Source organism: Gammaproteobacteria bacterium, from assembly GCA_009845905.1.
GTDB lineage: Bacteria > Pseudomonadota > Gammaproteobacteria > Steroidobacterales > Foliamicaceae > Foliamicus.
Map to the genome: position 1 here is coordinate 576716 of VXYS01000004.1, position 57671 is coordinate 634386.

A 57671-nucleotide genomic window follows, 5' to 3' on the forward strand; every position below is an offset into this window, starting at 1 on the left:
AGTTGCGCTTGCGCCGCGTCCAGCGCCTTGAACAGCAACTCGCCCGCCTCCGGCGTCAGGCGGGCGTTAAGCGTGACGCTGCCGTCGCTCTCCCGCCAGCACAACAGGTGGCGCTGATCGTGAAGGGCTTCGGCCTCGGCGCGCTCGAGATGCCGCTTCACCCGCCTAAAGCCCCGTACCGTGCGTTCCACATGCGCCGCCGTACCGTTCAGCGCAATGTGCAGCAAGGTGTCTTCCGTCTCAATCGTCGCCACCCGCGTGAGCGCACGCACCTTCGAATACGACAGCCGGCCTTCGCCAAAGGTCGCCTGAATCTTCGGCAGCGATTCCAGGGCCCGGGCCGTGCGCACTTTCTCCGTCGCCGCCACCCGGCCGATGCCGCATTGCCAGCCAAGCCACTGGGCGCAACTCGCCATGCCGTGCTGGGCCCAGCCCTCCCGGCGGTCGAACTCCGCGATCAACTCCAGGAATCGCGCCGTGGCCGCGTTGATGTTCCCCCACAGCTCCATGATCTGCACCTCCAGCGCGCCGAGCGCCTTCTCCTCGCGTTGCCGCTCGGCCATCCGCACGTCGGCGTCGGGAGAAGGGTAAACAGCGTCTGCGGGAAGAGGCTCAGCGTCGCGAACAGGGGCGTGGGAAGCAGAGTGATGAAGGTCCATTTCGAGGCTCCGTATCAGTCCGTTGATGAACCTGAACTATAGCATGAATCACCAATCATATCAAGCTTTTATGGACCTTATTCGTTCTCCGGGAGGGTCAACGCGGATCGAAACAGAATGCGGAAGCGGAACGAAGAGTTCCGTACCGGGCGCTCACTTCAGGCAGCCCCTGACAGAGCTTTCAGGGCTTCGTTCAAGTGTTTTACGGAAATGATGTCGATGCCGCTGATAGATTTGCGCGGGCGGTTCGCCGCGGGGATCACGGCGCGCCTGAAGCCGAGTTTGGCCGCTTCGCGCAGGCGCTCCTCGCCGTAGGGGGCGGGGCGCACCTCGCCGGAAAGCCCAAGTTCCCCGAACAGCACCAGGCCGTCCGGCAGGGCCTGGTTGCGCACGCTCGACCATACCGCCGCCGCCACCGCGAGGTCGGCGGCGGTCTCCGAAACTCGCAGACCGCCCACGAAGTTCACGAAAACATCGCGGTCGTAAGCCGCCACGCCCGAGTGCCGCGCCAACACGGCCATCAGCATGGCGAGGCGATTGTGGTCCATGCCGGGGCTGACCCGGCGGGCCATGCCGGCGCCGGCGTCGGACACCAGCGCCTGGACTTCCAGCAGCATCGGCCGGCTGCCCTCATGGCAGGCTGTCACGGCGCTGCCGGGCGCGCCGGCCTGGCGGCCGGTCAGGAAGATCGCCGAGGGATTGCGCACCTGCTTCAGCCCCGCGGAATCCATGACGAACACGCCGAGTTCGTTGACCGCGCCGAAGCGGTTCTTGACCGACCTCAGCACGCGGAACCGGCTGCCGGACTCGCTTTCGAAATACAGCACCACGTCCACCATGTGCTCCAGCATGCGCGGCCCGGCGATCTGGCCCTCCTTGGTCACGTGCCCCACCAGGGTGACGGCAATTCCGCGGGTCTTGGCCAGCCGTACCAGGGCGGCTGTGCATTCGCGTAACTGAACCGCCGAGCCGGGAGCGGAGCTGACATCGTTCAGGCTCAGCGTCTGTACGGAATCGATGATCAGCCACGCGGGCCGCTCCGCCTCCACTGCCGCAAGCACGGCATCCAGCGAAGTCTCGGCGATCGCGCGCACTCCGGCGTCGGCCAGCCCGAGGCGCCGCGAGCGCAGCGAAAGCTGCTCCAGCGACTCTTCGCCGCTCACGTAGAGCGTTTGCGCGCTCGCCGGATTGCCGCCGGCCACCTGCAGCAGAATGGTGGACTTGCCGATTCCAGGGTCGCCGCCAAGCAGCACGACCGAACCCTTCACCAGGCCGCCGCCAAGGACCCGGTCGAACTCGCCCATTCCCGTGGCCATGCGCTGGCCCGGTTGCGCGGCCACTTCGTTCAGTGGCACGACCTCGGCGGCGGTGGGCTTGCGGGATTTCCCTCCCGAACGCACGGGCGCGGCGGGCGCCTCGCGCAGCGTGTTCCACGCGCCGCAGGCGCCGCATTGCCCCTGCCACTTGAGGCTCTCCGCCCCGCATTCAGAGCAAAAGTACAACGCGTTCTTCACTGCATTCGCGCGCCGCGCATGTGAATGTGCATCAGGCTGAACCGGTGCCAAGCACGCCTGCCAATTCTCGCTCGATGGCCTCTCCCTGCCTGGTCTCAACCACTGAGATGTCATGCAATGCTTGAAGGTTCATCCAGAATGCGGCGCCGGTGCCCAGAAAGCGCCCCAGGCGCACCGCCGTCTCCGCCGTAACGGCGCGCTCCCCACGCAGGATTGCCGTGATCCGGTTCGCGGGAACGCGCAGCGCCAACGCCAGCTTGTTTGCGCTCATGTCCCGCGCCGCCAGCTCGGCCTTCAAGACGCGCCCCGGATGTGTTCTTAATCTTGGCATAGTGGACTCTCCATTCAGCCTTTGTGATAGTCCTCGATTCTGACCTGGCCGGCGTCGCCTCCACGAAACCTGAAGGTGATGCGCCAACGTGCGTTAACGACCATCGCCCAGTGGCCCTTGCGAGGCCCCTTGAGCGCATGAAGGCGGGTTGCCCGTAAGGCCCGCAGGGCGGCAAGCGAAGATGCCGCATCAAGCGCGTCGAGCAGCATCAGCGCCCGCTCATAGTCGAGGCCGCGAAAGCCGCGACGCCGATCATCCTCAAACAACCGCCGGGTCGCGCCGTCGGCATACGACTGGATCACACGGCTACGCTAGTATGCGCCGCGTAATATGTCAAGCATCGTACGCCACAGGATCATTCCCCATTCGACTTGCTCGCTACGAGTGAATCCGGCGACGGTTCATCCGCTCCGGCTGTTTAGTGTCTGAAGCCAAAAATATCGCCGTAGGCGCCCACTCGGGGGCGTAAATCGTATATTCTTGCGCTCTTCACGCGCCGAACGGTTACATAACCGGAGTGATTCCCAATACTGCTTCCAGCGCCCGTCAGTGGGTGGAGGAGGTTGCTCGCCTTACGCGGCCCGACCGCGTTCACTGGTGCGACGGCTCCCGGGAAGAATACGATGCGCTCGTAGCGCAATTGGTGCGCGACGGCGGTCTGATTCCCATAAACGACGGGCAGTTCGAGGATTGCTACCTGCACCGCTCCGACCCTTCCGACGTGGCCCGGGTGGAGAACCTCACCTTCATATGCACCGAGGATCGCGAGGACGCAGGACCCAACAACAACTGGATGGCCCCTCACGAGGCGCACCGGCTGCTGGACGGACTTTTCGAGGGCTGCATGCGGGGCCGGACGATGTACGTAATCCCGTACTGCATGGGGCCGATCAACTCGCCGTATGCGCGCTGCGGGATCGAGGTCACGGACAGCGCCTACGTTGCGGTGAACATGTACCTGATGACACGCATGGGCGCGCAGGCGCTCGATCGGATCGAGCGCGAGGGCAAATTCGTGAAGGGAATGCACTCGATCGGCGAACTCGATCCCGAGCGGCGCTACATCATGCACTTCCCTGAGGAACTGAGCATCCGAAGCTACGGTTCCGGCTATGGCGGCAACGCGCTGCTGGGCAAGAAATGTCACGCCCTGCGCATCGCAAGCTGGCAGGCGCGCCAGGAGGGCTGGCTGGCGGAGCACATGCTCATTGTGGAGATCGAGAATCCGGCGGGCGAGAAGCACTATGTCGCGGCTGCCTTTCCCTCGGCCTGCGGCAAGACCAACCTGGCGATGCTGATTCCGCCGGAACAATTTCCCGGATGGCAGGTCCGGACCGTCGGCGACGATATCGCCTGGCTGCATCTCGACGACGACGGCGTGATGCGCGCCATCAATCCGGAGGCCGGCTACTTCGGCGTCGTGCCCGGCACCAACCGCGACACCAACAACAACGCCTTCGAAATGCTCCAGCGGGACGCGATCTTCACCAATGTGGGGCTCAGCAGCGAGAAGGAGCCCTGGTGGGAAGGCCGCAAGTTCGGCGTCCCGGTGCTGAACTGGAAGGGGGAACCGATGAAGAGCGGTGAAAAGGCCGCGCATCCCAACTCCCGCTTCACCGTCTCGGCGCAATGCAATCCCAGCTATTCGCCCATGGCCGAACACGCGGCGGGCGTGCCCCTATCCGCGTTGATCTTCGGCGGGCGCCGGGCGAGGCTGGCGCCGCTGGTCATGGAGGCGCGTGACTGGCGCCACGGCGTGCTGATGGGCGCCGCCATGGCTTCGGAATCCACGGCTGCATCCAGCGACTCCGACAACGGACTGCGGCGCGACCCGATGGCCATGAAGCCGTTTTGCGGCTACAACTTCGCCGACTACTGGAAGCACTGGCTGAGTTTCAGCGGTCGCAGCGACAGGCTACCGGGGATATATCACGTCAACTGGTTCCGGCAGGACGAGGCGGGCGACTACCTCTGGCCGGGATTCGGCGAGAACCTGCGTGTGCTCCAGTGGATTCTCGACCGGCGCAAGGGACGCGCCGACGCGCGCGAAACGCCGGTGGGCAATCTGCCGCGGCGCGAGAACCTCAACCTTCAGGGGCTCGATATCGCTCCCGAGGCCATGAACGATCTGCTCGACGTGGATACGGCGGGCTGGCGCGAGGAAATGAGGAAAATCGCCGATTACCTCGCCCAATACGGCGACCGCGTACCCGCCGAACTCTACGCCGAACGCGACCGCGTGGCCGCCGCCCTGGGCTAATCTGGGAGCGAGGGCCTGACCCTCGCGGCGTCCCGCCCTCCCGGCCGTCTCAGGCGGCGTAGCGCAAGCGATCGGGAATGCAGTCAAGCAGTACGCGCGCTTCGCCCGCGGGCGCCGGCGCATGCCGCGCCAGGGCCCGCCGCCAGTCTCCGGCGCCGAGTCTGCCCGAATACAGCCCCGCCATGTGCCGCGTGATCGCACCGAGCCTCACTGCGCTCTGCCCCTCGCGCCGGGCGTACTCCACCATCGCCTCAACCACCCGGGCGCGGGTCCTCGGCTGCCGCGACGCGCCGGGCAGCTCGGTGAGAAGCCAGGGATTGGAGTAGGCGGCGCGTCCCAGCATCACGCCGTCGACGCGTTGAAGGTGCGAAGCAATCTCGCTGTTGGCGCATATACCGCCGTTGATGACGATGGGCAGGTCCGGCATGGCCTGCTTCAGCCGGTAAACGAACTCGTAGCGCAGGGGCGGCACGTTGCGGTTCTCTTTCGGAGACAGGCCCTCCAGGACGGCGATACGGGCGTGGACGATCAGGGCCGTGACTCCCGCTTCCTGCATCGCGCGCGCGAACGCCAGAAGATGCGAAAACTCCTGCCGGTGATTGGTCCCGATGCGGGTCTTGACCGTTACGGGCCGGCCCCCGGCCCGCCCGCGCATCGCGTGCACGCAATCAGCCACGCGTTCCGGTTCATGCATCAGGCAGGCGCCGAAACGGCCGGCCTTGACACGGGAACTGGGGCAGCCCACGTTCAGGTTGATCTCGTCAAAACCCGCCTGCGTGGCAAGCGCCGTCGCTTCGGCCAGCGCTTCGGGTTCGCTGCCTCCGAGTTGCAGGGCGAGGGGCCGCTCAGCGGGATGATGGTGCAGGAAGCGACCGTCGGTCGAATGGACGACGGCCTGCGCATGGACCATTTCCGTGTACAGGCCGGCCTCCGGCGTCAGCAGCCGATGGAAATAGCGGCAGTGCCGGTCGGTGCGCTGCATCATGGGCGCCACCGACACGCGGCAGGCGGCGGGGAACAACAACGAATCAGCAGCCATCCATCGTGGCCTCGACCAGGAAGCGCACGACCTCGCGCAGCGCTTCCTGTTCGCTGGCGCCTTCGTCCAGCGCCCGGCGATAGGCGGCCAGTTGCAGGCTGGCGCTGGTGCCCCGCTCGAGAATCGTGCGCGCGTGTTCGATTTCCAGCTTGCAGTCAAAGAACTCCGCGTCGTGGCGAATCATCGTGATCAGCTCGTCCAGCAAGTCGGAAAACGGCACCATCTCGCCCCTGCCGAAGTCCAGCAGGCTGTCGGTCGGCCCGTAGCGCATCGCCCGCCAGCGGTTTTCCTCCAGCAGCAACAGGTTGTAGCTGCGCCAGCGGCTGTTGCTGACCCGCAGGCGCCACAGCATGCGGATCAGGCAGACGGTGAAGGCCGTCATGCACACCGTGTCCTCCACGAAAGTGCAGAGGTCGAAAATGCGCGTCTCCAGTGTGGGAAAGCGCGCGCTGGGCCGCACGTCCCACCAGATCATCGAGGAATCCTCGATGACATTGGCCTGGACAAGCGTCTCGATGTGGCGCTCGTAGTCGCTCCAGCCGTTGAACTCTTCCGGAAGGCCGGTGCGCGGCAAGCCCGAGAAAATGGTCAGCCGAAAGCTGCTCAGGCCGGTGTCGTCACCCTCCCAGAACGGCGAGGAACTGCTGAGTGCAAGCAGATGCGGCAGGAAATAGCGGAACTGGTTCATCAGGTCCACGCGCAGGTCCTTGTCCTCAATGCCCACGTGCACGTGCATCCCGCAAATCAGCATGCGGCGGGCCGTGGCCTGCATTTCCTTCTGCAGCGCCACGTAGCGCTGCGACGGGGTCTGCTTCTGGTCGCGCCACAGCGCCGACGGATGCGTGGAAGCGGCGATGATCCGCATCCCGAACTGCTCGGCCACCGCATTGATTTCCCGCCGCTGCCGGGTCAGTTCCCGGCGCACCTCGGCAACGTCGGCGCAGACCTTGGTGGCGGTCTCCACCTGGGCCCGCATGAGTTCGTTGACGACCTGCCCCGTGACCTGTTTCTGACAGGCGGGCATGAAACCGGCCGGCGGGTCCACCGCCAACTCGAGTGTTTTCGCGTCCACCAGGAGGTATTCCTCCTCGACGCCCAGCGTGAAACTGGGCTGATCCCGCAACAGGCTCATTTCATTCGATCCGGGCCGAAACGACCCAATTGTATGGCGCGGAAAGCCTGCAGGCGTTAGCCGGCGGTTTCCCCGAGGCGCTCCTCCAGCCATTCCGGCACGCTTTCGAGCGCCCGCTCAAGTTCCTCGCCGTCGGGCCCGCCGCCTTGCGCAAAGTCCGCCCGACCGCCTCCCTTGCCACCCAATCGCTCCGCAACCGCCCGCGCCAGATCGCGCGCCGGCACGCTTTCCCGGATGCCCTTGCTCACGCCGGCGACGATCCGCGCCTTGCCGTCGTCGCGCGCGCCGAGAATCACCACTGCCGGGTCGTATCGATCGCGGTAGCGGTCCACCGCGTTGCGCATCGTATCCATATCGGCGTCGCCGTCGAGTTGCACGGCGATCAGATTTATTCCGGCGATTTGCGTGACCGGCACAGTCGCCGAACCACCCCCTTCGGCCAGCCGCGCACGCGCTTGCGCGAGGTTCTTCTCAAGTTCCCTGGCGCGCTTCATCAGCGCCTTCAGTTTCTCTTCCGAATCTTCGGCGCCGCCCTTGAGCAGGCCCGCGAGGCGGCCCATCCGGCGACGCAAGGTGCGCACCCACTCGAAAGCCCCCGCACCCGTGAGCGCCTCGATGCGGCGCACGCCCGCGGCGACGGAGGACTCCGACACGATGGCGAACAGACCGATGTCGCCGGTGCGGCCCACATGCGTACCGCCGCACAGTTCCATCGAGTAATCGCCCAGCTTCAGCACCCGGACCTTTTCCGCATAGTCTTCGCCGGCCATCGACAAGGCGCCGGCCTCGATCGCCACATCGATCGGCATCTCGGTGGTCACGGCGGGCTCGTTGGCGCGAATCTGCCCGTTGACTTCGTCCTCTATGCGCTCCAGGTCTTCCGGCGAAACCGCTTCGAAATGCGAAAAATCGAAACGCAGGCGGTCCGGCGCCACCAGGGATCCCTTCTGCGCCACGTGCTTCCCGAGCACCTTGCGCAGCGCCGCGTTCATCAGGTGCGTGGCCGAATGGTTCAGCACGATGTCCCGGCGGCGCCCGGCGTCCACCGTGGCGGTCACCTCGTCGCCCACGCCCAAAGTCCCCTCGGCGACGACGCCGATGTGCGCGCGTCCTGCGGAAGTCTGCTGCGTGTCCCGGACCTCGAAGCGCAGTCCCGGCCCGTCCAGTACTCCCGTGTCGCCCACCTGCCCGCCGCTTTCGGCATAGAACGGCGTTCGGTCCAACACTATTTCGGCGGTTTTGCCCTTCTCCGCCCGCTCTGCCGCCTCGCCGCCGATGCGGATTCCGATCACGCGCGCCGGGTTCTCCAGACGCTCATACCCCGTAAATTCACTCGCGGGGACTATCGAGGGCGGGATGCCCCCGCCTCCGGGCGTATTGGTTTGCTGCGCGCGCATGCCGGAAGAGCTGCGGGACCGCTCGCGCTGTCTGGCCATCGCGGCATCGTAACCGGACATGTCCACGGAAAGACCGCGGCCGCGCGCGATATCGGCGGTGAGATCCACGGGAAAACCGTAGGTGTCGTACAGCACGAAGGCCTTTTCGCCCGGAATCACCCCGTCGCGCACGTCCTCCAGAGTCCGGTCCAGGTAGCGCATGCCCTGCTCCAGGGTGGCCGCGAACCGCTCTTCCTCGGAACGCAGCACCCGCTCGGCCAGCTCGCGCGATTCCGCCAGTTCCGGAAAGGCCGCACCCATCGCCTCGTCAATGGGCCCCACCATCCGGTACAGGAAGGCATCGTTGACGCCGAGTTCATGGCCGTGCCGCAGCGCGCGCCGAATGATGCGGCGCAGCACGTAGCCCCGCCCCTCGTTGGACGGAAAAACGCCATCGCCCACGAGAAAGGCCGCTGCACGCGCATGATCGGCGATGACCTTGAGCGAGTTGGATCCACGATCATCCGTACCCGTGATTTCGGCGGCGGCGGCAATGAGGTCGAGGAACAGGTCGATTTCATAGTTGCTGCTTACACCCTGCAGCACCGCGGCGGTGCGCTCCAGTCCCATGCCGGTATCCACCGAGGGCTTCGGGAGGTCCGTGAGGTGGCCTTCGGCGTCGCGGTCGTATTGCATGAAGACGAGGTTCCAGATCTCCACGAAGCGGTCGCCGTCCTCCTCGGCGCTGCCCGGCGGGCCGCCGTCCACCTCCGGTCCGTGGTCGTAGAAGATTTCCGAGCAGGGGCCGCAGGGACCGGTATCGCCCATCGACCAGAAGTTGCCGGAACCGCCCAGCCGGATTATGCGCGAGTCATCGAGCCCGGCCTCCTCCCGCCAGCACCGGGCCGCCTCGTCATCGTCCTCGTAGATGGTTACGAGAAGCTTCTCCTGCGGCAGGCCCAGGTCCCTGGTCACGAAATCCCAGGCCAGGCGTACGGCCTCCCGCTTGAAGTAGTCGCCGAAGCTGAAATTGCCCAGCATCTCGAAGAACGTGTGATGACGCGCCGTGTAGCCGACATTCTCCAGGTCGTTGTGCTTGCCGCCGGCCCTGAGACAGCGCTGCACGGTCACGGCCCGCGGGTGCGGCGGCTGCTCGCGGCCAAGAAAGATGTCCTTGAATTGCACCATCCCGGAATTGGTGAACAGAAGCGTGGGGTCGTTGTGCGGAACCAGCGGCGATCCGGACAGATGCCGATGGTCGCGCCCGGTAAAGAACTCCACGAACGCGGTGCGTATTTCGGCAGTCTTCATCGCACGGTTTCGTTCAGCACTGCGCGCGCAACCTGCCCCTCGGAAAACCCGCGCCCCCGCAGGAACCTTGCCTGGCGCGCCATGTCCTCCCGATTCCCGGGTGGCGGTTCACCAAAGCGGCGGCTGCGCGCGGCCGCCGCGCGCCGGTCCCAATCGACTTCCGCTTCGTTCAGGACTGCGTCAACCAGCGGCGCTTCCACGCCCCGCTCCCTGAGTTGCGCGCGTATCTTCAGAGGCCCCTGCCCGCGCTCGAGTCGGGAACGCAGAAAAGCCTCGGCGAAACGTTCGTCGCTGACCAGATCGCGCCCGGCCAGCCTGTCCAGCGTTCGGGCGATTTCGCCCGCCTCGTAGCCGCGCACGGAGAGTTTGGTTCGCAATTCCCGCAACGAATGTTCGCGCCGGGCCAGCAGGTTCAGAGCTGTGTCGAGGGCGGGACGCCCTCGCTCCCGGCGGCCGGAACGATCAGGCACTCGCAGCCTCTACCGGTTCCTCCGCTGTGTTCTCTGCGCCCCGGATCTGCGCCTCCAGTTCGTCGGCAACGTCCGGATTTTCGTGCAGGTAGCTGCGCGCCTTTTCCTTGCCCTGCCCGATATGCCCGTCCTTGTAGCTGTACCAGGCGCCCGATTTCACGATCAGGTTCTTCGACAGCCCCAGGTCGATGAGCTCGCCGGCTTTCGAGACGCCGTATTGGTCGCCGGTGAACAGAATGTCGAATTCGGCCATCTTGAACGGCGGCGCCAGCTTGTTCTTGACCACCTTCACGCGGGTGCGGTTGCCGATCACCTCGTCGCCCTGCTTGATCGCCCCGATTCGGCGGATATCCAGGCGCACCGAGGAGTAGAACTTGAGCGCGTTGCCGCCGGTGGTGGTCTCCGGGTTGCCGAACATCACGCCGATCTTCATCCGCAACTGGTTGATGAAGATCACGATGGTGTTGGAGCGCTTGATGTTGCCGGTCAGCTTGCGCAGAGCCTGCGACATCAGCCGGGCCTGCAGCCCCACGTGGGTGTCGCCCATTTCGCCCTCGATCTCGGCCTTGGGGGTAAGCGCGGCGACCGAATCGACCACCACAACGTCCACCGCTCCGGAGCGCACCAGCATGTCGGTGATCTCCAGCGCCTGCTCGCCCGTGTCGGGCTGCGAGACCAGCAGATCGTCCACGTTGATGCCCAGGCGCCCCGCGTAGATCGGGTCCAGGGCATGTTCGGCGTCCACGAACGCGGCCGTGCCGCCGGCTTTCTGGCATTGCGCGACCACGCTGAGCGTAAGCGTCGTTTTCCCCGAAGCCTCGGGGCCGAAGATCTCCACCACCCGGCCGCGCGGCAGCCCGCCGATCCCCAGGGCCAGGTCCAGCGCCAGGCTGCCTGTGGAAACGGCTTCCACATCGTGCACGGCGCCCTCGCCGCCCAGGCGCATTACGGAGCCCTTGCCATACTGTTTTTCGATCTGCGAAAGCGCCGCCGCCAGCGCCCGTTTGCGATTGTCGTTCATCGTGCTCAAGTGCTCCCGCTCTGGTCCCTGTACCGAGATTATTCCATAGCCTCGGCGAATTGCACGGCGGCAATTCTCCGGGTTGAGCGGGTTATTGGCGCACGCACCCGAAACCGTCGAAAAAAGGCCTTTCGCATCAGTCCCCGGCCGTCCCCTCGACGCGTTTCAGCAGTCCTTCCAGCGCATGCGCCACCGATTGCATCCGCACGGCGCGGCGGTCGCCGTCAAAGCGCATGGCTTCCGCTTCCAGCAGCCCGTTGCGGCCCGCCCAGGCGAACAGCACCGTGCCTGTCGGGCGCGTCGCCGTGCCGCCGGTGGGTCCGGCAATGCCGGTCACGGCCAGGCTCCAGTGCGTCCGCCCGCGCTCAAGCGCGCCGGCGGCCATTTCCAGCGCCGTCTCGGCGCTGACCGCGCCGAACTCTTCCAGCGTTTGCGGGCTGACTCCCAGCAAGCGCTTTTTGGCGTCGTTGGAGTACGTCACGAACCCGGCTTCAAACCAGCCCGAACTTCCCGGAAGCCCGGTGATCGCCTGCCCCACCCAGCCGCCGGTGCAGGACTCGGCCAGCGCCAGCGTCTCGCCCCGCTCCAGCAACCGGGCGCCCAGTTCACGCGCAAGGCGGCTAATCTCCCGTTCGGTCATCTTCTCCCCCGCTTCGTGCTTTCAGTTCAAACAGCAGCTCCAGCGCCTCGCGCGGGCTGAGTCGTTCGGGATCAACCGCGGCCAGCATTTGCTCCGCTCTTGAATGAATAGCCTTCGGGCCAAGGCGTCCCGTCTTCGCGGAGGGCGGGACGCCCTCCCGCGCGGGGCCGGCGCCCTGTCTCCCGGAATCGAGCGTGAGCGGCAATTGCGCCTGCCCGCGCTCAATCAACCGGCCGGAGCGCTGCTCCAGGTCCTCCAGCATCCCTCTTGCCGACGCTATGACCTGCCTGGGAACACCGGCCAATGCCGCTACCTGAAGCCCGTAACTGCGATCCGCCGGGCCGTCGCGCACGGAATACAGGAACACCAGCGTTCCGGCGTGCTCGACGGCGTCCAGATGGACGTTTGCGCAGGCCGCAGCGGTTTCGGCCAGCGCGGTCAGTTCGAAGTAGTGGGTCGCAAACAGGGTGAAGCTGCGCAGGCGCTCGGCGATATAACCGGCCGCCGCCCAGGCCAGCGAAAGGCCGTCGTAGGTGCTGGTGCCGCGGCCCACCTCGTCCATCAGCACCAGGCTCTGTCCGGTGGCGTTGTGCAGGATGCTCGCCGTTTCGGTCATTTCCACCATGAAGGTGGAGCGCCCCCCGGCCAGGTCGTCGCCGGCGCCGATGCGCGTGAATATGCGGTCCAGCGGCCCGATCTCGGCCTCTGCCGCGGGAACGAAGCTGCCGATGTGCGCCAGGATCACGATGAGTGCAACCTGGCGCATGTAGGTGGACTTGCCGCCCATATTGGGGCCGGTAACGATCAGCATGCGGGTGTCGTCGTCCAGCGCCAGATCGTTGGCGATGAATTCGGAGTCCAGCGCGCGCTCGACCACCGGGTGGCGGCTGGCCCTCAGCCGAATCCCCGGCCGATCGACAAGTTCCGGCCTTGCGTAGCCCAGTTCCAGCGAGCGGGCGGCCAGGTTGACCAGCACGTCGGTTTCGGCCACGGCGGCCGCCAGGTCCTGCCAGACCGCGAGCCACCGGGACAGTTTCTCCAGCAATTCCTCGTACAGCCTCACCTCCAGCTCCTGGGCGCGTTCGCGCGCGCCCAGTACCCGGTGTTCGAAGCGCTTGAGTTCCGGCGTGATGTAGCGCTCGGAGTGTTTCAGGGTCTGACGGCGGATGTAGTGCTCCGGCGCTTCGTCCGCCTGGCTGCGGCGAAGCTCGATGTAGTAACCGTGCACGCGGTTATAGCCCAGCTTCAGGTTGGCGATGCCGCTGCTTTCGCGTTCCTCCTTCTCCAGGTCCTGCAGGGCGGCGTCCGCATTGCTGCTGACTTCGCGCAATTCATCCAGTTCCGCGCTGTATCCGGCGGCGATCACCTCGCCGTCGCGAATCCTGGGGGCGGGATGCTCGACCAGCGCTTCCGCCAGCAGGCGCAGTCCGTCCGGCGATGTTTCCATGCGCTCCGCCAGGGCTTGCAGGAGCGGAGCGTCCAGCGCCGTGAGCCGCTCGCGCATCGGCGGCGCGGACTTCAGGGCGGACCGCAACTGCTCCAGGTCGCGCGGACGGGCCGTGCGGATGGCCAGTCGCGCCAGAACACGCTCGAGATCGCCGACTTCCCGGATCGACTCCCGCCACCCATCCTGCTCGCCGCGCAATTCCTCCAGGGCCTGGTAGCGAAGCCGCAAGACCTCGTGGGAACGCAGGGGTCGATGGATCCAGCGCCGAAGGAGCCGGCTGCCCATCGGGGTGGCGCAACGATCGACGATGCCGGCCAGCGTGTATTCGTCCCGCCCCGAAAGCGAACGGTCCAGTTCGAGGTTGCGGCGCGTGGCCGCATCCATCAGGAGCGCGTCGCCGGGCCGCTCCACATTGAGCGCGCGCACGTGAGGCAAGGCGCCGCGCTGCGTGTCCCTGACGTAGTCCAGCAGGCATCCGGCCGCGGCGATAGCCAGGTCCATGTCCTCGACGCCGAATCCATCGAGGTTATGCACGCGGAACTGGTCCAGAAGCGAACGCCGCGCGGAAGCGGCACCGAATTGCCAGTTCCTCCGTTCATGAACCGCGGGCCGGCCGGGCAGCGCCTCCGGCAGCCGCGTTCCCTCGCCGACCAGCAATTCGGCGGGCCGCAATCGTTGCAGCTCGCCCTCAAGTTCTTCCAGCCCGAGGCATTCCGTGATCGAAAAACTGCCGGAACTCAGTTCCATCCAGGCCAGCCCGTAACCGCCGTCCTTCCCGTGCAGGGCCGCCACCAGGTTCTCGGAACTGCTGTCGAGCAAGGCTTCCTCGGTCAGCGTGCCGGGAGTAACCAGCCGCACGACCTCGCGCTTCACCGGCCCGCCGGATGGCGTGGGGCGGCCGATTTGCTCGCAAATGGCTATCGATTCGCCCATTTGCGCCAGCCGGGCGATGTACGAATCGGCCGAATGCGCCGGCACGCCGGCCATGGGAATCGCTTCGCCGTTCGACTGTCCGCGAGTGGTCAGAACGATGTCCAGGAGCACGGCCGCACGCTCGGCGTCGCCGAAAAACATCTCGTAGAAATCGCCCATGCGGTAGAACAGCAGGGCATCGGGGTGCTTTGCCTTGATGCGCAGGTACTGCCGCATCATCGGCGTATGCCCCGCCAGCGGTCGCGCGCCGGCTGTCATTCGCTAGCCTTCGCCGAATCCCCGGCCGGCGGCCGCCGCTGCAACCAGCCTTTGCGCCGGCGCCCAGCGTGCGCCGAACCGGTCGTGAAATCCGCGGATGTCATCCAGTACGGTATCCAGGCCCTGCTGCTCGGCGTAGTGCATGGGTCCGCCGCGCCAGGCCGGGAAGCCATAGCCGTAGACGTAGACGATATCGATGTCCGAGGCCGCACGGGCAACGCCTTCCTCCAGCAGCGCCGAACCGATGTTCACGAGCGGGTACATGCATCGCTTGCCGATTTCCTCGGCCTCCGCGGGCAATCGGCGCTCGTAGCCCAGTTCTTCCGCCAGTTCCTCGATCAGGCCGGCGACCCCGGGATCCGGCTCGGGAACCCGGCTGCCGGGACTGTAGTTGTAGATGCCGCGGCCGTTCTTCTGCCCGAAGCGGTCCCGCTCGCAAAGGGCATCGCCCAGACGCTCGCCGGGTTTTCGCTCCTCCTTCGGCTTGCCGGCCAGCTCCCGGGCCCGCCAACCCAGGTCCAGGCCCACGAGGTCAATCATCTGGAAAGGCCCCATGGGCAGCCCGAAGTCCCGCAGGGCCGCATCGACCGACTCCGGAGGCGTGCCCTCGAACAACAATTCAAAGGCCTCGAACATATATCCCGACAACATGCGGTTGCCGATGAACCCGTTGCTGTTGGCCGACCATACGGGGACCTTCTTCATGCGCGACGCGAGCGAAAACGCCGTCGCGACAGTTTCCGGCGAACTGTGCCGGCCCTCGATGACTTCCACGAGGCGCATGATGTTGGCGGGGCTGAAGAAGTGCATGCCCAGCACCTGCCCGGGCCGGCCGGTTGCTTCCGCCATTCGGTCGATATCGAGATACGAGGTGTTGCTGGCAATGATGGCGCCCGGCGCGAGGGTGTCGTCCAGGCGGGCGAAAATCTGTTTCTTGAGGTCCAGGTTCTCGTAGACGGCCTCCACGGCGAAATCCGCCCCTTCGAGGACATCGTAGTCCGTCGTGGGCGTGATCAGTCCCATGCAGCGCTCCGCGCCGCCCGGAGGGATGCGCCCGCTCTTCTCCGACCGTTCGAAGTTCCTGCGCATCACGCGCAAACCCCGCTCCAGCGCCTCCTGTCCTGTCTCCAGCACGGTCACCGGAATCCCCGCGATCGCGAAATTCATGGCGATGCCGCCGCCCATGGTGCCGCAGCCGATCACCGCGGCGCGCCCGACGGCGCGCGCGGCAGCACCGCCGGCGCCCCTGGCCGCGGCGCGTTCGGCGAAGAACACGTGCGAGAGCGCCTTGCTCTGCGGGTTCTTCAGGCAACGGACAAACCGGCGCCGCTCTTCGGCCAAGCCGGCGAGAAAATCGTCCCGGCAGGCCACTGCCTGCTCGATGCACTGCACAATCAGCTCGGGCGAGTCGCGTCCCCGCATCCTGCGGGCAATCAACTGGCGCGCCCCGGCGAATACCTCCGCCGCCTCCCCCGGCCGGGGGAGTTTTCCGGGTCCGGAGGAAATCTTTCGCACCGTCCCGCCTGCCGCCAGCAATTCCTCCGCATACGCGCAAGCCGCGTCTGTCAGTTCGTCTTCAAGCAGACGGTCGGCCAGGCCCATTTCAAGGGCCCTGCGGGCTTTTACCGGTTTGCCGTCCAGACACATCCGCAAGGCCTGCTCCACGCCGACCAGCCGCGGAGTCCGCTGGGTCCCGCCGGCCCCCGGCAACAGGCCGATATTGACCTCGGGAAAGGCAAAGCGGGCGCGTCCGGAAACGGCCCGGTAATCGCAGGCCAGAGCAAGTTCCAGGCCACCGCCGAATGCGACTCCATCCACCGCCGCGATGACCGGTTTGGGACACGCGTCCAGCGCGTCGCATATTGCGTTAAGCGAAGCCTCGGGGGCAGGCAGTTCGGACAGGCCGAACTCCTTGATGTCGGCGCCGGCGCACCAGGTCTTCAAACTGCTCAATAGCAGCAGGACGCCAACTGAGTCATCCTGCGACGCGCCGCGGATCGCGTCCATGAGCGGCATCCGCAGCATTGCCCCGAGCGCATTGACGGGCGGGGATTCCATTTCGATCAGGCGGACAGGGCCGCGATCGCTCACTTTCACCGTCATGATGCCCTCAGACGTGGATCCCGCCGTCCACCAGCAGCGCCTGTCCGGTCACGTAGGAACCGGCGGGCGACGCGAGGAACACGACCAGTCCGGCCACTTCATCCGGAGCGCCCATTCGTCCGAGCGCCGTCGTGTCGAGAAAGCTCTCGCGGGCTTCCGCGTCGGTCCACAGCGCCCGGGAGAAATCGGTCTTGATCAGTCCCGGACAGACCGCGTTGGCGGTGATGCCGTCGCGGCCGTACTCCAGCGCCAGGTTCCGCGCCATCTGGATTTCCGCGGCCTTGGACATGCCGTAGGCGCCGATCTTGTCGTGCGCCGTCTGACCCACGTACGAGGAAATCAGCACGATCCGGCCGTGTCCCCGGCTGCGCATGTCGGGAACGACCAGTTGGCTGAGCCACAGATTGGCCGTGACGTTGCAGCGCCAGATCCGCTCCAGGGCGCTGTCGGACGTGTCGAGCAGGGGACCGAAATGCGGATTCACGCCCACGTTGGAAACCAGAATGTCGATGGCGCCGAAAGCCGCGCGGGTGCGCGCCACGAGGTCCTCCAGCTGATCCTTGTGGTAGACGTTGCAGGGCGCGGAAATGGCGGTTCCCTTGCCGAAGCGCAGATTCAGTTCCTCGGCGGTCTGCTCGCATGCCTCCGCCTTGCGGCTGGACGCGGTCACGCGTGCGCCATGCTCCGCCATCCGCGTGGCGATGGCCTTGCCGATGCCCCGCGTGGAGCCGGTGATCAGCGCCGTGCGGCCCTCCAGGTTGAACAGTTCGTCCACGCCGAGACGAGGTTCAGGCGCCTTCGGATATCAGCATGAAGAGCTGTTGCGCCACCCAGGCGGGCCTCTCCTGGCCCTCGATTTCCATGGATTTCTCCAGCCGGATGACCACGCGGCCCGGTCCGCGTTCGCGAACCTCGGTGAGCCTGGAGTGGACCCGAACGCGCGAACCCGCGGGGACCGGGTTGATGAAGCGCAGCTTGTCCAGGCCATAGTTGATGACGAAGCCGACGCCCTCGATTTCGGACATTTCGGGGGACTCGAGGTGGACGGAAAGCGACAGCGTCAGGAAGCCGTGCGCGATGGTGGACCCGAACGGCGTTTCGCGCGCTACCCGTTCGGGATCCACGTGGATGAACTGATGGTCCACGGTGCAGTCCGCAAAGGCGTTGATCCGGGCCTGATCCACGTCAAACCAGTCTGACGGAGTGAGCTCGCGGCCCTCCCATTCCTTAAGGTTTTCGATCTTCATCCCACGTGCCTCACTGCCCCGTATTAACGCCTGTCGAAACCGTCGAAGCGGTATAGTATAGAAGTTTAATTCGGCTTTCCGGAGGTCGCTCCATGAACGCGCTGGCCCGGGTGTTTGCCCGTCCACCGTTTATCGGTTTGTTCCCCTTTGCGGTGTTCTTCGTGTCCCAGGGCCTGGGGCACTCGGTAATGATCCAGATCGAGCATGCGATCGGTGCGCCGGGAATGTATTACGCGGCCGGCATCATGGGCCTGATCGGCGCATTCCTGCTCTGGCTCGGCATGCGCCAGGACAGCGAGGTGAGCGGAACCTGGCTCGGCTACTTCGCCGCCTGGCTGCTTTGGACCGGCTGGGTGGAATTCTCCTTCGTCTATTACGCGATCTGGCTGGGCGTCCCGGACCTTATGGACGCAACCGGCGAAGTGGCCACCAACGCGGAATACCTGGTGATGATGTCTTCATTGGGGGTAATGCTCGCCACCCTGGTCTATTTCCTGTTCAACCGCGAGACGCGATGCAATTTCTTCCGCTGGTGCCATCGCTGGCTTGGAATGGGCACCGGCAAACCCACGGAGGGGCACAAGCGCAACTTCGCGGCGATAACCGCACTGGAGACCATTTACCTGATCTGGTTCTTCTATCTTTTCCTGCTCATCATTTACGACGAGAACGTGCTGGGCGACCAGCATCCGGTTACATACGGAATCGCCGCGCTGAACGCGGTCTGGGCGATCTACCTGCTGCGGCGCCTGCTGCGCTTCAAGCGAGTCGCCACGGCGTTGCGCTACTCCATTGCAACCGCGATCATCAGTTGGAATGCGTACGAATTCGTCGGTCGATGGGGATGGGTCAACGATTTCTTCGTCAATCTGGAGCAATACGGCTGGCAGGTGATCGCGGTGGCTATCGCCTCGGTCCTGGTCGTGGCGGTATGCCTGATCATGCCGGCGGGCAAGAAGGAACGCGAGCGCATGGAAGCGATGCAGCAGGAACTCGGCGCAAGCTAGTTCACCAAGCTTGATTTTCACGAAGGGAACCCCGGGCGCTGCGTTGCGGCCCCCATTCAGGCGCTTGCGTATTCAATGAACATGCGATCACATTACTGCGGTGAACTGCGTGCCGGCCACGCCGGTCAGGCGGTCGACGTGTGCGGCTGGGTGAACGGTCTGCGCGACCACGGGGGCGTGATCTTCATTGACCTTCGCGATCGCGAGGGGATCGTGCAGGTCGTCTGCAACCCGGACCAGCCAGCCGTGTTTGCCGTTGCCGAAAAGGCCCGCGCCGAATGCATACTGCGGGCCACCGGCGCACTGCGCATTCGCCCCGAGGGCACGGCCAATCCCGATCTGAAAACGGGAGAAATCGAACTGGTGGCCGAGTCGCTCGAAATCCTCTCCGCCGCGCGGGACCTGCCCTTCCACCACGGCGAAGGCGCCGGCGAGGAGTTGCGTCTGAAGTACCGCTACCTTGACCTCAGGCGGCCCGAAATGCTGGACCGCCTGCGCCTGCGCCACAGTGTCTTCGCAGCAATACGCGCGTTCCTGGACCAACGCGGCTTCGTGGACGTGGAAACGCCCATGCTTACCCGCGCCACACCGGAAGGCGCGCGCGATTTTCTCTCTCCGGCCCGCAACCGGCCGGGGCGCTTCTACGCCCTGCCCCAGTCCCCGCAGTTGTTCAAGCAATTGCTGATGATGTCGGGACTGGACCGCTACTACCAGATCGTGCGCTGCTTCCGCGACGAGGACCTGCGCGCCGACCGCCAGCCGGAATTCACCCAGCTCGACGTGGAAATGTCGTTCGTGGACGAAGAGGACGTGATGGGATTGATGGAGGCCCTGGTGCGCGAAGTGTTCTCCGGCGTGCTGGACGTGGAACTCCCGGATCCCTTTTCGCGCATGACCTACGCCGAGGCGATGCAGCGGTTCGGCAGCGACGCGCCGGACATGCGCAACCCCCTTGAACTCGTCGAGCTGAGCGGCATATTCGCGGATTCGGAATTCAAGGTTTTCTCCGCACCGGCCCGTGATCCCGGCTGCCGCGTGGCGGCGCTGAAGATTCCCGGAGGCGGCGGAATGACGCGCCGCGAACTGGACGAATTGACCGGATTCGTGCAGGCCATGGGCGCCAAGGGGATGGCCTGGATCAAGGTGGCCGATCCGGCGGCCGGCCGGGACGGCATGCAGTCGCCGGTGCTCAAGTTCCTGGCCGACGGGGAGATCGAGGCACTGCTCGAAAAGACCGGGCCGGCCGCAGGCGACCTGCTGCTGTTCGGCGCGGGTGCGGCCGCGATCGTGAATCGCACGCTGTCCGCCCTTCGCGACCGGCTGGGGAAGGAACGGGGCCTGATCGGCGGCGGCTGGGCGCCGGTGTGGATCACGGAATTTCCGGGATTCGAGTTCGACGAGGACGAAAAACGCTGGAAGGCGCTTCATCATCCCTTCACCGCTCCCGGCGTGACCGCGCCGGGCGAGCTTCTGGAAAGTCCCGCGCGAGCCTCGTCGCGCGCCTACGACCTGGTCCTGAACGGCCACGAGATCGGCGGCGGCTCGGTGCGCATACACCAGCGCGAAATGCAGGCGGCCGTGTTCGAGCTGCTGGGACTATCGGCCGAGGAAGCCGACCGGCAGTTCGGGTTCTTCCTCAAGGCGCTGGACTACGGCGTCCCGCCGCATGGCGGCATCGCCTTCGGGCTGGACCGCTGGGTCATGCTCATGGCCGGGGCCGAATCGATCCGCGAAGTGATCGCCTTCCCCAAGACGCAGTCCGGCGCCTGCCCCCTTACCGATGCGCCCGCCGCCGTCGAACCGGGGCAACTGCGGGAACTCGGATTGCGGCCGTTATAAACTACCCGCGGCCCGAAGGCTCTTTTCCTGCTCCCATGCCTATCTACGAATATCAATGCCGCGAGTGCGGATACCGGCTGGACGCGCTGCAAAAAATGAGCGATCCGCGCCTCAGAGACTGCCCCGCATGCGGGCGGCCGGCCCTGAAGAAGCTGGTTTCGGCGCCGCACTTCCGGCTGAAGGGCAGCGGCTGGTACGAGACCGATTTCAAGAACAGCGGGCGCGACCAGCAGGACGGCGCAGGCAAGGACGCGGGAAACGGCGCAGGCAAGCCGGCATCCGACACCGGCGGCAAGGACAAGTCGGGCTCTTCCTCGGGCAAGGAATCCGGCACGAGCCCGGCGTCCGACGCAGCCGCCGCTTGAGCAATGCCTGACAGCCTTATCAGCAATGTTTAAGAGCTGGTGGCCGCGCCTGAGGCGCGTGCTGGTGGCGGGAATGCTGGTCTGGGTTCCCGTGGGCATAACGGTGCTGGTGCTGCAGTTGCTTATCGACCTGGCCGACCAGACGCTGAGGCTGATTCCCGAACCGTATCGTCCCGAGGCGCTCCTCGGGTTCCCGATTCCCGGGCTTGGCCTTGTGCTCAGCCTGGTGCTGCTGTTCGTGACCGGACTGGTGGCGGCCAACGTTTTCGGCAGGCGCATTATCGGCCTCTGGGAATCGGTCCTGCGGCGGATACCTCTGGTGAGGACGATTTACACGGCCGCCAAGGGCTTTCTGGAGATGGTCCTGAGCGGCAAGCGCGGCTCGTTCAGCCGCGTGCTGCTTATCGAATACCCGCGCAGGGGCATCTACTGCATCGCCTTTCAAACGTCCAGCACGGTGGGCCAGCTTGCCGAACACACGCCGGACTCGGTGTGCGTCTTCGTGCCCACCACGCCCAACCCGACCTCCGGGTTTCTGGTCGTGGCTCCGCGGAAGGACCTGATCGAGCTGAACATGAGCGTGGAGGACGCGATCAAGCTGGTTGTTTCCGTGGGCGTCGTGGTCCCGGACCCGGACAGTCTTCCCCGCGTCGATGCGGACGGCGGGACGGAGCGCGCTGCCGGTGAAGCATGAGCAAACGGCCGTTTGACGTAACGGTCGTTTTCAGCACCTACCGGCAGCCCGAATGGCTGGAAAAGACGCTTTGCGGCTTCGCCCATCAGACCCGCCGGGAATTCGAGGTGGTGGTGGCCGACGACGGCTCCGGCGACGAAACGGCCGAAGTCATCCGCAGCGCCCGGAGAAGCACCGGGCTTGAGATCGGGCACGTCCTGCAGGACGATCGCGGCTTTCGCAAGTGCCGGATCCTGAACAAGGCCATCGCCAGGGCGCGGGGCGAATACCTGATTTTCACCGACGGGGACTGCATTCCGCAGCCCGAATTCGTGTCCCGTCATCTCGACCTCGCCGAACCGCGGCGTTTCCTTTCGGGCGGCCTGCTCAGGTTGCCGCTGGGACTGTCCCATAACATCCGGCCGGAAGACATCGCGACGGGGCGCTGCTTCTCCGCCTCATGGCTGCGCAGCCGCGGCATGCCGCCGACCTACAAGCTTCTCAAACTCACAGCGGGAAAGGGTTTCGGGACGGTGCTGGACCGCATATCCCCGGCCACCGCCGGCTGGAACGGTCACAACGCATCAGGCTGGAAGGCCGACATCCTCGCGGCAAACGGTTTCGACGAGCGGATGGGCTACGGCGGAGAGGACCGGGAGCTGGGCGAGCGCCTGGAGAACGCGGGAGTCCGGGGCAAGCGCATTCGCCACCGGGTAACCTGCCTGCACCTGGACCACCCGCGCGGTTACGTCGATCCGCAGGTGCGCGCCGCCAATCTCGAAATCCGCCGGGAGACCCGGCGCACGCGCCGCACCCGCACCGGACACGGCATCGCGCAACTCTAGCCGGCGTCTTCCGCCCTGGCCTTGTCGCCGCCGATGAAGATAAGGAAATCGTCGGCCGCGTAGTACTTGCGGAAGGTCTCGTTGACGTCGTCAAGCGTCAGCGCCCTGTACTGCTCATGCAGTGCGCCGTACCACTGCGCATCCAGGCCGTGTTCCGCACCGGAACTGAGGATGCCGGTCAGGGCTGCGTCGCTTGACCAGGAGTTCAGGTCGCCCGAAATGGCGCCGTCCACGGCGTCCTGAAGCTCCTCGGGGGTGAAACCGTCATCAATGACGCGCTGCAATTCCTCCAGCGCCCCGCCCCGGACCTTCGAGAGGTTTTCCGGGGCCGCGATCGCCTGAATGAACAAAGCGCCGCTGTCGTCACCTGAACGCTCCGACGCGTTCATGCCGCCGCCCGCGCCGTAGGACCAGCCCTCTTTCTGGCGCAGGCGATTGATCAGGCGGTTGCTCAAGCCCCCGCCGCCGAAAATGCGCGTGCCGATGACCAGCGGCGCGTAATCGGCATCGCGAACGTTGAGCGGAACAGGCAGCGCGGCAACCATGAACCCGTTGGCCTTGTCCGGCGTGTCCAGCCATTCCTCGCGCGCCTGCACCGGATGGTGCTGGTTGGGCGCCGGCAGGTAATCCACGGCCGCCTCCCAGTCGCCGAAAAGTTCGTCAAGGCGCCCACCCAGCGCCGCAGTATCGAAGTTGCCCACGGCGAGTGCGATCGCTCCCTTGTATCCGATATGGGAATTCCAGAATTCGGCCAGGGCGTCGCGGTTCATGTTCCGGATCATCTCCTCCTGCTCGTCCAGATCCATGGCGTATCGGAAATGGTCCGGTGGATATGGACTCAGCGCCTTGGACAGGGCGACGGAAACGACGCTTTGCGGCTGACCGCGGGCTCCCGCAATACTCGCCAGTGCGGAGCGTTTCGCTTCCTCCAGCTGATCGCGATCGAAGACCGGCTCGCGCAGCACATGCGCCATCAAGGCCAGCGCTTCCTCGAAGTTGGCCTCGTCCGTCTGCAGCGAGGCGTTGATTCTCTGCCCACCGCCCCTGAGGTTGAGATCGCTCTTCAGGCGGTTCCATTCGGTGGCCAGTTCGTCGCGCGTGTACAGCGTGGTGCCGCGCTGCAACTGCCCGGCGGCGTATCCGGCCAAGCCGTGTTTTCCTGCCAGACTCTGTTCGCTGCCGAAGAACAGGTTCAGCGAAACGATGATCCTGTCCCCGCGCGATTTCTTCTCGATCGCCCACAGCGAGCCGCCGCCGGCCAGCTCCTGCCTGACGGTGCGGGCCGCGATGTTGTCCGGGCTGGGAACGAATTCCTCGCCCGCGCTCACCGACTGCCGTCCCGCCAGGGCCGCCAGCTCTTCGCTCTGATCGCTCCGGGACGCCACCGCGGCCCGGTCCGGGCTCTCGGTGGGGATGAACATGCCGGCGGTGCGGTTGCTGCGCTTGAAGTGTTTCGCCGCGGCCGCGTTCAGGTCTTCGACGGTCAGCGCGTCCAGCTGGTCCTTGTAAAGAAACAGGTACCGCCAGTCTCCCGCAGCGATGCTCTCGGAAAGTATGCGCGCCAGGGAGCCGACGTTCTTTATGGCGTTGTCGTAGTTGGAAACCATGGCAAGCCGCGCCCACTCGAGCTCCTCCTCGGTGATCGGCTCCGCGGGAACGCCCTCGGAAACGTCCAGAAGCGCGTCAAGCACCTCCTGCGTGTCGCCGTCCACCGGGACGGTCGCGTTCAGCGTGAACAGCCCCGGAAAGGCGAACGCGTCGGCGCGCGCGCCGGCGCCGGCGGCGATGCCCGGTTCGATCATCTTGCGGTACAGGCGCCCGCGGCTGGAATCGGCCAGGATGCGCGAAACCGCGTCAAGAGCCGTGTTCTCCTTCGTGGCTCCGGCGGGAATGTGATAGGCGGCCATGACCAGGCTCTGCTTTCCGACCCGCCGCAAGGTCACCAGGCGCTCGCCGTCCTGGGCCGGCTCGACGGTATAGATGCGAGGCAGCTCCCGCTCCGGGGCCGGAATCGTACCGAACGAATCGGAGATGATCGAGGCGGCCTCGCGGGGATCGAAATCGCCGGCCACGATGAGCGTGGCGTTGTCCGTCTGGTAGTAGGTCCGGTAGAAGGCCTGCAGGCGGCCGATGTCCACGCCCTCGACGTCGGAGCGCGCGCCGATCGTCGAGTTCCCGTAGTTGTGCCATTCGAAGGCCGCCGCGCGGACCCGCTGATCCAGCATCCGGCCCGGGCTGTTCTCGCCCCGCTCCATTTCGTTGCGCACGACCGAGAATTCGGATTGCAGGTCCTCGTAGGCGATGAACGAATTGACCATGCGGTCGGCTTCCATTCGCAAGGCCCATTCCAGGTTGTCGTCGGTCGGTTCGAAACTCTCGAAGTAGTTGGTCCGATCAAGCCAGGTCGTACCGTTGAACCCCATGCCGCGCTCATTGAAGGATTTCGGTATGTCGGGATTGTCCGGCGTGCCCTTGAACAGCAGGTGTTCCAGCAGGTGCGCCATCCCGGTTTCGCCGTAGTTTTCGTGCATGGAGCCGACGCGGTAAGTGACGTTGACGGTCACCCGCGCCTGCGCGTTGTCGGGAAACAGCAACACCTGCAGTCCGTTGGGCAACGAGTACTCGTGAATGCCTTCCACGCTCGTGACGTATTCGAACCCGTCCCCGCCGGCGGAGATGCTCAGTGGATCCTCCGCGACGGCGCCTGCCGGCAGGACCAGCAGCATCAGCACGAACTTCTTTGTCAGATGTTTCATCGACGGCCGAATCTTACGCGGCTTTGGGGCGATCACGCACGGAAATGACGGTTTCCCCATCCTTGTCGGCCACTTCGAGCGTCTCGCCCGGCCTGGCGTCCGCCGACAGCAGCCATTCCGCCAGAGGGTTCTCCACGTAGTCGCGGATTACCCGTTTCAGCGGGCGGGCGCCGTAAGCCGGGTCGTAACCGAGATTGGACAGGCGCAACTTCAGGGCATCGTTGACCTCAAGCGCCATATCCTGCTCCGCCAGCCGAACCGCGAGGCGATTGAGCTGCAGGTCCACGATCGCGCGAATCTCCTCGCGCGACAGCGGCCGGAACACGACGATGTCATCGATGCGATTGAGAAATTCCGGGCGAAAGTGCGAACGCAGGGAGTCCATCACGGCTTTCCTGATCTCCTCGTGCTCGGACCCGGCCAGCGAACGGATCTGGTCCGAGGCCAGGTTGGAGGTCATGATCACGACCGTATTGCGGAAGTCCACCGTTCGGCCCTGGCCGTCGGTCAGGCGCCCTTCGTCCAGCAATTGCAGCAGGATATTGAGCGCATCCGGATGCGCTTTTTCCAGTTCGTCCAGAAGCACGACGGAATACGGGCGGCGGCGCACCGCCTCCGTGAGCTGGCCGCCTTCGTCGTAGCCGATATAGCCGGGCGGCGCGCCGACCAGCCGCGACACGGCATGCTTCTCCATGTACTCCGACATGTCGATGCGCACCATCGCTCCCTCGCTGTCGAACAGGAACTCCGCCAGGGCCTTGCACAACTCGGTCTTGCCCACGCCGGTGGGGCCCAGGAACAGAAACGAGCCGGTGGGCCGGTCCGGGTCGGCGAGCCCGGCGCGGGACCGGCGGATCGCCCGCGACACCGCACGCACCGCCTCGTCCTGGCCGATCAGGCGGCGATGCAGCTCATCCTCCATGCGGTTGAGCCGCTCGCGCTCGCCGGTCAGCATGCGGGAAACCGGAATGCCCGTGGCGCGGGCCACGACGGCGGCGATGTCGGCTTCCCCGACCCGGCTGGAGAGCATGGCGTCGGACGCGTGTTCCGGCTCGTTTTCCTGCGCATCCTCCAGCTTCCGTTCCAGTTCCGGGATGACGCCGTATTGAAGCTCGGACATGCGCTGCAGGTCCTGCCCGCGGCCCGCCTTCTCCAGCGCCAGGCGGGCCTGTTCCAGTTGCTCCTTGAGTCCGGCGGCTTCCTGGGTGCGGGCCTTTTCCGTCTTCCACGTTTCCGACAGTTCGGCGTGTTGCCCTTCCCGGTCGGCAATCTCGACATCGAGGTCCGCCAGCCGCTGCCGCGCGCCCTCGTCCTCGTCCTTGCTCAGGGCCTCGCGTTCGATCTTCAACTGGATGAGCCGCCTCTCCAGCCGGTCGATGGCTTCGGGCTTGGAGTCCATCTGCAGGCGAATGCGCGCCGCGGCCTCGTCGATCAGGTCGATGGCCTTGTCCGGCAGCTTGCGATCGGTGATGTAGCGCTGGGAAAGAGTGGACGCGGCGACTATGGCGGCGTCCGAGATCGTGACGCCATGATGCACTTCGTAGCGTTCCTTCAGGCCGCGCAGGATGGCGATCGTATCCTCCACGCTGGGTTCGTCGATCAGCACCTTCTGAAAGCGCCGCTCCAGCGCGCCGTCCTTCTCCAGGTTCTTGCGGTACTCGTCGAGGGTCGTTGCGCCCACGCAATGCAATTCGCCGCGCGCCAGGGCGGGTTTGAGCATGTTGCCGGCGTCCATTGCGCCCTCGGCCTTGCCCGCGCCGACCAGCGTATGCAGCTCGTCGATAAACAGGATGATCCGGCCTTCCTGCTTCGCCAGTTCCTTGAGAACCGCCTTCAGCCGCTCCTCGAACTCGCCGCGGTACTTGGCGCCCGCGATCATCGCGCCGAGATCCAGGGCCAGCAGGCGCTTGTTCCTGAGCCCTTCGGGCACCTCCCTGTTGGCGATGCGCTGCGCCAGCCCTTCAACCACGGCGGTCTTGCCGACGCCCGGCTCGCCGATCAGCACCGGGTTGTTCTTGGTCCGCCGCTGGAGGATGTGCATCGTGCGGCGAATCTCCTCGTCGCGGCCGATGATGGGATCGAGCTTGCCTTCCTCGGCGCTGCGGGTCAGATCGATCGCGTATTTCTCCAGCGCGCCCCGCAGTTCCTCCGCGCCGGCCTCGTCGACGGTTTCCCCGCCGCGAACCTGGTCGATTGCCGCCTCCAGTCGCGCCGGGTCCACGCCGGCGTCCTTCATTAGCCGCGCGTGTTCGCCCCTGTCGCCGGCCGCGGCGTGCAGCAGGATCTCGCTGCTGACCAGCGTATCGCCGCGCTTGCGTGCCAGCTTGCCGGCCAGGTTGAGTACCCGAGCGAGCGCCGCCGAAGCGTGCAGATCGCCCTCCTGCCCCTGGACGCTGGGCATGCGCTCAAGCGCTTCGGCCAGATCGGTCTGCAGCTTTCCGGTGTCGGCTCCCGCTCTGCGCAGGAGCGGCAGCACGGCGCCCCGGTCCTGCTCCAGCAGCGCCCGTAGGACATGCAGCGGTTCGAGAAACTGGTGGTCGGCATCCACGGCGGCCGCCCGCGCCTCGGACAACGCTTCCCGCACGCGATTGGTGAATTGATCCATGCCTTCGATATGGCGTCCGGCAGCTCGAATTCAACCGGGCGGCTCCAGCCAGACAAAGGAGGCATGACGCTCCGTGCCGCCGTCCCTGCGCCAGGAATGAAAGCGGGCGGGGTCCGAAAACGTGCACCAGCGTCCGCCGTAGACGTTTGTGACTCCGAGCCTGCGCAACTGATGCCGCGCAAGGCCGGCCAAATCGAGCAACCAATGCGTGCTGTCCCGTCTGGCAAAGAACTGCGCCGAATCCGGCGTGTCGGTGGAAATGGCCCGGAAAACGTCGGCGCCGACCTCGTACGCCGGACCGCCGATGCCGGGACCGATCCATGCCATCAGGTTCCGCGGGTCGATCGCCGCGGGGCCGCCGCCGCACAACGCGGCCACGGTCGCCTCGATCACGCCCGAAGCCAGGCCGCGCCAGCCGGCATGGGCCGCTCCGACGCGGCTTCCCGCGGCATCGCACAACAGGACCGGCAAGCAGTCGGCAGTGCGCAGCATGCATGCACGCCCCGCGGCAAACGACACGCAGCCATCAGCCTCGGCTTCGGTCCAGTCTCCGTCGGCGCATACAACGTCCCTGCCGTGCATCTGCGAGAGCCAGCGCGGTTCGCCCGGGATCTCCAGCAGCCGCCATGCTTCGCCGGGCTCAAGGCCGCGCAGGGTACTGGCGGCGCGTACCGGCCAGGGCGCCGGCCAATCCGGGAGAATCAACCGCTCCACGAAAAATCGTCCCAGTTGCGCTCCTCCCCGGCCAGGCGCGTCAGCAGACCGCACATGTCCTCCGGCAATGGAGCTTCGAAATTGCACTCCCGATCCGTCGCGGGATGCCTTGTTCCAAGCCGGCCGGCATGCAGCGCCGGACGGCCGAACCCGTCCCTGCTGCGGGAATACAGCGAGTCCCCGGCCAGCGGATACCCGACGTGAGCCAGGTGCGCACGTATCTGGTGCGTGCGCCCCGTCTCCAGGCGAACCGCGACAAGCGCGTTCGCGGGAAAACGCTCAAGAACGCGGTAGTGGGTGACGGCGCTGCGCCCGCCCGGACGAACCGCCACGCGCAGCCGGTCGCGGGGGTGGCGTCCCAGCGGCTGGTCTATGGTCCCGCCGGCCACCGGACAACCCCGGGTCACCGCCCGGTACTCGCGGCGAATCCGCCTTTCCTGCAGGTCCCCGGTAAGCCGCTGGTGGGCGGCGGCGGTGCGGGCCACGATCAGCAGCCCGGTCGTGCCCGCATCCAGCCGGTGCACCAGTCCGAAGCGCGGCACGGCCTCGAGTTCCGGGAACCGGTGCAGCAAACCGTTCTGCAGCGTACCGCCGGGATTCCCGGCGCCGGGGTGCACGACCAGCCCGGCCGGCTTGTTCACCACGATCAGGTCCCGGTCGGCATGGACCACGTCGAATTCCACGAACTCCGGCTCCACCGATCCCGCCGCGGCCAACTCCCCGCGGATCTCGTATTCCTGTCCCGCATGCACCGGCGAGCGGGGCCTCAGGGAATCGCCGCTTTCCTCCGTAACCTGACCGCGCTCTATCCAGGCCTTGATCAGGCTGCGCGAATAATCCGGCAACAGCCTGGCGAGCGCCGCGTCCAGCCGCCTCCCCGCGAGACTCTCGGGGATCACGACCCGTTCTTGCACCCGGCGCTTCATCGAACCACGCTCCGCATGCCCCGCATCTTCGCAGAAAAAGGCCGGGGCTGACATGCTGCTGGGGCGCTCGTTATACTGCACGCTTGTTCGTACCGCGATAGTTCTTGCGCACCGAAATGATCACAACTCGCAACCTCGCCGGGATTCTGCTCGTGGCGGCGGCCTGTGCCGCGCTGGCCGGTTGCGGTCGCGGCGACGAGCGCGACGAGTTGTCGGCGGCCAACGTGCTCTACGAACGCGGGCATGCGGCGCTGGAAGGCGGCGACTTCCGCAAGGCCCTGCGTTTCCTCGGCACACTCAAGGCGCGCTTTCCGTTCAACCCGCAAACGCGCCAGGCGCAACTGGAGATCATCTACTGCCACTATCGGCTGAACGATCAGGACAGCGCGGTGGAGGCGGCGCGCGAGTTCGAGCGCGAGAACCCGCGCCATCCGAACGTCGATTACGCCATCTACATGCGCGGCCTGGCCCTTTTTGCGCGCCAGCCCGGACGCTTCGGACGCCTGTTCCGGATCGACTACTCCCGGCGTCCCGTCCTGAGCGCCGGCGAATCGTTCGACGCCTTCACGCAATTGACGACGCGATATCCCGACAGCGAATACGCCGCGGACGCCCGGCGCCGCATGGTTTACCTGCGCAACCGCATGGCCCGATACGAGAATCATGTCGCCGACTATTACCTCCGCCGGGGAGCCTGGATCGCGGCCGCGAACCGCGCGCGGTTCGCGATCGACAACTACCATGGCTCGCCCGAAATCGCCGGTTCGCTCAAGATCCTGGTCAAGGCGTACCGGAGGATCGGGCTGGATGAGCTGGCGACGGACGCCGAGCAGATGCTCGCCACGAACTTTCCGGGCGAGCAGGTCGATGACGAGCAGCGGCGGCGGCGCTTTTTCTTCTTTTAGCGTAAGGAAGGGGTCCCGCCTTCGTGGAGGGCGAGACGCCCTCATCCCTATGTTCAGTCGTCCAACGGTATCAGCGCGGCGATCCGCTTGATGCGTCCCTGCTTGCCCGGCGGGCCCAGCGTGATGCACGCCGCGGTCGGGCGCTCGATTTCATACTCGCCGACCGAATAACGCGCGTAGCGGCGGCGCATCACGTCTTCGCACAGCAGCAGCCGGTACTCGCGTTCCAGGTGGCTGAAGCGCACCCGCACAACGTGCTCGTCGGACACCGGGCGCCGCGTCACGTCCACGATGTAGCGGTCGAGTTCGATCAGTACCAGCGACGAATCCAGTTCCATGGCCTCCGGCGCCAGCACGCGGTCGTAGGAACCGGCCTTGGTCGAGGTCTTGTCCGACCACAACTCCAGGGGCGAAGAGCACAGATCGCCCAGGAGCTCCCGGGGGTAGGTTCCGACCTTGCGCCAGCGAGGGCGCTCGGCGACAAGAAGATTCTCGTTCTGCGGAGGCTTTGGCGCAGCGGCTTCGACAGGCGCCATGAAAATATCCAGCGGGCGGGCCGGGGACTTGTTGCGGTAACGCACGGCGTTGAGCGACAACGCTCGCCCCTTTCCCGCGCCATGAAGACGCGCCCAGGAGCCCAGTATTTCGCCGTCGAAATGCATCGCGGCCACCCGGAAGCCGCCTTCGGCTTCGTAGCGCGCAAGGCAGAGAAATTGCTTTATTTCCAACGCAGATCCCAAAAGCGCGGCATTTTATGTTTTTCGGGCCGGCGCGCCAAACTCCGGGGGACCGAGGCGCGCCAGAACGGTACGCAGCTCGTCCGGCATGGGCGCATGCAGGCGCACTGTCCGCAAGGTGAGCGGATGACGCAATTCCAGCCCGGATGCATGCAAAAACAGCCGCTTGAGGCCGAGTGACCGATCGGGCCCGCTCCGGGTCTGGCCGTAGCGGTCGTCGCCGAGCACCGGGTGGCCGATGGCGGCGGCGTGAACGCGGATCTGGTGGGTGCGACCCGTAACCGGCACGGCGCGCACCAGCGTGGCCTCCCGCCACTCCTGGCGAGGCATGAACCGGGTCTGCGCCGGCTGGCCCGACCCTGCCCGGACCCTCCGCTCGGAACCCGTGCTGTGCGATCGGTCCAGGGGCAGGTCAATCCGGCGCTCCCTGCCCTTCAGACGCCCGGCCAGCAGGGCGATATAGGTCTTGCGGACCTCGTTCGCGCGAAAAGCCCTGTGCAGGGCGTGCAGGGCACGGGGTTTCCTGGCCAGCAGCAGGCAGCCGCTGGTCCCCCGGTCCAGCCGGTGCGCCAATTGCAGAAAGCCATCGCGGGGGCGGGCGGCGCGGAGCAACTCAACCGCCCCGAGGTTGACGGATCCCCCCGCGTGCACGGCCAGCCCGGCCGGTTTGTCAAGAACCAGAAGACCCTCGTCCTCGTACAGCACGCGCTGCTCTATCCACCGCGCCCGCGACGCCACGGGCGGCGGGGGCCGCCGCTGAAGAAACGGCGGCAGTCGAACCTCGTCGCCCGCGCGCAGGCGGTGGCCCGAGGACTTCCGGCCCCGGTTCACCCGCACCTCGCCGCGCCGTATCATCCGATGCACCCGCGCCAGTCGCATGCGCTTGAGGCGTCCCGCCAGAAAGTTGTCCAGGCGCCGTCCGGCATCGTCTCCGGAAACGATAAGAACGTTGTCTTTTATCGGCAAATGGCGATGCCCCCAGGGTATTAGGCCATGCATGGCCGGATGGCGGGCCGTGCTATATTATGCGTCGGCGCTGCTGACACGCGCCCGCGCAAACGTTTGCGCAATCGGCAGGACTGACCTGCCGGACCTGTTTCCCATTGCGGCGGAGGAACGCCGGTCTTTCCGGATGAATTTCAAGGACCCGAACGTGCACCTGACGTTTTCCTGATGAATTACCTCTACATGCTCTGCTGCCTGCGCCCCCAAGGGTGGGCGCCGGGCACGGCTGCGGCGTGGCTCCGCCCGAACACGGACGAGATTCACAATGAAAAGAATGCTTGTAAACGCCACCCAGCACGAAGAGGTGCGCGTTGCCCTGGTCGATGGGCAAGAACTCTATGACCTTGCCATCGAACACAGGGAAAAGGAAGAAAAGAAGGGCAATATCTACAAGGGGCGCATCGCGCGCATAGAACCCAGCCTCGAGGCTGCCTTTGTGGATTTCGGCGCGGAGCGCCACGGGTTTCTCCCTCTGGAAGACATATCCCGCGAGTACTTCCTGCGTACTCCGGAGCCCGGCAAGCCGCTGAACATCGCCGAGCTGGTGGACGAAGGCCAGCAGCTCGTGGTGCAGGTGGAGAAAGACGAGAGGGACAACAAGGGCGCGGCCCTCAGCACCCACGTTTCGCTGGCCGGCCGCTACCTGGTGCTGAACGCCAATAATCCGCGCGGCGGCGGCGTATCCCGCCAGGTGCGCGGCGAGGATCGCCAGGCCGTGCAGCAGAGGCTCGGGAAGCTCAATATTCCCAAGGGGATGAGCGTCATCATCCGCACTCAGGGGCATGATCGGAGCACCGAGGAACTGCAGTGGGACCTCGACAACCAGTTGCGGATCTGGGAGGCCATCAAGCTGGCCGTGCTGGATCGTGACGGCCCGTTCCTGGTGGTGCAGGAATCCAGCGTGATCCTGCGGGCGGTGCGCGACTACCTGTCCGACTCCATCGGCGAGGTCGTGGTGGACGACGACGAGGCCTACGAGAGCATTCGCAGCTTCATGAAGCACACCATGCCGCACTTCCTCAACCGGCTGCGGCGCCATGAAGGCGACGGCCCCCTGTTCAACCGCTACCAGATCGAGAGCCAGATCGACTCGGCGTACCGGCGCCGGGTAAACCTGCCTTCCGGCGGCCAGATCATCATCGACCAGCCGGAGGCGGGCATCTGCGTAGACGTCAACTCCGCGCGCGCCACGTCCGCCGACGATATCGAACAGACCGCGCTGCAGACCAACCTCGAGGCCGCGGACCAGATCGCCCGCCAATGCCGCATCCGCGATCTGTCGGGACTCATCATGATCGACTTCATCGACATGCGTTCCTCCGGCGCCAACCGACAAGTGGAGGAACGGCTGCGCCAGGCCACGCGCAACGAACCGGCGAGAATCCAGATCGGGCAGATTTCGCGCTTCGGCATCCTCGAAATGTCGCGCCAGCGCCTGCGCACTTCGCTGGTCGACGCGACCCACGAGACCTGCCCAAGGTGCGGCGGCACCGGGCGAATCCGGGGCGTGGAGTCGCTTGGGCTGCACGTCCTGCGGATGATCAGCGAGGAAGCGGGCAAGGAACGCACTTCCAAGGTAGTCGCCGAGTTACCCCTGGTTGTCGCGAATTTCCTGCTTAACGAAAAGCGGTCCGTGCTCTCGCAGATCGAGGACGTGTTCAAGGTCAGCGTGGTGCTGGTGGCCAACTCCGCCATGGAGACACCGGAATTCGCGTTGCGCCGTGTTCGGGGCAAGGACGAAGACGAAGACACGCCGAGTTACGAAATGACGACGGTGAAGGCGCCGCCGCCTGCGCTGCTGACGCCCAGCAGCCCCAAGCCGCCCGAGAAACCGGCCGTGGAACGAACGCTGCCGGATACCGCGCCACCGGAGCGCAAGGCCAGGGCCGCGAAAAAGCAAAAGGACAGGAAGAAGCCGAAGGCGGGTTTCTTCGCGCGGCTCTTCGGTCTGGACAAGAAGAAGAAGAAAAAAGCGGACGCCGGGAAAAAGAGGCAAAAGTCCCACCCGCCCAAACGGACGCGTTCCAGGCATCCATCGAAGGGCAAAAGCGGCGGCAGGGGAAGAAAACCGGGCGACTCCAGGAAAAAAGGCGGGCAAAGGCCTAAAGCGGAGTCCCGGCCCAAGGGCCAGCAGAAGCAGAATAAGGGAGACGGCAAGGCAAAAGCCCAGCCGACACCGGCTGCGGCAAAGAAGGATGGCGAAGGACCAGGCGGTCAGGCACCGCGCCGCAGACGGCGCAGGCGGCGCAGAAGGCCGGCGGCGGACGCGCAGCCGCCCTCCTGATCAGGCGCTCAGCGGGAAAGCGTTCCCGGGGAAGCCTTCCTCATGCCCAACCTTTTGGGGAGCGTTGGAGCAGGGACAGCGAGAATCGAGCCAGGATGGCTTCTCCCCAAAAGGTTGGGCATGAGGAAGGCGAGGTACGGCAGAGCCCGTCTCGAGGGCGAGACGCCCTCGTTCCCAGGCCCTAGTCGACTTCGGCGGTCAGCCAGCCGTCGGGCTGCCAGTGCGAAACGCGCATCTCCACGCCTATGGCTTCGGCGTATCCGAGCAGCCGCGGCCGGGTCCAGTTCTCGTGAATCCACTCCTCGGTCAGATCGAACTGTCCGATCCTGTGAGTGGCTGCAAGCACGCGGGCGAACGGTGAGCGCCAGCGGCGCATTCCGGGACCGGACTCCGTTTCCAGGCACAACTGGTAGTGGCAGGCCGTGCGGTCAAAGATGCCGATCAGGGCAATCTCGGCTTGCCCGGACTTCTCGACCAGACCCTTCATGATGTTGGTCAGCGGCTTCATCGTCCTGATGTCGTGGGCCACGTATTCTTCCATCAATCCGTGGTCCTTGGCGAACTGCATGGCCTGAAGCCGCGCCTTGATCAGGGCGTCGTTGATTTCGTGCGCGTAGGGTTTCGTGTTCTTGAGGGTCTTGAGCACCACCGCCATAGACTTTCCGAATTCCTCCTCACGGCCTTCGACGCCGGTTTCGACGCCGGTCCAGGCTTGCGGCGGAGGACCGCCCGCTACTCCGGGCGGAGGCCCGCCGGCGGCCGCAGGCCGGGCGCCGGGCAGGGTTGCGGTTTCTTTGCGCAATGCTTGAACGCTCATGGAATCCCTCGCTGGGTGGTTGGTGGCAGGGGAAAATATTATACGGAGCGCAGGATCCGTTCCACTTTGCGCACGTCTTCGGGCGTGTCCACTTCCGGTCCCGGCGGCGGGTCCACGACTTCCACGCCTATGCTCATGCCGAGCCACAGGGCCCGAAGCTGCTCCAGGCCCTCGCTGAGTTCCGGCTCGCAGGGTGGCTCGGCCGTAAGCCGCCGGAGAACGCGAACGCGGTAGGCGTACAGGCCGGTATGACGCAGAAAGCGGGGATCGCCGGCCCTGGCCGGGTGGCTGCCGGGAATCGGCGCGCGGCTGAAATACAGGGCCCTTCCGGCCGCATTCAGAACCACCTTGACCACATTGGGGTTGGCGGCCTCGTCAGCGTCGGGCAGCGGCGAAGCCAGCGTGGCCAGATCGTCGTGAAGCGCCCTGGCGACCACGGCGCGAATATGCGCGGGATCAACCAGCGGCGCATCGCCCTGGAGGTTGACGACCACGTCGTCAGGCCCGAACCCGAGTTGCTCGGCCACCTCCGCCACCCGGTCCGATCCCGAGGCGTGATCATCACGGGTCAGACAGGCCCGGCCGCCGAAATTTTCCACGCAGGAGGCCACACGCTCATCGTCGGTGGCGACCACGACGGTTTTCGCCCCGCCCTCGCCGGCACGGCGCCACACGTGCTCGACCAGGGACCGGCCCGCCAGCGGTGTCAGGGGCTTGCCGGGCAAGCGGGCGGACGCGTAACGCGCGGGAATGACGATATGAAAGACGGCTGTCATCAGGGCCTGTTTACACTAGTCCTTGTCAAGCAAAGCGAGAACCCTGCGGAGGAGTCGCTCGCGGGAGCTTGCGGGCATGTAAACCCTTGCGGGAGTCCACCACAGATCGCCTCCCGCAGTGTCCGGGTACTTTACGGCGTCCTTGGCCGTCATGATCACCGGCAAATCACGTTTCAGCAGCGATTCCAGGGAAACCCGGCCGTGGTCCGGTGCCCGGACCGGCTCCACATCAAGACCACAAACCCGTAGCGCCGCATGAAAGCGTTGCGGCACGCCGACGCCCGCCAGCGCCAGGACCCGCCGGCCGGCGAATGCCGTCAACGGCCGCTCCCGGGCGCCGTCCAGCCGCACCGCGCGGTCGATCCGCAATTCGAATTTCAGCCCGGGGAACTCGCTTTGCATGCCCTGGACCAGAACTTCATCCACTTCCCTGAGACGCCGGGAGGACTCGCGCAACGGACCGGCGGGGAGCCGAAGACCGTTTCCCAGGCCACGGTCACCGTCGACGACGCAAATCTCCATGTCCCGCGCCATGCGATAGTGCTGCAGTCCGTCGTCCGACAGCACGATCTCCGCGCCTTCCGCTACCGCCCGGCGGGCCGCGCCGGCCCTGTCGATGCTGACCCAGACCGGGCATTCGGCCTGCTTCGCCAGCATGACTGGCTCATCGCCGACCTCGCCGGCGTCGGAAAGCGGCGTGACGCGCACCGGAGTGTTCTGCCTGCGTCCCCCATAGCCGCGGCTTACGATGGCCGGTTTGCAGCCGGCCTCCGCCAGTGCTTGCGCGAGCCAACCCGTAATCGGCGTCTTGCCGGTTCCGCCCACGCTGATATTGCCCACGATCACTACCGGGGCGCCCGCCGAAAAGGAACGCGCCCAGCCCTTGCGGTAGGCGGTCCGCCGCATGGCGGCGGCGGCGGCGAACAGGCCGGCCGCCGGGCGGAGCAAGGCGCTGAGCCAGCCGCGCCGCTCCCACGCCTCAAGTACCGTGTCAGCTGGCATTCCCGCCGTTTCGGAATTGCAGCCGGTGCAGGCTGGCGTAATGGCCGCCTTTCGCAAGCAGTTCCGCGTGCGGCCCCGCCTCCACGATTCGGCCCCGCTCCAGGACCACGATGCGATCCGCGTGTTCCACCGTGCTTAGCCGATGGGCGATGACCAGCGTGGTGCGGCCGCGCATCAGCCGGTCCAGGGCTACCTGCACGTGACGCTCCGAGCGGCTGTCCAGCGCCGAGGTGGCCTCGTCGAGAATCAGGACCGGGGCGTCCTTGAGCAGGGCCCGGGCGATGGCCACACGCTGCCGCTCCCCGCCGGACAGGCTCAGCCCGCCTTCGCCCACCAGCGCGTCCAGGCCGTGGCGCCTGGATTCCACGAACTCCATGACGTGGGCGGCCCGGGCCGCCGCTTCCACCGCGTCCGTGCCGGCGCCGGACAGCGAGCCGTAGGCAATGTTGTTCGCCAGCGTGTCGTTGAAAAGCATGACGTCCTGCGTCACCAGCGCGATCTGCGCACGCAGGGCCGGCAGCGGCCAATCGTTCAGGGGGCGTCCGTCCAGCCGCAGTTCTCCGGCATCCGGCTCGAAGAAACGCGGAATCAGGCTCACCAGGGTGGACTTGCCGCTGCCCGATCGCCCAACGATCGCCACCCTCTCGCCGGGCTCGATCCTGAGCGTCACATCGCGCAGTGCCGCCGCGCCCTCGCGGTCATACGAAAACGACACTCGGACGAATTCCAGTTCGCCCCGGGCGCGCTCTCCGGTCGGCCCAGCCGGCGTCGCGGCGTCATCGGACTCCACCGCGCTGTCCAGCAGGCCGAATACCGACTCCGCGGCCGCCAGTCCCCGCTGCAGCGAGGCATTGACGTTGGTGAGGTGCTTGAGCGGCGTCATCAGCAACAGCATCGCCGCCATGAAGCCGGTGAACTTCTCCACCTCGAGCCCGTCGGTCACGGAATACTGCGCGACGAACCAGGCTACCGAGGCAACGCCCACGGCGGCCAGCAGCATCGTGACGCCGTCGCCGCCGGCGCGCGCCATGATCAGCTTGAGATGAAGCCGCTTGTTGCTTTCGTTGGCGCTGGCGAAGCGTTCGCTCTCCCGCCGCGCGCCCCCGAACACCTTGATTATGCGGAGCCCGCGCAGGGCCTCATCGGTGATCCGCGAGACTTCGCCCATGTTTTCCTGGATCCGGCTGCTGTAGCGGCGGAAGTGCCGCGACAGCACCCGTGCCGTCAGTGCGATCAGCGGCGCCACGACGAGCACCACCGCGGACAGTCCGGCGCTGGCGTAGACCATGTAGGCAATCAGCCCGAGCACAGTGAGGCTGTCGCGAACGATGGTCGTGATGACCGTCGAGGCCGCGTCCGCCACCTGCTCGGCGTCGTAGAGCATGCGCGAGAGCAACTGCGCGCGCGGTCGCTTTTCCACCGCCCGAACGGGCATGTGCAGGAACCGCTCGAACAGCATGGCCCTAAGTTGCCCCACCACCGAGCGGCCGATCCTCCCCAGTTGATGCGCCGAAACGAACCCGGAAACGCCGCGTATCAGAAACAGGCCCAGCACGCCGGCCGGCAACCATCGCGCCCAGGGACCCCCATCGTTGACCAGCAGTCCCGTCAGCCGTTCGACGGCAATCGCGAACCCGATCTCGGTCAATGCGAATACGGCCATGGCCAGGACCGCGAGCAGAAAGCCGCGCCAGTACGGAACGGCCAGCGCTCCCAGGCGCCTCATCGGGGTTTCGGGCTGCATGTTCCGAGTTTACCCGGCGCCGGGAAGTTGCGAGTCATTTACAGCCGGTGCGGGATAGGTCCAGAGCCGCGCCTTGTCGCGGCGCCATTCCGTCGCAAGTTCCAGCGAATTTCCGCCGCGCGATTCGAATCGCAGCGCGCCGCTCGCACCCGTGTTCCACTGCCGGGCGCCTGCGCCGGTCCAGCGCGCGACCACCGTATCCCTGGGGAATCCCCAGCGATTGAAGAATCCGGTGGAATGCGCCACCAGGCGTGGGCGCACGGCCTGCACGAACCGGCTTGAGGAGGAGCTTGAACTGCCGTGATGCGGTGAAAGGACCAGGTCGAAGGGTCCGTCAAGCGCCCTGCCGACCAACCGGGACTCGCCGCGGGATTCCAGGTCGCCCGGCAGCAGCACCCGCACGCCCGGCGCCTCGACGACCAGGACGCAGGAATCGTCGTTCCCCCGCGATCCCGAGCCCGTGTCGGGGTTCAGAGCCCGGAACCGCACCGCACCGGCGGCCCACTGCACTCCGGTAACGCAGCGCCGGTAGCGGTCCGTTTCCAGTCCGTAAAGGGCCGGGGCGATCAGTTCCGCTTCGGGGTGCGCCTTGAGGACGCTCGCCGCTCCGCCCGCATGATCGCTGTCGCCGTGCGAGACCACCAGCGCGTCCAGGCGTCTTACGCCCAGCGAGCCTATGGCGGGCAGGACCACGCTGTCGCCCGCGTCACTGGAGGAGTACCGGGGGCCGGCGTCGTATAGCAGGTTGTATTCGGGCGCCTGCACCAGCACGGCCAGGCCCTGGCCCACATCCAGCACGGTGACCGCCAGTTCGGTCTGGTCGTGATTCCGGTCCATCCCCAGTACCGCCGGAACGAGCAGCAGCGGCGCGGCCCAGCGCGCCGGGGCCGGCCTGGGCGCCAGCAGCCATACGATCCCGGCAACGGCCAGGATGGCGGGCAGGAATCCGAAATCCGGCGGCGACCAAGCGGCCATATCCAGAACGGAAAGCTGCGACAGCATGGACATCAAGGCCGCGAGCAGGCCGGCGCCGTGGTCCAGCAGGAATACGCCGCCGGCAGGCCAGGCGACGCTCAACAGCAGGGCCGCCAGCAGCCCCGGCACGATCAGCAGGGAAAAGAGCGGAATCGCGATGAGGTTGATGGCCGCCCCGATCACCGAAACCTCGCCGAAAAAAACCAGAACCAGCGGCGCCAGTCCCAGGGAAATGCGCCACTGGGCCACGGCCAGCCGGCGTACCCTGGAGGATGCGGACGAAGCCCCCGGCCCGCCGGAACCGGCAGCCGGTTCGCGCAGTCCGAGTACGCTGAGCGCCAGAAGAGACACGGCGCCGAAACTCAACCAGAAGCCGGGCGAAAGCACCGCAAACGGATCGGGTACGAGGACCACGAGCAGGGCGGCGCCCAGGGCCGCGCCGAGTCCCCCGTAGCGCCGCAATTGCGTGAAAACCAGCACCGCCGTGATCATCGCCAGGCTGCGCAGCGTGGATACCGCAAAGCCGGCCAGTGCCGCGTAGCTCAGGGCCGCCAGGAACGATATTCCGGCTGCCACATGGCGCGCCCGAATCCCGCCGGACAGGTGTTGGGCGATACGGCCCAGAGCGGAACCCACCAGCCAGGCGAACCAGGCCACGACACCCACGTGCAGACCGGATATTGCAAACAGGTGCGCGGTCCCCGTCCGTCGCAGCGCCTCCCAGTCACCATCGGTCAGCAAATGCCGCGTTCCGGTGGTCAGGGCGATGACGTAGGGCAGTCCGGGATTGCCGTCAAGCCAGGCCCGCAACCGCTCCACGAGGCCGGCCCGGGCGCAGAGCAGCCGCGGGCCTGCTTCGCAGCCGGCCAGGCGATGCGGGGCGAGTTCATCGCGCACGTAGCCCGTTGCGCTCAGGTTCTCACGGAACGCCCACTGCTCGAAATCGAATCCGCCCGGGTTGAACAGCCCCCTGGGAGCGCGCACGCGAAGCTTGAAGCGCCAGGTTTCACCGGCCCGGGGCGGCTCGCGGCATTCGTACCAGGTCACCAGGATGCGCTCGAGCCGCGGACCCCGGTCCTCCGTATCGCCCACCCGGAGCCGAAAACGGCAGGTTCCATCGCCGACGCTCGGAAAGTCTTCGATCACCCCGGTCAGGATCCGGTCCACCCGGCCCGCGGAGTCCGGCATGCGCTGCTCCAGCCGCAGCCCGCCCAGAAAAAGGGCGACGGCGGCGCCCAGCAGCGCAACGCCGATGAGCCTGCCGCGCATGACCCATGCGGTCAGCGCCGCGATGGCCAGTATGACGGCGAAAAGATACGGATCGGGAGGCGGCGGAAGGACCAGGAACGCCAGGCAGACGCCGGCCAGCCACGCCATGCCCAGCCGCAACATCAGCAGCCGGGAACGGTGTTCAGTTGCCCGCTTCGGCCAGCCGGCCGTCGCGCAGGGCGAGGACCCGGTCCATGCGCCGGGCGCGCTTCATGTCATGGGTCACCACGACCAGCGCAGTCCCGGTGTCCCGATTCAGCTTCAGCAGGAGCTCGAACACCTGTTCGCCGGATTCTGGATCCAGGTTTCCGGTCGGTTCGTCGGCAAGCACGACCGACGGGCGGGTGATCAGCGCGCGCGCCACGGCCACGCGCTGACGCTCGCCCCCGGAGAGTTTTGCCGGACGATGCGTTAGCCGTTCGCCCAGCCCCACCTGCTCGAGCAACTTGCGCGCATTCGCCAAAGCCCCGGTTGTGTCCGACCGACGGATCAGCAGCGGCATCGCAACGTTCTCCACCGCGCTGAACTCGGGCAGCAGGTGATGAAACTGGTAAACGAAACCGATATGGCGGTTGCGCCGGCTTCCGCGTTCCGCGGGCCGCATGGCGCTGAAATTCCTGCCGTTCAGCTCGACCCAGCCGCGCGTGGGCGTGTCCAGGCCGCCCAGCAACTGAAGCAGCGTGGTCTTCCCGGAACCCGAGGCGCCCACGACCGCCAGGCGCTCGCCGGCGGCAATCTCGAGATCCACGCCGCGCAGCACCTCAAGTACCCGGCCCTGCTCGCGAAAATGCCTGACCAGCCCGTGACAGGACAGCGGCGGTGTGTGGGTTGCGGAATTCGTTTCGTTCACGTCAGGAGTCCAGGCGGGTGGCCCTTGCCGGGTCGGTGCGGGCGGCGCGCAGCGCCGGATAGACGGTTGCGATAAGGGACAGGAGCAAGGCCAGCGCGCACACCGCGATGACTTCGGGAACCAGGATCCGGCTGGGCATTTCATCCAGGCTGTAGCCCGGGCTGACGATGGTGGTTTGCAGAAACTGTTCGACAGCCGAAGTGAGCGGACCGGCCCACACGGCGAGCGGGATCCCCACGGCGAGCCCCAGCACGATGCCGAGCAGGCCCGCGAAACCCCCGTGCCCCGCGAACACCGCCATTACCGAGCGGGGCGTGGATCCGAGCGTTCTAAGGATGCCGATGTCCGGGGTTTTCTCGCGCACGATCATGACCAGTGTGGAGACAATGTTGAAAGCGGCGATCGCCGCAAGAAGCGTCAGAATGATAATGGTTATGCGCTTGGTCATCGCGATGGAATAGAAAAAGCTGGCGTGTTCCCAGGTCCAGTAGCGAACAAACAGATTCCCGGCCCTTTCGCCCGCGATTTCCGGCATCACGGCTTCCACCCGCCACGGGTCTTTGAGCATCACCCGCAGCCCGCTGGCGGCCTCGCCCAGGCCGAATAGCCGGCGCGCATCCTCGTAGTGCATCCAGGCGAGCGAGCGGTCGAAGTCGTTCATTCCGGCGTGAAAGACGCCCGCCACTTCAAGGCGGCGCATGCGCGGCGCGATCCCCGCCGGCGTGCTCCAGCCCTGCGGCACCTGCAGCAGAACATCGTCGCCCTCGCCCACGCCCAGGCGCCTCGCCAGTTCGCTGCCCAGCAAGATCCGCCACGAACCGGCCCCCAGCGTCTCGAGCGCCGTATCCCCGGTAAGACCGCCCAAAGCGCGGAAGGCCGCCTCATCGGGTGCGAAGCCCAGCAATTGCACGCCCGCAACGGCATCCGGCGTGCTCAGCACGCCCTGCCCGTCGATATACGGCGCCGCCGACTCGACTTCCGGGCGCATCAGGGCGGCGCCGCGCAGTTCGCGCCATTCGCCCAGTTCACCGGCCGGGCCGTGAAAGCTGCCGTGGGCCAGCACGCTGAGTATTCGCTCGCGCACGACCTGGTCGAAACCGTTCATGACCGACAGCACGACCACCAGCAGGGCCACCGCGGTCGCGACTCCCAGCATCGAGAGCATCGATACCAGCGAAACGAACCCCCCGCGACGATTCGCCCTGAGCTGCGCCGAAGCCATCCACAGTTCGAACGCGCGCATGGGGCCTACTCGTAGCGAAGGATGCTCGCCGGGTCCACCCGCGCCGCCTGCCGCGAGGGGTACCAGGACGCCAGCGTCGACAGCAGCAGCGCCAGCCCGGTCACCGTACCGACGAGCGTCGCGGTCAATTCGAAAGGCACTCCGGTGAGATAGAAGGACTCCGCGGGCAGGAAGTCGAACCCGAAGAGGTTTTCAAGGAACCGCATCGCGGCGTCCACGTTAAGCGTCAGCCAGACTCCCAGTGCGCCTCCCAGGCCCACCCCGACGATTCCCGCCAACAGGCCCTGCAGTGAGAAAACCGCCATGATGGTGGGCGTTCGGGCTCCGAGTGTGGCCAGAATGGCGATCTCGCTACGGCGTTCGTTAACCGACATGACCAGCGTTGCAACGATGTTGAACGCGGCCACCGCGATGATCGTGAACAGCAGCGCGCCCATGGCCAGGCGTTCCAGTTCCACCGTCCGGAACAGCGCCTCATGCTGCTGCATCCAGGAACGCGTCGTCAGGCCTTCGGCGCGGACCCGTTCGGAGCCTGCCGCCCAGGCTTCCACCGCGGCCGGCGTGTCATAGGGATCGCTGCCGCTGACCTGCAGCGCGCTGACCCGGCCTTCAAGGCCGGCGAGTTCCGACACGATCGACAGGCCCGCCAACGCCAGGCTGCTGTCCGGTCCGGCGTTGCCGGCTACGAACACCGCATTGACCGGAAGGTCCCGAAGGCTTGGCGCGGCGCCGTTGGGCCGGGGGATCAGCACCCGGACGGTATCGCCGACGCGCACGCCCAGCGTGTCCGCAAGGTAGCGTCCGAGCGCCAGCCCACCGGTTTTGCCGTGCAGTTCGGATAAGGATCCGGCGATGACGGACTGACCGTACGGGGCGGCCTGCATTGTGGGATCGGCGGCTATTCCCAATAACTGCACGCCGGCATAACGCCGCCTGGAGACCAGCAGGGCCTCCAGTTCCACCACCGGACCGACCCGTTGGACCCCGGGCAACGCCGCCAGTTCTTCCGCGGTCTCGCGCCAGTCGCCCAGTCCGTCCGCGGCGAGCACGCTCACTTGGGCGTCAAACCTGAGCAGCCGTTCGCGCAATTCAGCGGCGAATCCGTCCATTACCGAAATCACGACGATCAATGAGGCCACGCCCAGGGCCAGACCGATTACGGAAGCCAGGCCGATGAAGGAAACGAAGCGGTTGCGCGTGGGCGCACGCAGGTATCGCCAGGCGATGGCAAGTGCCAGGGGCCGGATCATCGCGACATTGTCCCACGAACCGCTTGCGCTTCGCGGCAAGCACAGGGCCGTTCGCATTCATAATGCGCGCCGTATGAACGACGAACGGGCCCCAGCTGCGGCTTTGTCGGCAATCCAGGCGATTGTCTGGCCGGACGGGCGCGATCCGGCGCTCCAACTGCACGGCGTCAGCGCAGGCGCGGCGCCGCTGGTCTGCGCCGGCCTGATTGACGCCGGCGCTTCGCCATGCGTGCTGGTCGTGACGCCCGAGCCGGGACGCGTGGAGCAATTCATGCAGCAGGTGGCGTGGTTGCGGGGACGCGGCGAGGGCATGGCGTTGCTGCCCGACCGGGAAACGCTCCCCTACGACCTGTTCAGCCCGCATCCCGAAATCACGTCGCGTCGCCTGGAAACGCTGTCCGGCCTGCTGGCTCACGAGGCTCCTCACACGGCGCGGGCACTGTTCGTCGCAGCGCCCACGCTGCTGGACCGCCTGCCGCCACGCGTGCAGCTTCGCCAGTGGCTTGGGGTCAGCTGCCGTACCGGGCAGGAACTGAATCCGGAAGACCTTCGCAGGAGACTCGAAGAAGCGGCCTATCTTCGCGTGCCGCTGGTCAATGAGCCGGGAGAATATGCGGTTCGCGGCGCGCTGCTGGACATTTTTCCCAGCGGCTCCCCGGCGCCGGTCCGGATCGAGTTCTTTGACCGGGAGGTCGAATCGATCCGACGGTTCAGCCCCGCCTCGCAACGCAGCACGGGAAAACTGGACTCGTTCAGCCTGTTGCCGGCGCGCGAACTGCCGCTGGATCCCGACAGCATCGACGCCTTCCGGGAGCGATTCCGGCGGCGGTTCCCGCAAAATCCGGCGCGGGCGGAGGTTTTCCGGAAACTGGGCGAGGGCGTGGCGCCGCAGGGGGCGGAGAATTACCTTCCGCTGTTCTTCGAGCGGACCGAAACCCTCTGGGACTACCTTCCGCCCGGCAGCGCGGTCGTCCTTCTCCCGGGCGCCGCAACCGCCCTGGAATCGGAGTGGGAAGCCATAACGGAACGTTACCGGCAGCGGGATGGCGACCTCGAACAACCCTGCCTGCCGCCGGAAGAACTCTTCGCGCCTCCGGACCTGCACAAGACCGCCGCGGCGGGTCTGCGCAGCATCGAATGTCGGCCCGAGTCACTGGCGGACATCGCCGTTCAGGACAAGGAGCAGGACGTCAGGGCGCGGCCGGCGCCGATGGTGCCTCTGACCCGCAGCGACGAGCACACTTCACTGGAAGCCTACGCGCAGGCGCCCGGCCGGCGCATCCTGCTGGCCGCGGAAACCGCCGGTCAACGCGAACTGGTTCGCGAGTTGCTGCGCGCCAGACGGCTCAAGGCGCAGGACGTTGCGTCCTGGGCCGATTTCCTGGCCTCCAATGCGCCGTTGTGCCTGGCCGAAAGCCCGCTGGATCACGGAATCGTGCTCCACGACAGGCTGACCGTGCTGACCGAGCGCGAACTGTTCGGTCGGCAACGCCCGTTTACCCGGCGCCGGCGGCGCGGGCAGCCGCCGCCCGAAGCCATTCTGCAAAGCCTGGCCGACCTTGTCCCGGGAGCGCCCGTGGTGCATGAAGACCATGGCATCGGCCGTTACGAGGGACTGCAGCACATGGACGCGGGAGGCGCGCCGGCCGAGTTCATGCGCGTCAGGTACGCAGGCGACGACCGCCTCTACGTGCCGGTGTCCGACATGCAACTGATTACCCGCTATACCGGAGGAAGCCCCGAGCACGCTCCGCTGCACCGGTTGGGCTCGGACGCCTGGGACCGGATCAAGCGGCGCGCGGAGCGCCAGTTGCGGGACGTCGCCGCCGAGCTGCTGCAAATGCAGGCGCGGCGCGCCGCGCGGACCATGCCGGCCATCGAGGCCCCACCTGCGGAGATGAGCGCTTTCACGGCCCGCTTCCCGTACCGGCTGACGCACGACCAGGAACGCGCCGTGGAGCAGGTGCTGGACGACCTCGCCGCCGGCCGGCCGATGGACCGGCTGATCTGCGGAGACGTGGGCTTCGGCAAGACCGAGGTGGCGCTGCGCGCGGCCTTTGCGGCCGTATTCCAGGGTCACCAGGTGGCGGTCCTGGCGCCCACCACGCTGCTGGTCGAGCAGCACTACCGCGTATTCAGCGACCGTTTCGCCGATTGGCCCGTCCGGGTCGAAATGCTGACCCGCTTCGGCTCCGGCCGCAGGAACGAGGAAGTGCGGGAGCGGCTTGCCGACGGGCGCGCGGACATCGTCGTCGGCTCCCACGGCCTTTTGAACGCGCGGGTGCGCTTCAAGCGGCCGGGACTGCTGGTCGTGGACGAGGAACACCGCTTCGGCGTGCGCCAGAAGGAACGCATCAAGAGCCTGCGGGCCGGCCTGCACGTGCTGACGCTCACCGCCACGCCCATTCCCCGAACGCTGAACATGTCCCTGGGCGGACTGCGCGATCTTTCCTTGATCACGACGCCGCCGCCCGCACGCATGGCGGTCAGGACCTTCGTCACGCCGTGGCGCAACAGCCTGATCCGCGAGGCCTGCGGGCGGGAACTGCGCCGCGGGGGCGCCGTTTTCTTCGTTCACAACCGGGTAAAGGACATCGACCGTATAGCGCGCGAAGTGCAGGCGCTGCTCGGCGACGTGCGGCTGGAAGTGGCCCACGGCCAATTGCCGGACGCCGAACTCCAGCGCGTGATGACCGACTTCTATCACCGGCGCTTCGACGTGCTGGTGTGCACCACCATCATCGAAAGTGGACTGGACATTCCCCACGCCAACACCATGCTGATCAATCGCGCGGACCGGCTGGGACTCGCCCAGTTGCACCAGTTGCGCGGCCGGGTAGGACGATCCCATCACCAGGCCTACGCCTACCTGATCCGCCCGCACGAAAAGGAGATGACCGCCGACGCGCACAAGCGCCTGGAGGCGATACAGGCGGCCGGCGAACTCGGCGCCGGTTTCCTGCTCGCCACCCACGACCTGGAGATCCGGGGCGCCGGTGAACTGCTGGGCGAAGAGCAGTCGGGGCAGATACAGCAGATCGGCTTCAGCCTCTACAACGACATGCTGAGCCGGGCCGTACAGGAGCTGCGCGACAGTCCCGCCGAGCGCCCGGGTGTCGCGGCGCAGCCGCGCGCGGACGTCGAACTGAATCTGGGCGCGCTGCTGCCCGAGGACTACATGCCCGACGTCAACCAGCGCCTGAGCTGGTACAAGCGCGTTTCCACCGCCGCGGACGCATCAAGCCTGAACGCGCTCATGGTCGAACTGGTGGACCGCTTCGGCCCGGCGCCCGATCAGGCGCTCAACCTCTTCCGGCAGGCGCGAATCCAGCAGCGCATGCGGGAGTTGGGCATACGGGTGCTGCAGGCCACGGACCGAGGCGGCGAGGCGGAGTTCTACAACGATACGCCGGTGGACCCCCTGCACCTCGCCGCCCTGGCCCGGCGGCAGCCGGAAGAATATGCGTTGCGGCCCCACGGCGCGCTCAGGTTCCGGGCCGATCTGTCCCGGCCCGAGCGGCGCTTTAGCTACGTGGAACGCCTCCTTGCATCGCTCGAAGAGGCCCGCGGATCCGAAACCGTACACTAGTGTCGTGCCTCGTCCCCTGCCGCATAGATCCCCTCTGTTGCCGATCGTCGCCCTGATTCAGTTCACGGCGTGCGTCCTGCTTGCCGGGCCCGTTCAGGCGCAGGATAACGACTTCCGGATCGCCCTGGAGATGATCGTGTTCCTGCAACTGGACCCGGAGGAAAGCACCGAGGACCTGATGCGTGCGTCCCCGGATCTGCCGCCGCCCGGGATCTGGCCCGCGCCGCTGGAACTGCCGGATTCCGGCCCCGCGACACCTGGGCCGCCGGCCGGGCTTCTGGCGCTGACCCGCGCGCAGTTCGCCCTGGACGGCATCTGGTTGTCGATGCGCCGCAGCGCCGGGTACCGGCCAATGGCGCACTTCGCCTGGGCCATGCCGGCGCATTGGACCGGCGAACCGATCCCGGTTCGGCTTTCCACGCTTGCGTCCGGACCGCTGCCCTTCAGCGGACTGGCGTCACTGGAGGAGGAACGGTTCGTGCATCTCGCGCTCGACCTGCGCATGCCCGCGGTTGAAGAGGGCGGCGGCGAGTATCGAATCCGGGAACGGCGCCGCCTTCTGCTGGGGGAAGTCCACTACTTCGACCATCCCCGGTTCGGAGTCATAGCACGCCTGTTCCGCTACCGTCCGCGTCCTGAAGCGGGTGACTGAGGGCTGACCGCTTCTTTGGGCGCTTCGATTTCGCGCCTTTGTGTGCCTCCTTCTCGCTGGAAGCGCCATCCTGGCTCGATTCTCGCTGTCCTGCTCCAACGTTCCCGCGAGAACGAGGCACACAAAGGCGCTACCGTGGGTGCGCGCGCGGTTCGGTGAGCCAGCGGAGCAGCAGTTCCCGGGCGCGCTCGAGGCCGGTATCCAGCCAGGCGGCGTGCTGTTCGATGATGCCGGCCGTTTCGCCCTCCCTGTTGCGGCCGGCCGCATAGTTGGTCACCAGTGACAGCGAAACGTAGGGTATGCCCAGTTCGCGCGCCAGCACCGCCTCCGGCATCAGGGTCATGCCCACCAGCGTGCATCCGTCCTGCTCCAGTCGGTCGATTTCCGCGGCGGTTTCCAGCCGTGGACCCTGCATGACTCCATAGACGCCCCGCAAAGTGCAGTCCGTGCCTTCGGCGGCCGCGACCAGGCCCTTGCGCATCTCCGCGTCGAAAGGGTTCGAGAACTCGACGAACGCGCTCTTGCCCGCGCCGTCCTGCGCGAAGCTGGTCTCGCGCGAGTGGGTGTAGTCGATCAGGTCATGCGGTATGACGACGGCGCCGGGGACGGCTTCCGCGACGATACCGCCCACCGAATGAATGCCCAGAATGCGCCTGGCGCTTGCCTCGGCCAGGGCCTTGAGGTTGGCGCGATAGTTGATCCGATGGGGCGCAATCGCATAGTCCGCGCCGTGCCTGTTCAGGTAGAGAACCGGAACCCGATTGAGTTGCCGAATCTCGATCGGGGCCGAGGGCGGACCATAGGGCTGATTTCCCGTCGGCGCCGTGCTTGTCGGCGGACCCATGCCCAGCCTCTCCGGTGGAGCACCGGAAATCAGCGCCAGCCCGTCAATCGCCATCAAGCGGCGCGGCGCAGGCGGGCGAGGCGGGCCGCGGAATTGGGGCGGTCCGCGTAGCGCCAGTCCTTCAGGAGTTCGCGCACGCCCTTGGGGTCGTTGCAGATCGGCAGCATGTCGCAACCGGCCTCCAGGGCGGCCTCCACGCGTTGTCCGAGATCGCCGGCCTGTCCCGCCCCATGCATGGAAAGATCGTCGGCAAAGATCGCCCCGGAAAAACCCATGCGCCGGCGCAGCTCTTCGCGCATCCATCGGCTCGAATAGCAGGGTGTGGGATCGTCCACCGCGGGATACTGCACATGCGCGGTCATGACCGCGCGCGCGCCGGCCGCGAACAGCCGCTCGAAGGGCAAGAGATCGGCAAGCAATGCGGAGTAGTCCCGCTCGTCCACCGGCATCTCGACGTGGGAATCGGCCGCCACCCAGCCGTGGCCCGGAAAGTGCTTGGCCACGCAGGCCATGCCGGCGGAGGCGGCGCCCCGTACAAGGGCCGAGCCGAGAATCGACACGACTTCGGGATCGCCGTGCAGGGCGCGGTCGCCGATCACGTCGCTCCTGCCGTGGTCCACGTCCACGACCGGCGCAAAGCTGAAATCGATGCCGACCGCATCCAGTTCCAGCGCCAGCAAGCGGCCGCGGGCGCGGGCCATTTCCAGGGCCCGGCCGGGATCGGAATCGTGCACCTCGCCGAGAATGCGGGCCGGCGGCAGGGCCGAAAAGCCCGATCGCATGCGCTGGACCCGGCCGCCCTCCTGGTCGATGGCGACGAGCACCGGACGCCCGGCGGCGGATCGAATGGCGGCAACCAGGCTGCGCACCTGGCCCGGGTGCTGGTAGTTGCGGCTGAACAGGATGACGCCGCCGACCGCGCGGTGGCGAAGCAGCTGCGCCTCGGCCGCTGAAAGGGCCAGGCCCTCGAGATCGATCATGAGCGGGCCCAACTCCCGCTCTCCTATGGCCGGATGTCGACGCGGCAACCGGGGCCGACCAGATCGAACAGCGAAATTACGTCGGCATTGCGCATCCGCACGCAGCCGTGCGAGCGCGGCACGCCCATCGGTTCCGAATCGGGCGTGCCGTGAATGTAGATATAGCGGCGCATGCTGTCCACGCGGCCGAGCCTGTTGTATCCGGGCTGTTCACCGCACAGCCACAGGATCCGGCTGAGCACCCAGTCCCTGCCGGGGTGTTGCCTGGCCAGTTCCTCGGTGTAGATCTCGCCGGTTGCGCGACGGCCCACGAAGACCGCGCCCGGCGACTGCCCGTCCCCGATGCAGGCCCGGATGCGATGCCGGCCGCGGGGCGTTCCCATGCTGTCGGTCAGTTCGCCGGGACCGTAACGGGACGTGGATACGGGCCATTCACCGACAACCTTGCCGCCCTCGAGGAACTGCAGGGTTTGCCGCGATATCCCGATGAGGATTTCGGCCGCCATCGTTCGTGTGACTCAGTGAACGGTCGCCGATTCTTCCCTGGCGGCTTCTCCCGGCTGCGGGTCCGCAGCGGGCTGATCTTCATCCGAGTCCGAGTCCCCGGCAGATTCCACGCCGGCGTCCTCTTTCTGATCCTCGGGTTCGGCCTCCAGCTTGTGGGCAAACTCCGTCAGGTGCTGTTCGCCGCTTGCCTTGAGCACATCGATCAGCAATCCGTATTCATCATCCAGGCTGTCCTGCGACAGGTTCCCCCGCAGGTAGTCGAAGTGGATGGACACGAGATAGGTATTCAGCGCGTCTTCGAGACAATAGCGTCGAATGTCGCCGATCCTCCCTTCAAGGTAAGCTTCCATGACGCTCGATCCTTCCATCAGGTTCTTGCCCGGCAAGCCGAGCAGCGCGCAGGCTTCGCGCAGACTGGGCCGCCCGCGGCCCTGAAAGCCCGACAGCGCATCCATCAGGTCGGTGTGACGCCAGTGGAAACGCGACAAGTAGTTGTTGAAGCGGAAGGCCCGGTCGTTCACTCCGGTTTCCCAGTAGTTCTTGGCCTGAATCTCGTGGCGAAGGGCGCGAAAGTTCAGCACCGGCAGGTCGAAAGCGGCCCCGTTCCAGGTTACCAGGTCGGGAACGTAGTGCCCGAGCCCGCGGAAAAAACGCATGATCAGTTCGGATTCCTTGGCATCCTCATTACCGAGCACCAGTGGCCGCACCCCTTCGTCGTTGCGAAGCACGACACCGATCGCCACCACCTTGTGCTGAATCGGAGGAAGGAACTCCAGGCCGGTGCGTTGCTGATAGTGATGCAGCATGGCGCGCATCACCTCGCCCTCGTCCAGGTCGTCCAGTCCGTACAGCCCCCGCCCCATTTCGGCGTCCGGGACCGTTTCAATATCAAGAACCAGCTTCGCACTCATCCGCTTTCCCCCGACACCAATATCGCCGTCGCCACAACCAGGCCGGCCTCATCCGTCAAACTCAGATACCCGCCGCTGACCCCGGCGGCAGCGCACGCAGCCTTGCCGCGAGGCGAAAAAATGATTTCCGGGCGGCCCCTGCGGTCATGTCGCACTCCGGAGTCGCGGACCCACATTCCGTGGCGAAATCCCGTGCCCAGCGCCTTTACGATCGCCTCCTTGGCGGCGAACCGCATGGCCAGAAAACGTGCAGGCCTCTTTGTGGCGGCGAATTCGCGCTGCTCGGAATCCATCAGCACGCGGCGGACAAAACGGTCGCCGAACCGCCTGTATACGCGTTCGACGCGATCGATCCGCAGCAGGTCCGTCCCGATTCCGTAAATCATCGTCGCCACCCCTACCCGCGGGCCGCTTCCATAAGGTCTTTCATTCGCCTTACGGCCCCGGGGAAACCATCAAATATCGCCTGGGCAACGATAGCATGACCGATATTGAGTTCGGCAATCTCCCCGATCGCCGCCACCGCCGCCGTGTTTTCGTAATGAAGGCCGTGCCCGGCGTTAACCACCAGTCCCAGCCCGGCCGCGACCGCGGCGGCGCTGCGGACACGGGCCAGTTCCTCCGCCCGGGCCGCCGCGTCGGGGGCGTCCGCGTAGACGCCCGTGTGCAATTCGACCACCGGCGCTCCGGCCTCGGCCGCGGCGCGCAACTGCGCCTCGTCGGGATCGACGAACAGCGATACCCGCACGCCGGCTGCCGCCAGTCGCGCACAAGCGCCGGCAAGCGCTTCGGCTTGCGCCCGAACATCCAGTCCGCCCTCGGTGGTGAGTTCCCGGCGCCGCTCGGGCACCAGGCAGCAATCCTCGGGACGCCATCGTTCGGCGAGCGCGAGCATTTCCTCCGTGGCGGCCATCTCCAGGTTCACCCGCACGTCCGGCGAGTCGATCAGGCGCGCAACGTCGCGGTCCTGGATGTGGCGCCGGTCCTCGCGCAGGTGCACCGTAATGTAGTCGGCGCCGGAATCCAGCGCCTGCCGCGCGGCTTCCACCGGATCCGGATACGCGGTTCCCCGCGCCTGGCGCAAGGTAGCCACGTGATCGACATTCACTCCAAGAAGAATCTTCACCTCAAACGCCCCTGTGGGGTTTCTTTCGAGAGGTAGTGTGACAGCTTGAATCGCCGACCGCAACGCCGGCGGACGCTCCAGTCTTAAGCCGGATCCCCCTGGAGCAGCCCGAGAAGTTTCTCCTCATCCAGCACCTCGACGCCCAGCTTCTCGGCCTTGTCGCGTTTGCTGCCGGGATTGGCGCCGGCAACCAGATAGTCGGTCTTCTTCGACACGCTGGCGGTGACCCGCCCGCCCGCGCCGACGATCCTCTCGCGCGCTTCATCGCGGGTCATTCCTGCAAGCGTCCCGGTAAGGACCAGGGTCTTGCCGCGCAACGGTCCGGCGGATGCCGCGGGCGCTGCTTCCGCTTCGGGCCACTGCACGCCGTGGCGCTTCAGCTCGGCGATCACCCTCAGGTTGTCGCCGTGCCGAAAGAACTCGCTCACCCGTCGGGCCACGATCTCACCCACGTCCGGCACTTCCTGCAGCGCTTCCTCGTCCGCGTTGCGCAAGGCTTCCAGGCTGCCGAAGTGCCGCGCCAGCGAAGCGGCCGTGACCCGGCCGACGTCCCGGATCCCCAGCGCGAAGAGGAAACGGGCCAGCGTCGTCGATTTGCTGTCTTCGATAGCGCCCAGCAGGTTCGCGGACGACTTGTCCGCCATGCGTTCCAGCTCGTTGAGCTGTTCCCTCGACAGCGCGTACAGGTCAGCCGGATTCTTCGCCATTCCCCGATCGACCAGTTGTCCCACCAGCACCTCGCCCAGGCCCTCGATATCCATAGCGCCTCGGGACGCAAAGTGCATCAGGGCCTGGCGGCGTTGCGCCGGGCAGATCAGACCGCCCGTGCAGCGGGCCACGGCCTCGTCCTCGGGACGCACGACCTCCGAGGAACACTCAGGGCAGCGACCGGGAAGCGGCGGCACGGGCGGATCGCCCTGCCGGCGGTCGGGCAGCGAGCGCACGACCTCGGGAATCACGTCGCCGGCTCGCCGGACCACCACGGTGTCGCCCGCGCGCACGTCCTTGCGCAGCAGTTCTCCGTAGTTGTGCAAGGTCGCGTTACTCACCGTTGCGCCGCCCACGAATACCGGTTCGAGCCGCGCCACGGGCGTCAGCGCGCCGGTACGGCCCACCTGGTACTCGATGGCGCGCACGCTCGTCAGCTTTTCCTCGGCGGGAAACTTCTGCGCCACGGCCCAGCGCGGCGCGTGCGAGGAGGCGCCGGCCTGATCGCGCAGATCGAAGCGCTCCAGCTTGTACACGACGCCGTCCAGAGCATAATCGAAGCTCTCGCGAAGGGCGGCAATCCGTTCGTAGTAAGCGAGGCATCCGGACGCACCGATAACGCTCTCGGTTTCCGGACAAACCTTGAGGCCCCAGGACGCCATCGCTTCAAGCAACTCCGACTGCCGCGCCACGGCGGGCACATCGACCGCGCGGCCCACGCCATGGGCAAAGAAATCGAGGCTTCTTCGGGCGGCTTCCCCGGGGTCCTTCTGTCGAAGCGCGCCCGCGGCGGCGTTGCGCGGATTGACGAGGGCCTTCTCGCCCTCCTGTTCCGCTTTCCTGTTGTATGCCTCAAAACCGCTTAGCGGCATGAAAACCTCACCCCGCACTTCGATACGCTCCGGGACATCGCCGCCCGTCAGCCGATCGGGAACCGACGCTATGGTGCGGGCCGTATGGGTGACGTTCTCCCCCACACGGCCGTCGCCGCGCGTGGCCGCACGCACCAGACGGCCGCTCTCGTACAACAGGCTCAGGGCAACGCCGTCCAGCTTGGGCTCGGCGGAATATCGCCGTTCGGCCTCCTCGTCCAGAAGGCCGGCCAGGCGGCGATCGAACTCCTCCAGCTCTTCGCCATCGAAGACGTTCTCCAGCGACAGCATGCGCGCGCCATGCTCGACCGGTGCAAAGGCCTCGCTGGGGCGCGAACCCACGGATTGGGTGGGCGAATCGGGGGTTACGAGATCCGGGTGCGCTTCCTCCAGCTCGTGCAATTCCCGATAGAGCGCGTCGTAGTCGGAATCGGGTATTTCGGGATCGTCCTGTTCATGGTACAGACGGTTGTGGCGGTGGATTTCCGCCCGCAGCCACTCTGCCCTTTCTTCCTTGCTTGCGGGAGACGGTCGTGCGGGCCGGTCAGGCGGCGGCAAGACGCACGGCCTCTTCAAGGTCGACGGTGACGATTCGCGATATACCGGGCTCCTGCATGGTCACGCCCAGCAGGTAGTCGACGGCCTGCATCGTGCTCTTGTTGTGCGTTACCACCAGGCATTGGACGGACTGCGACATCTCGCCGATCAATTCGCAGAACTTCACGACGTTGACGTCGTCCAGCGCCGCGTCCACTTCGTCGAGCATGCAGAACGGCGCCGGGTTCAGCTGAATCACGGCAACCAGGAAGGCGATGGCCGCCAGCGATTTCTCACCGCCGGACAGCTGGCTGACGCGCACGTTGCGCTTGCCCGGAGGATGCACCATGAACCGGATGTCCGCAGTCAGGATATCGTCGCCTTCGAAAACCAGGCCGGCCCGTCCGCCGCCGAACAGCCGCGCGAAGTTCACGTCGAAGCCCTTGCTCACGGCCTCGCCAGTCTCCTTCAGCCGCGTGCGGGTCTCGCGGTCGATCCGCCGCATCGTGTTCTCCAGCGTTTCCAGGGCGCCGGTCAGGTCATCGTGCTGCGAATCGAGGTATTCCTTGCGTTCCTTCAGTTCGCCCAGTTCCTGCTCGGCCGCCATGTTGACCGGACCGATCCGTTCGATCCGCCGTTCGATCTTTTCCAGTTGCAGGTCCAGCTCTTCGGCGCTCAGGTCCGCCGGCAGTTCCTTGAGTACCTCCTCGAGTTCATGGCCGGTCGCGTCCATCTGTTCCGCGAGGCCATCGCGCCTGACCTCGATTTCCCTTTGCTCCACGCGCGACTCGCCGAGTTGTTCCCGCTTCTCGGCCAGCCGCCGCTGAATTGCCGCGCGTCCCGATTCCGCAGCGGCCAGCGTGCTGTCGGCCTGTTCGCGCGACTTCCGGGCCTCGTTCAGGCTCCGGTCGATGCGGGGCTTGCGTCTGAGCGAGGACTTCAGGTCTTCCCGGGCCCTGTCCAGCGCCTCGATCGACTGCTCGCGCAGGCTCCTGAGCCGCCCGATCCGTCCTTCGATATCGTCGATGTCCGCAGCGATGCGTTCGCAGGACCGAAGCGCCGCCTGGCGCTGCGACCTGAGCTCCGCCTCGCGGCGCTCCAGACTGCGGCTGCGCTCGCGCGCTGCGGCGGTCCGCTCCCGCATCGCCTGTATGTCCTGGGCCGCATCGGGCTTGCGGTCCGCAACCGACTTCTGTTCGGCGCCGGCGGTCTTCAGGTCCTTGTTGAGTTGCTCAAGGCGGGCCTGCAAATCGGCCCGGGCAGATTTTCCGTGGGAAATATCCAGGACAGGCGCCGCATAGTCGTCCGTATCCTCCAGGACCTTTCTCAATGCGGCGATCTCCTCCTCGCGTTCCAGCGCGCCCTCGCCCTTGCGGCCGGCAACCCGCAACCAGCCCCGGCCAAGCCACACGCCCTGCGGGGTGATCACGGACTCGCCCTTGACCAGATCCGCAATCATCGAAAGCGCAGTGGGCACATCCGGCGCGGTCCGAACCGTGGCGAGCCATCCGGCTGCGGCGCCCGCTCCCCGCACCTCGCCCAGAAGCGTCCCGCGCTCCGCGAAAGTCTCGCCGCCTTCCACCAGCATGAGGCCGGGCGCCAGTTCATCGGCCCGTGCCAGGGACTCGAGGGCGTCCACGCGGGTGGCCTCGACAAAATCCCCCAGCACCAGTTCCACGGCGCCGCGCCATCGGCGCGATACCTTGAGTTTCTGGGACAGGCGGGGGCGTTCCGCCAGACCGCTCCTGTTCAGCCATTCGGCGGCCTTTTCGCCACTGCGCCGGCGCGCGGCCTCCTGCAGCGATACGAGGCCGGCCAGCCGCTCGCGCAGCAGAATCTCACGCTCCTGGCGCAGCGACTGAAGGCGCATTTCCGCCGCATGCCGGTCCGCTTCCCAACGCGACTGGCGGTCCACGGCCTGTTCGGATCGAGCACGCAGGTCGGCCTCTTCCTCCCGCGCCGCCCTGAGTTCCGGCTCCAGCTCGGCAAGCATGGCCTTGCGCCGCTCGCGAGCGCCCGCTTCCTCCTTGAGTTCGGTACGCAATTCCTCAAGCCTTTCAGCCAGTTGCGTCAGTTCGGCCTCACGCTCGCGGCCCAGCGCCTGTTGGGTGCCGACGGTATCCTCAAGGCCCGCTATTTCCGCCTGCAGTTCGTAATACGCGCGGTTGGCCTCGTCAAAAGCCGCCTGCGCCTCCGTCTGCTGCTCGCGCGCGGAGAGCATGCGGGCCTCCAGGCCCCGGTGCTCCGCTTCGACCCGTGCCAGCTGCGTTTCCCGCGTGCGGGCATCGACCTTCTTCTGCTCGAGCAGCCGATCCAGTTCGCGAACGTCCAGCGAAAGGCGTTGCGCCTGCACCTGTCTCTTCTCGCTCAGGTTCTTGCGGTAGCGCCCGGCCGCCGAGGCCTGGCGCTTGAGCCGGCGCAAACTGCTCGCCAGCTCCGCGCGCCGCTCCGCCAGCCGCTCCAGGTTCTCGCGGGTGCGCGCAATGCGCAGCGTGGTCTCGCGCCGCCTCTGCCGGTAGCCCGACACACCCGCCGCCTCCTCGAGATAGGCGCGCAATTCGTCCGGGCGGCCCTCGACCAGAAGGTTGATCATGCTCTGCTCGATGATGGCGTAACC

General features: G+C 66.4%; 46 protein-coding genes (2 of these 46 running past the window's edge). 10 read left to right on the plus strand and 36 right to left on the minus strand.

Annotated features, from left to right (window positions below):
- The 4 genes from F4036_04065 to F4036_04080 form a co-directional block, all read right to left on the minus strand.
- Positions 1–659, minus strand: partial view of a DUF222 domain-containing protein gene (locus F4036_04065; protein MYK36918.1) — the 5' portion only. The gene continues 838 nt to the left of window position 1, outside the view; the window shows 659 of its 1497 coding nt (coding positions 1–659); the start codon lies at positions 657–659; its stop codon lies off the left edge, out of view.
- 158 nt (positions 660–817) lie between these two features.
- Positions 818–2287 (minus strand): DNA repair protein RadA, encoded by a 1470-nt coding sequence (radA, locus tag F4036_04070; GenBank protein ID MYK36919.1) that lies wholly within the window; start codon positions 2285–2287, stop codon positions 818–820.
- Positions 2205–2504: a HigA family addiction module antidote protein gene (locus F4036_04075; protein MYK36920.1), complete on the minus strand. Its 300-nt coding sequence runs from the start codon at positions 2502–2504 to the stop codon at positions 2205–2207. Before F4036_04075 ends, radA begins: the two co-directional genes overlap by 83 nt.
- A 14-nt stretch (positions 2505–2518) precedes the next feature.
- Positions 2519–2806: a plasmid maintenance system killer protein gene (locus F4036_04080; protein ID MYK36921.1), complete on the minus strand. Its 288-nt coding sequence runs from the start codon at positions 2804–2806 to the stop codon at positions 2519–2521.
- Between the two features lie 218 nt (positions 2807–3024).
- Here F4036_04080 and F4036_04085 point away from each other — a divergent pair, with 218 nt between their 5' ends.
- Positions 3025–4764, plus strand: coding sequence for a phosphoenolpyruvate carboxykinase (GTP) (locus F4036_04085; GenBank protein ID MYK36922.1), 1740 nt, complete (start codon positions 3025–3027; stop codon positions 4762–4764).
- 49 nt (positions 4765–4813) lie between these two features.
- Here F4036_04085 and dusA read toward each other — a convergent pair whose 3' ends face one another.
- The 10 genes from dusA to F4036_04135 all read right to left on the minus strand — a co-directional run bounded on the left by dusA (position 4814) and on the right by F4036_04135 (position 17741).
- Positions 4814–5803: a tRNA dihydrouridine(20/20a) synthase DusA gene (gene dusA / locus F4036_04090; protein ID MYK36923.1), complete on the minus strand. Its 990-nt coding sequence runs from the start codon at positions 5801–5803 to the stop codon at positions 4814–4816.
- The gene (locus F4036_04095; protein ID MYK36924.1) at positions 5793–6935 is read right to left on the minus strand and encodes a carboxylate-amine ligase; all 1143 of its coding nucleotides are present in this window, start codon (positions 6933–6935) and stop codon (positions 5793–5795) included. The genes dusA and F4036_04095 overlap by 11 nt, the downstream gene beginning before the upstream one ends.
- Positions 6936–6991: 56 nt before the next feature.
- Complete coding sequence (alaS, locus tag F4036_04100) at positions 6992–9622, minus strand: alanine--tRNA ligase (protein ID MYK36925.1); 2631 nt, start codon at positions 9620–9622, stop codon at positions 6992–6994.
- On the minus strand, positions 9619–10092 hold the full coding sequence (locus F4036_04105) for a regulatory protein RecX (GenBank protein MYK36926.1): 474 nt from the start codon (positions 10090–10092) through the stop codon (positions 9619–9621). Before F4036_04105 ends, alaS begins: the two co-directional genes overlap by 4 nt.
- Positions 10085–11113, minus strand: coding sequence for a recombinase RecA (recA, locus tag F4036_04110; GenBank protein ID MYK36927.1), 1029 nt, complete (start codon positions 11111–11113; stop codon positions 10085–10087). The genes F4036_04105 and recA overlap by 8 nt, the downstream gene beginning before the upstream one ends.
- Positions 11114–11249: 136 nt before the next feature.
- The gene (locus F4036_04115; GenBank protein MYK36928.1) at positions 11250–11753 is read right to left on the minus strand and encodes a CinA family protein; all 504 of its coding nucleotides are present in this window, start codon (positions 11751–11753) and stop codon (positions 11250–11252) included.
- Positions 11734–14391 carry a DNA mismatch repair protein MutS gene (gene mutS, locus F4036_04120; GenBank protein MYK36929.1) on the minus strand — a complete coding sequence of 886 codons (2658 nt, stop codon included), beginning with the start codon at positions 14389–14391 and terminating at the stop codon, positions 11734–11736. Before mutS ends, F4036_04115 begins: the two co-directional genes overlap by 20 nt.
- Positions 14392–14394: 3 nt before the next feature.
- Complete coding sequence (locus F4036_04125) at positions 14395–16494, minus strand: 3-hydroxyacyl-CoA dehydrogenase (GenBank protein ID MYK36930.1); 2100 nt, start codon at positions 16492–16494, stop codon at positions 14395–14397.
- Positions 16495–16501: 7 nt separating this feature from the next.
- A complete protein-coding gene (locus tag F4036_04130) occupies positions 16502–17269 on the minus strand; it encodes an SDR family oxidoreductase (GenBank protein MYK36931.1) in 768 nt (255 codons plus the stop codon).
- Between the two features lie 13 nt (positions 17270–17282).
- Entirely contained in the window at positions 17283–17741 is a 459-nt protein-coding gene (locus F4036_04135; protein MYK36932.1) for a MaoC family dehydratase, read from the minus strand.
- 92 nt (positions 17742–17833) lie between these two features.
- Between F4036_04135 and F4036_04140 the strand changes: the two genes are divergently transcribed.
- From F4036_04140 to F4036_04160, 5 genes are all read left to right on the plus strand, one after another.
- Positions 17834–18748, plus strand: coding sequence for a hypothetical protein (locus F4036_04140; GenBank protein MYK36933.1), 915 nt, complete (start codon positions 17834–17836; stop codon positions 18746–18748).
- Between the two features lie 81 nt (positions 18749–18829).
- The gene (gene aspS, locus F4036_04145; GenBank protein MYK36934.1) at positions 18830–20587 is read left to right on the plus strand and encodes an aspartate--tRNA ligase; all 1758 of its coding nucleotides are present in this window, start codon (positions 18830–18832) and stop codon (positions 20585–20587) included.
- Between the two features lie 35 nt (positions 20588–20622).
- Positions 20623–20952: a zinc ribbon domain-containing protein gene (locus F4036_04150; protein ID MYK36935.1), complete on the plus strand. Its 330-nt coding sequence runs from the start codon at positions 20623–20625 to the stop codon at positions 20950–20952.
- 25 nt (positions 20953–20977) lie between these two features.
- Entirely contained in the window at positions 20978–21646 is a 669-nt protein-coding gene (locus tag F4036_04155; GenBank protein MYK36936.1) for a DUF502 domain-containing protein, read from the plus strand.
- Positions 21643–22470, plus strand: coding sequence for a glycosyltransferase (locus F4036_04160; protein ID MYK36937.1), 828 nt, complete (start codon positions 21643–21645; stop codon positions 22468–22470). The genes F4036_04155 and F4036_04160 overlap by 4 nt, the downstream gene beginning before the upstream one ends.
- Here the strand turns inward: F4036_04160 and F4036_04165 are convergent.
- The 4 genes from F4036_04165 to F4036_04180 are packed head-to-tail and all read right to left on the minus strand — an operon-like array spanning position 22467 to position 29471.
- Positions 22467–25286 carry an insulinase family protein gene (locus F4036_04165; protein MYK36938.1) on the minus strand — a complete coding sequence of 940 codons (2820 nt, stop codon included), beginning with the start codon at positions 25284–25286 and terminating at the stop codon, positions 22467–22469. The two genes, F4036_04160 and F4036_04165, sit on opposite strands and share 4 nt — an antisense overlap.
- On the minus strand, positions 25240–27831 hold the full coding sequence (clpB, locus tag F4036_04170) for an ATP-dependent chaperone ClpB (GenBank protein MYK36939.1): 2592 nt from the start codon (positions 27829–27831) through the stop codon (positions 25240–25242). The genes F4036_04165 and clpB overlap by 47 nt, the downstream gene beginning before the upstream one ends.
- Before the next feature lie 30 nt (positions 27832–27861).
- Positions 27862–28545: a peptidoglycan editing factor PgeF gene (gene pgeF, locus F4036_04175; GenBank protein MYK36940.1), complete on the minus strand. Its 684-nt coding sequence runs from the start codon at positions 28543–28545 to the stop codon at positions 27862–27864.
- The gene (locus F4036_04180; GenBank protein ID MYK36941.1) at positions 28533–29471 is read right to left on the minus strand and encodes an RluA family pseudouridine synthase; all 939 of its coding nucleotides are present in this window, start codon (positions 29469–29471) and stop codon (positions 28533–28535) included. The genes pgeF and F4036_04180 overlap by 13 nt, the downstream gene beginning before the upstream one ends.
- Positions 29472–29587: 116 nt before the next feature.
- Here F4036_04180 and F4036_04185 point away from each other — a divergent pair, with 116 nt between their 5' ends.
- The gene (locus F4036_04185) at positions 29588–30376 is read left to right on the plus strand and encodes an outer membrane protein assembly factor BamD (GenBank protein MYK36942.1); all 789 of its coding nucleotides are present in this window, start codon (positions 29588–29590) and stop codon (positions 30374–30376) included.
- Positions 30377–30429: 53 nt separating this feature from the next.
- Here the strand turns inward: F4036_04185 and F4036_04190 are convergent, their stop codons facing one another.
- A complete protein-coding gene (locus F4036_04190; protein MYK36943.1) occupies positions 30430–31104 on the minus strand; it encodes a hypothetical protein in 675 nt (224 codons plus the stop codon).
- 24 nt (positions 31105–31128) lie between these two features.
- Positions 31129–32112: an RluA family pseudouridine synthase gene (locus F4036_04195; GenBank protein ID MYK36944.1), complete on the minus strand. Its 984-nt coding sequence runs from the start codon at positions 32110–32112 to the stop codon at positions 31129–31131.
- Between the two features lie 271 nt (positions 32113–32383).
- Between F4036_04195 and F4036_04200 the strand changes: the two genes are divergently transcribed.
- Entirely contained in the window at positions 32384–34402 is a 2019-nt protein-coding gene (locus tag F4036_04200; protein MYK36945.1) for an Rne/Rng family ribonuclease, read from the plus strand.
- A gap of 181 nt (positions 34403–34583) precedes the next feature.
- On the opposite strand, the gene F4036_04205 is transcribed toward F4036_04200, so the two are convergent.
- Genes F4036_04205 through F4036_04240 form a run of 8 tightly spaced genes read right to left on the minus strand, consistent with a single transcriptional unit; the run spans position 34584 to position 44385 of the window.
- Positions 34584–35219, minus strand: coding sequence for a hypothetical protein (locus F4036_04205; GenBank protein ID MYK36946.1), 636 nt, complete (start codon positions 35217–35219; stop codon positions 34584–34586).
- Between the two features lie 38 nt (positions 35220–35257).
- Positions 35258–35995 (minus strand): 3-deoxy-manno-octulosonate cytidylyltransferase, encoded by a 738-nt coding sequence (gene kdsB / locus F4036_04210; protein ID MYK36947.1) that lies wholly within the window; start codon positions 35993–35995, stop codon positions 35258–35260.
- A gap of 15 nt (positions 35996–36010) precedes the next feature.
- Positions 36011–36997: a tetraacyldisaccharide 4'-kinase gene (locus tag F4036_04215; GenBank protein ID MYK36948.1), complete on the minus strand. Its 987-nt coding sequence runs from the start codon at positions 36995–36997 to the stop codon at positions 36011–36013.
- Positions 36987–38741, minus strand: coding sequence for a lipid A export permease/ATP-binding protein MsbA (gene msbA, locus F4036_04220; GenBank protein MYK36949.1), 1755 nt, complete (start codon positions 38739–38741; stop codon positions 36987–36989). The genes F4036_04215 and msbA overlap by 11 nt, the downstream gene beginning before the upstream one ends.
- Positions 38742–38750: 9 nt before the next feature.
- Positions 38751–41108: a DNA internalization-related competence protein ComEC/Rec2 gene (locus F4036_04225; protein ID MYK36950.1), complete on the minus strand. Its 2358-nt coding sequence runs from the start codon at positions 41106–41108 to the stop codon at positions 38751–38753.
- A gap of 19 nt (positions 41109–41127) precedes the next feature.
- Positions 41128–41979, minus strand: a complete 852-nt coding sequence (locus tag F4036_04230; GenBank protein ID MYK36951.1) for an ATP-binding cassette domain-containing protein — start codon at positions 41977–41979, stop codon at positions 41128–41130.
- Complete coding sequence (locus F4036_04235) at positions 41837–43078, minus strand: FtsX-like permease family protein (protein ID MYK36952.1); 1242 nt, start codon at positions 43076–43078, stop codon at positions 41837–41839. Before F4036_04235 ends, F4036_04230 begins: the two co-directional genes overlap by 143 nt.
- A 5-nt stretch (positions 43079–43083) precedes the next feature.
- Complete coding sequence (locus F4036_04240) at positions 43084–44385, minus strand: FtsX-like permease family protein (GenBank protein ID MYK36953.1); 1302 nt, start codon at positions 44383–44385, stop codon at positions 43084–43086.
- Here F4036_04240 and mfd point away from each other — a divergent pair.
- Positions 44252–47917 carry a transcription-repair coupling factor gene (gene mfd, locus F4036_04245; protein ID MYK36954.1) on the plus strand — a complete coding sequence of 1222 codons (3666 nt, stop codon included), beginning with the start codon at positions 44252–44254 and terminating at the stop codon, positions 47915–47917. The genes F4036_04240 and mfd overlap by 134 nt on opposite strands.
- A complete protein-coding gene (locus F4036_04250) occupies positions 47790–48569 on the plus strand; it encodes a hypothetical protein (protein MYK36955.1) in 780 nt (259 codons plus the stop codon). The genes mfd and F4036_04250 overlap by 128 nt, the downstream gene beginning before the upstream one ends.
- A gap of 130 nt (positions 48570–48699) precedes the next feature.
- Here the strand turns inward: F4036_04250 and F4036_04255 are convergent, their stop codons facing one another.
- The 8 genes from F4036_04255 to F4036_04290 form a co-directional block, all read right to left on the minus strand.
- Positions 48700–49470, minus strand: coding sequence for an S-methyl-5'-thioinosine phosphorylase (locus F4036_04255; protein ID MYK36956.1), 771 nt, complete (start codon positions 49468–49470; stop codon positions 48700–48702).
- Complete coding sequence (gene nagZ, locus F4036_04260) at positions 49467–50393, minus strand: beta-N-acetylhexosaminidase (GenBank protein ID MYK36957.1); 927 nt, start codon at positions 50391–50393, stop codon at positions 49467–49469. The genes F4036_04255 and nagZ overlap by 4 nt, the downstream gene beginning before the upstream one ends.
- 23 nt (positions 50394–50416) lie before the next feature.
- Positions 50417–50899: a L,D-transpeptidase gene (locus F4036_04265; protein ID MYK36958.1), complete on the minus strand. Its 483-nt coding sequence runs from the start codon at positions 50897–50899 to the stop codon at positions 50417–50419.
- Positions 50900–50911: 12 nt separating this feature from the next.
- Positions 50912–51811 carry a 3'-5' exonuclease gene (locus F4036_04270; protein ID MYK36959.1) on the minus strand — a complete coding sequence of 300 codons (900 nt, stop codon included), beginning with the start codon at positions 51809–51811 and terminating at the stop codon, positions 50912–50914.
- Positions 51808–52197: a holo-ACP synthase gene (locus tag F4036_04275; GenBank protein MYK36960.1), complete on the minus strand. Its 390-nt coding sequence runs from the start codon at positions 52195–52197 to the stop codon at positions 51808–51810. The genes F4036_04270 and F4036_04275 overlap by 4 nt, the downstream gene beginning before the upstream one ends.
- A gap of 11 nt (positions 52198–52208) precedes the next feature.
- A complete protein-coding gene (pdxJ, locus tag F4036_04280) occupies positions 52209–52937 on the minus strand; it encodes a pyridoxine 5'-phosphate synthase (GenBank protein ID MYK36961.1) in 729 nt (242 codons plus the stop codon).
- An 83-nt stretch (positions 52938–53020) separates the two neighbouring features.
- The gene (gene ligA / locus F4036_04285; GenBank protein MYK36962.1) at positions 53021–55075 is read right to left on the minus strand and encodes an NAD-dependent DNA ligase LigA; all 2055 of its coding nucleotides are present in this window, start codon (positions 55073–55075) and stop codon (positions 53021–53023) included.
- A protein-coding gene (locus tag F4036_04290; protein ID MYK36963.1) for an AAA family ATPase crosses the window boundary here: on the minus strand, positions 55062–57671 show its 3' portion. Its footprint extends 417 nt past the window's final position; the window shows 2610 of its 3027 coding nt (coding positions 418–3027); its start codon lies beyond the right edge, outside the window — the gene reads right to left on this strand; its stop codon occupies positions 55062–55064. Before F4036_04290 ends, ligA begins: the two co-directional genes overlap by 14 nt.

Coding starts and splice junctions, on each gene's coding strand:
- F4036_04265 (MYK36958.1), bottom strand. CDS start 50,899: ATGGCGGCCGAAATCCTCATCGGGATATCGCGGCAAACCCTGCAGTTC.
- F4036_04205 (MYK36946.1), bottom strand. CDS start 35,219: ATGAGCGTTCAAGCATTGCGCAAAGAAACCGCAACCCTGCCCGGCGCC.
- F4036_04270 (MYK36959.1), bottom strand. CDS start 51,811: ATGAGTGCGAAGCTGGTTCTTGATATTGAAACGGTCCCGGACGCCGAA.
- alaS (MYK36925.1), bottom strand. CDS start 9,622: ATGAAGACTGCCGAAATACGCACCGCGTTCGTGGAGTTCTTTACCGGG.
- F4036_04160 (MYK36937.1), top strand. CDS start 21,643: ATGAGCAAACGGCCGTTTGACGTAACGGTCGTTTTCAGCACCTACCGG.
- F4036_04135 (MYK36932.1), bottom strand. CDS start 17,741: ATGAAGATCGAAAACCTTAAGGAATGGGAGGGCCGCGAGCTCACTCCG.
- F4036_04240 (MYK36953.1), bottom strand. CDS start 44,385: ATGCGAACGGCCCTGTGCTTGCCGCGAAGCGCAAGCGGTTCGTGGGAC.
- F4036_04125 (MYK36930.1), bottom strand. CDS start 16,494: ATGACGGTGAAAGTGAGCGATCGCGGCCCTGTCCGCCTGATCGAAATG.
- F4036_04165 (MYK36938.1), bottom strand. CDS start 25,286: ATGGGGAAACCGTCATTTCCGTGCGTGATCGCCCCAAAGCCGCGTAAG.
- F4036_04230 (MYK36951.1), bottom strand. CDS start 41,979: ATGAAATGCCCAGCCGGATCCTGGTTCCCGAAGTCATCGCGGTGTGCG.
- F4036_04140 (MYK36933.1), top strand. CDS start 17,834: ATGAACGCGCTGGCCCGGGTGTTTGCCCGTCCACCGTTTATCGGTTTG.
- mutS (MYK36929.1), bottom strand. CDS start 14,391: ATGACAGCCGGCGCGCGACCGCTGGCGGGGCATACGCCGATGATGCGG.
- F4036_04115 (MYK36928.1), bottom strand. CDS start 11,753: ATGACCGAACGGGAGATTAGCCGCCTTGCGCGTGAACTGGGCGCCCGG.
- F4036_04185 (MYK36942.1), top strand. CDS start 29,588: ATGATCACAACTCGCAACCTCGCCGGGATTCTGCTCGTGGCGGCGGCC.
- F4036_04155 (MYK36936.1), top strand. CDS start 20,978: ATGTTTAAGAGCTGGTGGCCGCGCCTGAGGCGCGTGCTGGTGGCGGGA.
- F4036_04200 (MYK36945.1), top strand. CDS start 32,384: ATGAAAAGAATGCTTGTAAACGCCACCCAGCACGAAGAGGTGCGCGTT.
- nagZ (MYK36957.1), bottom strand. CDS start 50,393: ATGATCGATCTCGAGGGCCTGGCCCTTTCAGCGGCCGAGGCGCAGCTG.
- dusA (MYK36923.1), bottom strand. CDS start 5,803: ATGGCTGCTGATTCGTTGTTGTTCCCCGCCGCCTGCCGCGTGTCGGTG.
- aspS (MYK36934.1), top strand. CDS start 18,830: ATGCGATCACATTACTGCGGTGAACTGCGTGCCGGCCACGCCGGTCAG.
- F4036_04180 (MYK36941.1), bottom strand. CDS start 29,471: ATGAAGCGCCGGGTGCAAGAACGGGTCGTGATCCCCGAGAGTCTCGCG.
- kdsB (MYK36947.1), bottom strand. CDS start 35,995: ATGACAGCCGTCTTTCATATCGTCATTCCCGCGCGTTACGCGTCCGCC.
- F4036_04075 (MYK36920.1), bottom strand. CDS start 2,504: ATGCCAAGATTAAGAACACATCCGGGGCGCGTCTTGAAGGCCGAGCTG.
- F4036_04235 (MYK36952.1), bottom strand. CDS start 43,078: ATGCGCGCGTTCGAACTGTGGATGGCTTCGGCGCAGCTCAGGGCGAAT.
- clpB (MYK36939.1), bottom strand. CDS start 27,831: ATGGATCAATTCACCAATCGCGTGCGGGAAGCGTTGTCCGAGGCGCGG.
- F4036_04250 (MYK36955.1), top strand. CDS start 47,790: ATGCGTTGCGGCCCCACGGCGCGCTCAGGTTCCGGGCCGATCTGTCCC.
- F4036_04225 (MYK36950.1), bottom strand. CDS start 41,108: ATGTTGCGGCTGGGCATGGCGTGGCTGGCCGGCGTCTGCCTGGCGTTC.
- F4036_04275 (MYK36960.1), bottom strand. CDS start 52,197: ATGATTTACGGAATCGGGACGGACCTGCTGCGGATCGATCGCGTCGAA.
- F4036_04095 (MYK36924.1), bottom strand. CDS start 6,935: ATGAGCCTGTTGCGGGATCAGCCCAGTTTCACGCTGGGCGTCGAGGAG.
- radA (MYK36919.1), bottom strand. CDS start 2,287: ATGACATCTCAGTGGTTGAGACCAGGCAGGGAGAGGCCATCGAGCGAG.
- F4036_04215 (MYK36948.1), bottom strand. CDS start 36,997: ATGCCAGCTGACACGGTACTTGAGGCGTGGGAGCGGCGCGGCTGGCTC.
- mfd (MYK36954.1), top strand. CDS start 44,252: ATGAAGGAAACGAAGCGGTTGCGCGTGGGCGCACGCAGGTATCGCCAG.
- F4036_04150 (MYK36935.1), top strand. CDS start 20,623: ATGCCTATCTACGAATATCAATGCCGCGAGTGCGGATACCGGCTGGAC.
- msbA (MYK36949.1), bottom strand. CDS start 38,741: ATGCAGCCCGAAACCCCGATGAGGCGCCTGGGAGCGCTGGCCGTTCCG.
- recA (MYK36927.1), bottom strand. CDS start 11,113: ATGAACGACAATCGCAAACGGGCGCTGGCGGCGGCGCTTTCGCAGATC.
- F4036_04195 (MYK36944.1), bottom strand. CDS start 32,112: ATGCATGGCCTAATACCCTGGGGGCATCGCCATTTGCCGATAAAAGAC.